Below are 57,100 nucleotides of genomic sequence, written 5' to 3' on the forward strand. Positions count from 1 at the left end.
TGGCCAGATTGCTCCTATCCCATAGATTAAGCAGTCCGCCCCTGCTGGGGAGGATTATGGATTCAATCTCCCCGGTTTCCGCCTGGATCACCAGGTCGGAATCGGCCACCGTGCCGAGACGGCTGCCGTTTTGTATATTGACAATATCTTTGCCGATAAGCTCGCTTAATCTCACGACGTTCATCATTCGACCCCTATCTGCCAAACATTTTATAGTAGGCTACAATTAAAAACGGCTGAACAAGCGCAATAAGAATCGCAATCAAGGCGAGAGGATCCATAGTCATGTTCAAAACTCGTACCCTGTCCGGAACCGACATGTCCAAAAAGGAGGTCAACAGGACCAGCGATAAATAGACCCCTCCAGCAATGGCCACCAACTCGGCAAGGGCCACAGAGGCCGGTGAGGGCGCAGCATTTTCGATCTTTTCCAGGCTGCGTGTTCTTTTTAAATTAATCCTGGTTTTAACCGCCCCAAGCAATACCGCCAGAACCAGTAAAACAATACCTGTCTTCCAGATCATTACAATCCCCCTCCCATACCAATCTATATGCCGGCGGGGAAAAGATATGCCAAAAAAACGGCTTGGAAAGCCTTAACATCATTTATAAACAGCAATCTCCTGTTTCTTTACATATTTTGATAGATCAACAGGTTTTTCCAGCGGTCCAATCGTGCTCAAACTAAAATCTCTATTCCCAAACAATTCCTGGGCCACGCTGTGAACTCTTTCCAGGGTAAGGGCCTGCACTTTACTGACCACCTCTTCCGGGGTTACAACCCTGTTCAGGCAAAGCTCTGTTCGGCCCAGCCTGGTCATCCTGCCGCTTACACTTTCCAGACCCAGGTAAAGACTGCCTTTGATCTGTTCCTTTGTTCTCTCCAGTTCCTTTTGGGTAATCCCCTCTTTGACAACCCGTTTAATCTCTTCCGCTAAAAGCTGAATGACCTCATCATGCTTGGCAGGACTTGTCCCCGCGTAAAAGGTGAACAAACCGGTATCGCAAAAAGCCGTATGGTATGTATAAACGGAATACGCCAGTCCCCTCTCTTCTCTGATCGCCTGGACCAGCCGGGATGAAAGGCCCCCTCCCAGGATGCTGTTGAGGACATAAACGCAGTAAAGCCTTTCGTCGCTGTGAGGAATACCTTCGGTACCCAGGCAAATCTGAACCTGCCCTGTTTCCCGCGTAAGATTTGTCACGTTGGAAACCGCCGGGCCGGGCGGGCTAGTCAAGAAAGGCTTTCTTTTCTCCTTCATCCCTTCGAAAAACGGCCCTATTTTTTCCTGCACTTCCCGGTGGTCTATATTGCCGGCTGCCGCTATCACCAAGTTGCCCGGCAGGTAATTGCTTTCCAAGTATGAGATGATGCTGTCCCTGTCAATAGCCTGCAGCGAATCGACGTTTCCGAGGATCGGCTTGCCCAGCGGATGTTCCGGCCAAACCGTCTGCATAAACAGGTCGTGGATAAGCTCATCAGGCGTATCTTCATACATTTTTATTTCTTCTTCAATGACTCCGCGTTCCTTGTCAATAGCCTGTTCGCTGAATTTTGAATTGAAAAACATGTCTGTCAGCACATCCAGGGCCAGGTCAAAGTGCTCATCCATTGTTTTTGCGTAATAGCAAGTGTATTCTTTCGTCGTAAAGGCGTTAAGCTGCCCGCCGACGGCATCAAGCGATTCGGCGATTTCTGCGGCCGTTCTTCTTTCCGTTCCTTTAAACATCAAATGTTCGATAAAATGTGAAATACCGCTGTTGCTCTCATTTTCATGGCGCGAGCCCGCGCCAATCCATATTCCCAGGGCGACCGATCGCACACCCGGCACCTTCTCGCTTACAATCCTAACGCCGTTGGGCAGCTTAACCTTAGCAATATCATCTTTATTCATAAGACACTCCCTTTTCATTCAAACCGTATTCTAACAGCCTTTGCGCTTCCAGAAAGCGACTGGGTGAATGCAGTAATACGGCAATGACTTCCCGGCCCATCCTGCTGGCCGAGGCAACCAGGCACTGGCCCGCCTTATCCGTGGTCCCGGTTTTTACGCCGGTTGCATAAGGATAAGACCATAACAGCCTGTTGGTGTTTTTTAAGTGCAGCGTGCGAGTCGAACCTTCCCACCTGAGAAGATACTCTTTCTTTTTCACTATACCGGCAAATGTTTGATTGTTCATGGCATAACGCGCGATCAGGGCGAGGTCGTAAGCGGTTGTCAGGTGGTCTTTGCCGGGTAGCCCGTTCGGGTTTTGAAACGTTGTGCTGCAGGCGCCCAGAGTCAGGGCTTTAAGATTCATCAACCCGACGAATTCTTCCTCGCTGGGGGCAACCGCTTCCGCAATAGCAACACACGCATCATTGCCCGACCTGAGCAGCGCCCCGTGCAGCAGGTTGTAAAGGGTAAGCCTGTCTCCCCGTTTAAGGTGGATGGTCGCTTCACCGGTGACCGCGGCATTTTCGCTTATTTCGATTACCTCGTCCAGCTTACCGCATTCGATGGCCAGAATGGCCGTCAGGATCTTGGTGGTGCTTGCTGGCGGCCTTCTTTGTTCATCATTCTTTTTATAGAGGACCTTGCCCGAATCCTTTTCCATTAAAACCGCAGACCGGGCCTGAATGACCGGAACCGCCCCTGTTGAATCAGAGTAGTACAAAATACCTGCAAGAACAATTATAACCAGAAAAGCTTTTCTCCTCAATCTTTTCACCTTTGCTGTCCGTACTGTACAGTAAATAGTATGGCTACTTTTCCCTGTTTTATTGAAGAATACCGGTCACTGTTTTGAAGGAAAAATCTTGTGCCCTCAAGGCGTCAATAACCGCAGGAAGTGCGGCAACCGTGCATTCCTTGGGATGCGTCAAAACAAGCGCTCCGTTGTCAGCCTTGGAAAGCACCTTTTTGATAATCGCCTCCGGCGAAGGGTCCTGCCAGTCCAAGGTATCAATCGTCCACATAATCGTCTTATAACCGAGCGAGTTAGCCGCCTTCAGGACATGCTGCTGGTGTTCGCCGTAAGGCGGAGCAAAAATCTTGCTGACCTTCACATTGAGCCCTGTCAGGACCTGTTCTGTTTTAATGATTTCATTTTTATTCTGTTCAAGTCCCATACTGTTGGGGTGCGGGTGTGAATAACCGTGGTTTCCGATCTCAAAACCCGACCTTGCTATTTCTTGGACCAGCTCTTGGTTCTTTTGGGCAAACCTGCCGGTAATAAAAAAAGTTGCTTCAATCCTTTTGTTCTTGAACATTTTTATCATGGCGGGCAAAACCTTTTCCCCCCAGTCTACATTAACCATAATGGCCACGGCTTTTTCCTGGGTGTTGCCAATGTAAACGGGGTTAACAGCAGGCACGCTTGCTTTGCGGTCTGGGTTTTGGCTTAACATGTTGGTGGCGGCTGCAAGCGCCAGAACGATGACCGCGGCAGCAAAACAAGACAGGGTTCTCCTTGTCAAATAATAGATATGCAACTATACCACCCCCGGGGCAATCATTAAACTCTCCTTTATCTATATGCTTGGGTAAGACCGCCCATGCGGGAGTATCAATACAAAAACAATAAAAGCGATTGACAACCGCTTTTATTTCTCCTGCAGACCGCTTTTCTGCTGGCGCAGAGCCTCTTTGCGCGATAGGTTTATCCTCCCTTGCCTGTCGATTTCCGTTACTTTGACCAGTATTTCATCCCCCACCGAAACGACGTCTTCCACCTTGCCCACTCTTTCCTCGGCCAGGTGAGAGATGTGCACCAGCCCTTCCTTGCCAGGCAGGATCTCCACAAAAGCCCCAAAACCCGTAATCCGGTTTACTTTCCCGATATAAATCTTTCCGACTTCCACGTCCCGGGTCAAATCCTCTATTATGCGCAGCGCTTTTTTGCCTGCCTCCACGTCAACCGCCGCAATAAAAACACGGCCGTCGTCTTCTATGTCGATTTTCACCCCGGTATTCTCAATGATTTTCTTGATTGTCTTCCCGCCTGGTCCTATTACCTCCCTTATTTTTTCCGGATCGATCGTCGTGGTGATAATGCGCGGCGCATACGGGGACAAATCCGGCCTCGGTTCGGCAATAACGGAGAGCATTTTCTCCATGATGAAAAGGCGTCCTTTCCGCGCCTGTTCCAGGGCATCCCGCAGTATATTCCTGTCTATGCCCGGGATTTTGATGTCCATCTGGATCGCGGTAACCCCTTTTTTTGTCCCGGCAACTTTAAAATCCATATCCCCCAGCGCATCTTCCATCCCTTGAATATCTGTAAGTATGGAATAGTGTTCACCTTCCTTAATAAGCCCCATGGCCACGCCGGCAACCGGCGCTTTGATGGGTACTCCCGCATCCATCAGCGAGAGTGTGCTTCCGCAAACGCTGGCCATGGAAGTCGAGCCGTTCGATTCGAGAACTTCGGAAACCAGCCGGATCGTGTACGGGAAATCTTCCTCCGGTGGGATCATCGGTTCAAGAGCGCGTTCCGCCAGCGCTCCGTGCCCGATTTCACGCCGGCCAGGACCGCGCATGGGCCGGGCTTCTCCTACGCTGTACGGTGGAAAGTTATAATGGTGCATATAACGCTTGCTTTCCTCAACACCCAGCCCGTCCAGGATCTGTTCTTCTCCAATCGCTCCCAACGTTACCACAGTAAGCACCTGGGTCTGCCCACGAGTAAAGAGCCCGGAACCGTGTGTCCGCGGCATCACTCCAACTTCGCAGGTGATAGGTCTTATTTCGTCCATGGCTCTTCCATCGGGCCGGATCTTGTCGACGGTGATCAACTTGCGGACATATTCCTTCACAATAGAGTCCAGCACTGTGTTAATGTCTTTTACCTGCTCGGGATATGTTTCCAGGAACTTCTCCACGGTTTCATTCTTAATCCTTTCAATATTCTCTTCCCGTTCCAGTTTGTCCTTGTTCATGATGGCTTGGTGCAGCGGTTCAGTTGCATATTCCCTCACTGCTTTCTCCAGTTCAGGATCACACGCGTGAAGGACCGGTTCCTTTTTTTCCTTAGCCAGGCCCATTTTTAAGGCTTCAAGGCGAAATTCTTCAATAAACCGCACTATTTCTTTTACTTTTTCATGGCCGGCCATAATTGCCTCTAGGCATATTTCTTCCGGCACTTCATTGGCGCCTGCTTCAACCATCATCACGGCATCCTTTGTGCCGGCAACAACCAGGTGCAGCAGCGACCGTTCACTTTGTTCCAGGTCCGGGTTAATGACCAGTTCGCCGTCCAAATAACCTACGGCCACAGCCCCGATCGGGCCTTCAAACGGTATATCTGAAATGTGGAGGGCTGCCGAAACTCCATTTATGGCCGCTACATCCGGCAGGTTGTCCTGGTCAACCGACATGACAGTGGCCACCACATGGACATCATTGCGGTAGCCTTTGGGGAAAAGCGGCCTGATTGGCCGGTCAACCAGCCTGCCGGAAAGAATCGCTTTTTCGCTGGGTCGTCCTTCCCGTTTTATAAAACCTCCCGGGATTTTTCCCACTGAATACAGTCTTTCTTCATAGTCAACCGTAAGCGGAAAGAAATCTATCCCCTCTCTCGGTTCCGCAGAAGAAGTTGCTGTCGTCAAAACACAGGTGTCGCCTTGCCTGACAAGCACTGCTCCCCCTGCCTGTTTGGCCAGCCTGCCGGTCTCAAGAATCAAAGAACGCCCGGCAATAACAATTTCCTTTCTGAGTATCGGATACGGATATTCCATCAAACCTGTAAAACCTCCCTAATATTATGTCTTTGTTTCTTCTTCAAATATTTCTATTTTCTACACTCTACTTATTATTTCCTTCACCAGGGGTAAAAAATACCAGCTTACGCCCATAGAAAAGAGGGCGGTTTTCCGCCCTATCTTCTAATTCCCAAACTTACAATTATATTCCTGTATCTGTCGAGGTCTTTTTCTTTCAGGTAATTAAGCAGACCCCGCCGCTGGCCAACCATTTTCAACAACCCGCGCCTTGAATGGTGGTCCTTTTTGTGTTTCTGCAAATGCTCGGTAAGATAGTTTATTCTTTCCGTAAGAATAGCGATTTGCACCTCTGGAGAACCGGTATCGTTTTCATGCAGCTTGTACTTGTTGATGATTTCGTTCTTTTTTTCCTTATCCAAAGACATCTTGCTTTTCACCTCCTCGATAAAGTCCGGCGAAACCAGGTAAAGCGTTGGTGAATCGCTTAACCTAGTCTTTCGCTAAATCTGACAGCATTCATTATACGTTAGGAACACTGCTATTGCAAGCTTTTTGTATTTTTCGCTGTTTTATTTGCCAATGATGGTGATTACAAGCCGGCCGCTGGGGATATCCTTGGCCACAACGTCAAAAGCCCGTCCCGATCTGCTAAAAAAACCACGAAAGCGGGTAGCTGTAGGAACCTGCCCTGGTATTTGCTTGGCGGCGCGAATTATATCCGCTGGTGTTATTTTTTCCTGGCGGTAATCCTTCAGTCGTTTTCTGGCATGCTCAGTAATGATTACTCTCATGCACCATGTCCCGCCTTACCAGCGATAAAAGCCTCTTTTTAACTTCAACCTTTTGCGTCAAAAAACTATACAGGGCATCCTGGAAGGCTTCTTTTTCGGCATCCCTTATCTCTAACCGCCGGTAAACGCTGCTCAGCTCCTCACGCAAACTGCAGAATTCCTTGCTGAAAACAATATCTCCCACCATCCTGGATGCGGCATAACACTTATGGTGGTTTTCAAAAACAGCCGCCACCTTCTCATTTTCCTCCTGACTCTTTCTTTTGTAATCATTTTATTTTGGTCGGAGAAAATTATGAAAGAACCTTCAGTTTACATTTCTTCGGAAGGGTGCTGTTTCAAAATTTGGAGGCTTATTCTTATGTCCTTGGCTATTTGTTCCCGCAGTTTTTCCATGTTTTCAAATCTCATTTCCGGTCTTACTCGTTCGAGCAGGGTGAGCTTGACCTGCTGATGATACAGATCGCCGGTATAACAGGGGATATGAGCTTCAACGGACGGTTTTCCGGGGGAGAAGGTCGGTCGTCTGCCGATGTTCACCACTGCGGGATACTTTTTGTTTACACCCGACTGCACAGAATTATTCAATATCTCCAGCCACGCCGCATAGACCCCAAAGGCAGGCAATACTAAATAATCAGGGGTCTCAATATTGGCCGTGGGATAGCCAATAATCCTTCCCCTGGATTCCCCCGGTACGACCATGCCCAGCAGAAAGGGCTGGTATCCCAGCATTTTAGCGGCCTGGTCCAATTGGCCGGAAGAATAATATTCCCTGATGATGCTGCTGCTTACAACCTTATTATCGACAAGAACAGGTGGAATAACAGACGTTTCAAAGCCGCATTCCTTCCCCATCATCTCCAAAAAGGCTGGGTTTCCGCTTCCATCTCGGCCAAAGGAAAAATTAAAACCGACAAAAACCTTGACGGTTTCCAGTGTACCCGCCAGGTAATTTTTCACAAAATCCTCGGCGGCTGTACCGGCAAGCTTCCGGTCAAAAGTCAGCAGAATCAGGTAGGATATGCCCAAAGAAGCGATAAGCTCTCTCTTTTGTTCGAATGTATTGAGAAGCTTTACCGCGCCGTTCCCTTTGATGACCTGCAGCGGATGCGGCTCGAAAGTAAGCGCGCATGGAACCCAGCTTTTTCGCCGGCTTTCTTCCACACACTGCCTGATGAGCACCTGGTGACCGCGGTGAACGCCGTCGAAATTACCCAGCGCCAGCGCTCGAGGTTTTTTTATCGCTCTTATTTCTTCCAGGCTGCGTACAATCTCCATATGCTTCATCTACTCCACACCAAAAACTCTTTTCGGTTTAAGATAACACTTGTCGTTTTGCCGGATAACTTCACCAAGACCGTGCAGGTTCCCTTCCTCGCCCCAAACCGCTATTACCCCTTGGCCCTTTCCGGGAACAACAGCCTCGTTTATTCCCTTTAAATACCCGCAGGGAAACAGAATGCTGCGGCCGTTCCTGAAACAATTCAGGTCATCTTTGTTAACCACAAGATGAGGCAGGCCGGCAACGCATTTGCTGGCAGGCAGCAAGGCCTTCTCTTTCCTGCTTTTTATTTCCTCCAGGGTCAGGCTTTCCCCCAGGTGAAAATCTCCAACCCTGGTCCGCAGTAAAAACGACATATGGCCTCCCGTTTTTAGTACACTGCCCAGGTCATGGCAGAGGGTCCTGATATAAGTTCCTTTTGAACATCTAATATAGAAAGCGAGTTCGGGACCCCTGTATTCCAGGAGTTCAATCCTTTTAATCGTGACTCTTCTGTTTACAACCGGCACATTTCCACCCCGGCGCGCTATTTCGTACATGGGAACTCCTGCCACCTTTACCGCCGAATAGGCCGGCACTTCCTGTTCTATCTCGCCCCGGAAGCGGGCCAATGCGCTCTCCACCATTTCCCTGGTGACGAATGACGCATCAGTCCGGGCCACCACATCACCCCAGGCGTCCTGTGTTGTCGTCGTAATGCCAAGGACCATACGGCACATGTATTCCTTGTCTTGATAACTCAAAAAATCAACCAGGCGTGTGGCCTGGCCGATACAAACGGGGAGAACACCGGCGGCCTGTGGGTCCAGGGTTCCCGCATGCCCGACCTTTTTTGTTTCCAACTGGTGCCGGATAAAAGCCACCACGTCATGTGACGTCATCCCTGGCGGTTTTAACACGTTAATTACGCCGTTCATTTTAGTCACCGCCGTCTCTGATCATTTTTTCGGCCGCAGCCAGCACATCCTTAACCACCTGAGCCAGGGTCCCTTTCACCGTACAGCCGGCAGCCCGGGGATGTCCCCCGCCCCCGAATTCCGCCGCCAGCTTGTTCACATCGGCGCTGTCTTTGGAACGGAAACTAACCTTTATTTCACCCCTCGTCAGCTCCTTGAAAAGCGCGGCTATTTCCACTCCCTTCGTTGCCCTGAGCAGCCCGACCAGGCTGTCGGTTTCGGTTTCAAACAGGTGGTGGTGTTTTATTGTCTCGTATGAAAGCACACAAGCGGCGATCCTCCCGTTTTGGGTGAAAAAAAGAGTTTCCAGTGCGGCTTTCATCATCAAAAGCTCTCCCACTGGTCTCGTTTCATAGAGGTTTTCCCTGATCAGGCGCATATCGGATTTCAGGCTCAGCAAATCGCCTGCAATCCTGAACGTTTCCGGTGTCGTATTGCTGTACGTAAAATTCCCTGTATCTGTAGCCAGGGCCACATAAAGGCACGTCGCCATCCCAGGCGTTATTTCCACTCCGCCTTCCAAAAACAGGCGGTAAATAATCTCGCCTGTTGCCGCTGCGTTTGTATCGACAATATTCAGCGAACCAAAGAGCGAATTGCTGATATGGTGGTCGATATTGACAACCGGGTTTTTTGCCGGGATTTCGTATCCCATCCTGGATATTTCGGCACAGTCCACGGCGACAACCGGTATATTATCTGAAATCCTCCCCGGTTTGCGAACTTCAAGCAGTTCCTGGCCTGGCAGAAAACGGTATACTTCTGGCGCCTCCTCCAAAAGTAAAACCGATGGTCTCATGCCCATACTCTTTAAGCCAAGACCAAGGGCAAGCGCTGAGCCCAGGCAGTCGCCGTCCGGCTTTTCGTGGATCAGGAGTATTATTTTTTCAGCACCTCTTATGCACGAACTGAAATCTTGCCATCTAGACATCCGGTTCATTTTCCCCTTTTCCACTTTTCATCTCCGCTATGATCTTGTTGATCTTGGAACCATAAGCGATTGAATTGTCCGGTTTGAAGATGAGTTCCGGCGTGAAGCGAAGCTGCAGCCTTTTGGCCAGCTCACTGCGCAGGTACCCGCTGGCTTTCTCCAGTCCTTTAAAAGATCTCTCGCTTTCATTCTCATTAGCAAACATGCTTACATAAACCTTTGCATAACGCAAGTCGCTTGTTATTTCCACATGGGTTATGCTGATCAGGCCTTTTACCCGCGGGTCTTTAATTTCTTCCCTGATCATTTGCGACAATTCTTTCTTAACCTCTTCCGCAATCCTGGCTAGACGATGGCCCGACATGACCTTTGCCTCCTCTCAGGAAAGTTCCCTCTTGATTTCTTCGAAGGTATAGAATTCAAGCCTGTCTCCCTCGTGGACATCGTTAAACTTCTCTATGCCGATGCCGCATTCATAACCGCTGGCTACTTCCCTGACATCATCTTTAAACCTTTTTAGCGAACCAATGGTCCCCTCGTGCACAACAATACCGTCCCTGATCACCCGGACCTGGGAACCGCGCGTAATTTTACCTTCAGTCACATAGCAACCGGCAATTGTGCCTATTTTAGGCACTTTGAAGGTCGCCCTGACTTCTGCCTGTCCCTGTACCACTTCTCGTATTTCCGGCTTTAGAAGCCCGCTCAAGGCCGCCTTAACATCTTCAATCGCATTGTAAATCACGCGGTACAGCCTGATATCAATCTGCTGGTTCTCCGCCATTTTGCGGGCGTTGGCATCCGGCCTTACATTAAAGCCAATGATAATCGCATTTGAGGCATCAGCGAGCATAACGTCGGACTCGTTTACCCCGCCGACACCCTGGTGAATGATATTTACACGCACCTCTTCGTTTGACAGCTTCTCCAGTGACTGTTTCAACGCTTCAATAGAACCTTGAACATCGGCCTTGAGAATTATATTCAAATCCCTGACTTCGCCCTGCTGGATACGGCTGAACAGGTCCTCCAGCGAAATGCGCCTTTTGGATTGAATCGCCTCTTCTCTTTTCTGAGCGGTACGCTCGCTGGCTATTTGTTTGGCTAATCTCTCATCTTCTACCACCTGAAAAATATCGCCTGCCTGCGGCACGTCGGAAAGCCCGATAACCTCAACAGGAGTGGAGGGCAGCGCCTTTTTAAGACGACGTCCCTTGTCGTCATACATAGCCCTTACCCGTCCCTGGGTAGCCCCTACAATCATAAAATCGCCCACTTCCAGGGTACCGTTTTGAACGAGCAGCGTGGCTACCGGTCCCCTTGCCTTGTCAAGCTGGGCTTCAATAACCGTTCCTTTTGCTTTACGCTTTGGGTTGGCTTTCAGATCGGCAACTTCAGCCATCAACAGGATCATTTCCAGCAGTGTTTCCAGGCCGGCTTTTGTCTTGGCCGAAACGTTAACACAAATGGTTTCACCGCCCCATTCTTCCGCCACCAGGCCGTGTTCGGTCAGTTCCTGTTTAACGCGTTCCGGGTTTGCTTCTGGTTTGTCTATTTTATTAATAGCGACGATAATCTGAACGCCGGCGGCCTGCGCATGGTTGATCGCTTCCACAGTTTGCGGCATAACGCCGTCGTCGGCAGCTACCACTAAAATAGCAATGTCCGTCACCCGTGCTCCCCGGGCTCGCATGGCTGTAAAAGCCTCGTGCCCCGGAGTGTCAAGAAAAGTTATTTTCTTACCCTTCACCTCGACCTGATAAGCGCCGATATGCTGTGTAATACCCCCCGCTTCTGCCGCCACGACGTTTGTCTGCCTGATGACATCCAGCAAAGAAGTCTTGCCGTGGTCAACATGCCCCATGATCGTGACCACCGGCGGGCGCTCCACAAGGTCTTCGATTTTATCTGGTTCCTCGGCTAAAAGAATGTCTTCCTTTTTAACTTTGACCTCAACAGTCGTACCGAATTCTTCTCCCAACAGGATCAGGGTGTCAACATCAAGCTCCTGGTTTATTGTGGCGGGAACACCCAAGAAAAGAAGCTTCTTGATTACATCAGCCGCTTTTTTGTTGATTAAATGCGCAAACTCCTGCACAGTCATAGGTCCTTCCAGCGTGATATGCTTGACAATTACCGGCGCCTGTTCCCTTTGCTGCTGGAATACTTTTCCTCCTTTGAACCTGCCTCCCTTTTTGCCGTCATGTTTTTTGTCATCAAAACGCCCAGGTTTTTTGTATCCTGTTTTCGTTTTACCGCCTCTTTCGTAAGCCTTTTCCCCCAGCGCCCTTTCCGCTTTATGGTAGTACTTGTCAACATCGTCGCTGTCAGCATAAAATAATTGCCCGGGGTAAGTCCTCACTGCGGCCTGGCTCCTGTCCCGCTGAAAGCCGGGCCCCTGGCCGCCTTCTCGTTGTGTCCTGGTCCCCTGCTGACCGCGCTGTTCGTACTGCTGTTTTTGGATTGATGGGCTGCCCGGCGGCACATTCTTGCGCTCTTCCCTATGCTGCTGTGCTGCCTTCTTTTCTCCGGGTGCTTTCGCCTTTGGAGGAACAGTCTCCAGGCCTTTTTCCGCCGGTTTTTTTGCTTCTGCGGCTGCCTTGGCTTTTTCCTGCATTTCTTTATTGGCGGCCTTTATTTTCTCCAAATTAAGGACCATATTTTTTATGCGGTTAACCTCACCGCTGGGTATCGTGCTCATGTGATTTTTCATGTTTAAACCCAGGTCCTGCAGTTTATCCAAAAGTTCTTTGCTCGACATGTTCATGTCCCTGGCAAGTTCATGCACACGTATTGTTGCCATCCAATCACCCCCGTTAATTGTCTTCTGCCTGGCCGGACTGCATCACTTTCTTGTTAATAGCTTCTGATATTTGTTTGCCTTTTACGGCCAGAACGCCTCGCTCCCGCACACCCAGGAGCTTGCCCAATTCTTCTTTTGTACCTGTTTCCATGTACTGGCTGCCGCTTTGCTCGCACCGCTTTTTCCAGTAAAGTTTTCTTTTTTCCGGCAGGTCTTTGGCCACTATAACCAACCGGGCTTCCCTTTTTTTTAGGCCGGCCTGTACGGCTGAACGGCCGGTCAGCAGTTGACCGCTCTTCCTGGCAAAACCCAGTAATGACGCGATGTTAAGAGGTAGGCTCATCATATCCTAACCCTATTTTTAGGCGGTTGATCACTTCTTCTGAAATGGGATGCTGCAGGTTTTTTTCCAGCCGGTTGGATTTTAATGCTTTTTGCAGGCAGTTTTTGTTTGGACAAATATAGACACCTCGCCCCGACTTTTTCCCGCTGGCATCAATCATGATTTCCATAGCTGGCGTCCGCACAATACGAATGAGTTCCTTCTTCGGTTTCATTTCCTGACAGCCTACGCACATCCGCAACGGAATTTTACGCTGTCCCATCCCTTTCACCTCTCTTTTGCTTCACTCTCCGGCATCGGTTTCGGCTGCCAAGGCCTGCGACTCGCTCTTGATGTCGATTTTCCACCCTGTCAGTTTCGCCGCCAGCCTGGCGTTCTGTCCTTCCTTGCCAATGGCCAGAGAAAGCTGGTAATCAGGCACAACCACTTTGGCCATTTTTTCGTCGTTAATAATTTCGACAGAAATAACCTTGGCCGGGCTCAATGAATTGGCGATAAACTTGATCGCATCCGAACTCCATTTGACAATGTCAATCTTTTCACCCTTCAGTTCATTAACTATTGACTGCACCCTCAACCCTTTGGGCCCAACGCATGAGCCGACCGGGTCAACGTTTTCGTTCCTGGAATGAACCGCAATCTTGGAACGGGCGCCTGGCTCACGGGCTACTGACTTTAATTCTACCGTACCGTCATGGATTTCCGGGACTTCTAGTTCAAAAAGCCTTTTCAACAGCCCAGGGTGTGTCCTTGAAACCAGTATCTGCGGTCCCTTGGTCGTCTTTTTCACGTCTATGACATAAACTTTGATTCGATCTCCAGTACGGTAATTCTCTCCCGGCATTTGCTCGTTCAGACTCAATACGGCCTCGGTTTTCCCAAGATCGATATACACATTCTTGCCTTCCTGTCTTTGCACTATTCCTGTAACAATGTCTCCTTCGCGGTTGGCATATTCATCAAAAATCATATCCCGTTCAGCTTCTCTAAGCCTTTGAACTACAACCTGTTTGGCTGTTTGAGCGGCAATCCGGCCAAACTCCCTCGGTGTCACTTCCACTTCCACCACATCACCAAGCTCGTAACGAGGGTCCTTTCTTCTAGCCTCGCTCAAGGCCATCTCTTCCCTGGGGTTCTGTACCTCTTCAACCACAATTTTCCGTGAAAAAACCTTGATGTCGCCGGTGCCGCGGTCAATAGCGACACGCATATTCGACTGCGTGCCAAAATTCTTTTTATAAGCTGAGACAAGTGCCGCTTCAATCGCTTCGATTATGACATCAATATTAATGCCCTTCTCCTTTTCCAGCTCGTTGAGTGCTCCAATCAACTCAAAATTCATTACTTAACCCTTCCCCCCTCTTCTTCCCAGGCCAACCTCACCTGGGCTATTATCTTTCCTGGTATTTTTAATTCTTTCCCTCCGTCCAGCAACAGTTGAAGGCCGTCGCCGTCAACCTCGCCCAGGTTTCCCCGCAGCTTTTTTTTCCCTTCTACCGGCGCAAAAGTGGTAACGTTCACCTTTCTACCCCGGAACCTGCGGAAATCTTTTTCTGTTTGGAGTATACGTTCAATTCCCGGAGACGACACCTCCAAAAAGTAAGAGTGAGGAATCGGGTCCGTCCGATCAAGCAGTTCCGATACTTCACCGCTGACTGCCTGGCAATCTTCCAGGTCAACGCCCCCCTCTTTATCGATATAAAGTCGCAAGTACCAGCTTCCCCCTTCTTTGACATACTCTACGGCGACCAGTTCCATGCCTCTCTTTTCCACCACCGGCCCAGCCATCCTGGCGACTGCATCCTGAATCTTTTTATTATCCACAGCCAAGCCTCCTTCCGGCTTTTTTGACCCCGCAATATGCTATCCTGGCAGTTCAATAAGACGAAAGAGTGGGCGGCATCCCACTCTTACACTTGCGTCAAAATATCCACGAAATACTTCCATAGTAGAGTTTATCACAAGAAAAGGATATTTGGCAAGCTGCAATTAGCAAAAAGTTAACTAAATAATGATATCTGGTCATTCTGCGGCAAACCTGCCAGACACCCATGCTGCTCCAACACATCCATCACCGTCTTGCTCAATTTGGCCCTGTGGCGCAGATCCTCCCGCGAAGTAAATAACTTTGCTTCCCTGGCGTTCACAATTCCCTGGGCCGCCGCCTGCCCCAGCCCTTGCAAGGCGACGAACGGCGGCAGAAGGGCCTTTTTTTCTTCCACGATTAAGAACCTGTGCCAGTCTGATTTCAGGAGGTCCACCTTTTTCAATTGTATGCCTCGCAGGTACATCTCCAGCGCCAGTTCCAGTATGGTATAGAGTTTTTCTTCCTTCTGTGTCGCCTCGTCGCCTTTTTTTGTTATTTCTTCCATTTTTCGTTTTATCGCCGGGATACCGCCTGCTACGAGTTCCGCGTCAAATTCGTCCGCACGTACAGTAAAAAAGCTGGCGTAAAAAGCGGCTGGATAATGCACCTTGAAATAAGCGATTCTCGCGGCCATCATCACGTAGGCGACGGCGTGGGCTTTGGGAAAAAGATATTTAATCTTCCGGCATGATTCAATATACCAGTCTGGTATGCCGTGTTCTCTCATTATCTCAGCATATCCGGGCTGAACGCCCTTTCCTTTGCGCACGTCTTCCATTATCTTGAACGCTTTCTCCGGTCTGACCCCTTTTTGGATTAAATAATTCATGATGTCCTCGCGGGCGGATATGACCTCTGACATTTTGGCCGTTCCCGACTTTATAAGCTCCTGGGCGTTATTCAGCCAGACATCTGTCCCGTGAGAGAAACCGCTGATCCTCACCAAATCCGAAAAAGTTTGCGGTTTCGTGTCTTCCAGCATCTGCCGGACAAACCTTGTGCCGAACTCAGGAATGCCCAGTGTGCCCATAGTTGTTCCCAGTTCTTTGGGATCGACTCCCAGCGCTTCTGTTCCCCGGAAGAGCGAGAGAACCTCGGGGGCATCCAGAGGAATCGAACGGCAATCAACACCCGTCAGGTCCTCCAGCATTTTTAAGACTGTCGGATCGTCATGTCCCAGCAAATCAAGCTTTACCAGCCGGCTGGAAATGGCGTGGTAATCAAAATGCGTGGTAATAGTTTCCGAATTCACATCATCAGCCGGTCTCTGAAGCGGCGTAAACATGTGAACATCCAAACCTTTCGGCAGGACCATCAGGCCGCCGGGGTGCTGGCCGGTAGTCCGCTTTACTCCCGTGCATCCTTTAACCAAACGGTTTATTTCCGGCGTACGGACCACCTGCTTCTTTTCTTCAAAATAATTTTTTACAAAACCGTAGGCTGTTTTGCTGGCAATGGTGGCAATCGTCCCCGCCCGGAAAACGTTGTTCTTACCGAAGAGTTCTTCCGCGTACCTGTGTGCGCGCGGCTGGTATTCGCCTGAAAAATTCAGGTCTATATCCGGCACCTTATCCCCTTCAAATCCCATAAAAACCTCAAAAGGTATATTATGGCCGTCTTTTTGCAGCCTGCTCCCACAGCGCGGGCACATCATTTCCGGGAGGTCCGCGCCCGAACCGACCGAACCGTCTTCCACAAAACTGCTGTACTTGCATTCAAGGCAGCGGTAATGCGGCGGCAGCGGGTTCACCTCGGTTATACCGCACAGCGTGGCCACCAGCGAGGAACCGACAGAACCCCGCGACCCCACTATGTACCCGTCCTCGTTTGATTTCTTTACCAGTTTATGCGCAATAAGGTACAGGACGGCAAACCCGTTATTGATAATCGCCGCCAGTTCCCTGTCCACGCGCTTCTTGACAATACCTGGAAGTGGTTCGCCGTACATTTCCCGGGCTCCCGCCAGGGTCAGCCTCATGATTTCGTCTTCCGCCCCAGGTATCTCCGGCGGATAGAACTCTGCCGGGATGGGTTTCAACTCTTCCACCCGCGCCGCAATATCCCGTGGGTTTTTTATCACCACTTCATAAGCTTCCTCTTTGCCCAGGTAAGCGAATTCTTCCAACATTTCGCTGGTGGTCTTGAAATACAGGGGCGCCTGCCTGTCCGCCTCGTCAAAACCTTTTCCAGCCATCAGGATGCGCCTGTAAACTTCATCTTCCGGGTCCAAAAAATGCACGTCCCCGCTGGCAACCACCGGTTTGCCCAGTTTCTTGCCGAGCCTGTAAATCGCCTTGTTCATTAACAGGATCTCCTCTTCTGACTGGAATGTTCCATTTTCCAGCATGAAGAAATTATTCCGTCGGGGCTGTATTTCAAGGTAGTCATAAAAACCGGCTATTCTTTCCAGCTCCTGCTCGCCAGCGCCGCCAACATATGCCCGGATAAGCTCTCCTGCCTCGCAGGCCGAACCGACCAGGAGTCCTCGGCGAAGCCTAACTAAATCCCTCCTGGCCAAGCGAGGAACCCGGTAAAAATAATTCAAATGAGAAATCGTAACCAGTTCGTAAAGGTTTCTCAATCCTTCTTGATTCATTGCCAGCAAAATGCAGTGGTAGGTTGGCGTCTTCGTTTTCATGCTCTCGCTTTCAACCTCGTCAAAGAGGTAGCCTTCAAGCCCGTAAATGATTTTCAACCCGTTTTTCAAGCCTGCCTCATAGGCTTCCGGAAAGGCCTGGACGACGCCGTGGTCCGTGATGGCAATTGCTTCATGGCCCCACTGGGCTGCTCTTTTAACCACTTCATGAACTTCAGCCAGCCCGTCAAGAGCACTCATTTTTGTGTGCAAGTGAAGTTCCGTTCTCTTTTCAGTGGCCTGATCTTTGCGCGTCTCGACCGCTGTCTCCATAATATCCGCAGGGATCATGGTCAGTTCCTGGGTATACCTGTCCGTCCGCACCGGCCCGCGCAAAAGGTACCACCCGTTTTCCTGCAGGCAGTCAAGGAGCCTGCCGGCGGTTTCAGCGCTGTCAATTATCTTGCAGGCCAGTGAATCGCTCCTATCGGATATGCAGAACTGGATTAAAGTTCGACCGCTTTTTAAATTCCTGCGTTCAATGTTAAATACGCGGGCTTGCACCACTGCGGCGTTTTCTTCTTCGGTTATTTCAGCAAGCGGGGTTATCCTGCCTGTTATCTTTTTTCCCAGAATTACCTTGTCCTTATCTTCTTTTTTTCTTCCCTCTCTTGCGTTTCTCGATTTCTTTACCGTTTGTTTGAATCTGCTGCGGTAGTAGTCCTCAAGATCATCAAAACAATAACTGCCCTCTTCCTCGCTTGAGCCTGCATTCTCGGAGCCTGCAATTATGCAAACAGCGGCTGGCAAATGGTATTCCTCTTTTAGGATGCATTCCAGTTTTTCTTTTATTCCATGAGCGACCAGGTACGATCGCCCAATTTCGTGCGGAATTTCCACAACCACCCTGTTTTCGCCTGCAATCACCCCGGCTTCTGCCAGCCACCCGCGGCAGCTGGGCAGGTTCTGGGCCAGCTTGTCCACTATTTCAGACCAGCCTTGCCGGCAAAGGTCAGCCAGGCTTTTATAACGCGCTTCTTCTTCAAAATGGAAAACCAACCGGTTCTCCTTCCCGAAAAACCCTTCCCACAAACTCCTGATAGATTCTCTGGCAGCCGCATCAGGCTCTTTCGGGCATCGAAAATATATTTCCCAAGCATTTTCTGCCTGGGAAATCATAATCCTTTTTACCTTGCACCTAGCCAGGTAATCACGCACTTCCTGATCAAGCGACGTTGAAGAAATCAATTTCTGCCATTGTGATTCGCTTTTTTCCTGAAGCAAAGACACAGTCAAAACTCCTCCTGAGCAAGCATCTTTTTTATCAGCTTCTCCTGGCAAACCAGCTAATCAGTATATGTCCACTTCATAAACTCCTTCCACTTTGCTCAACCGTTCTTTTACATCCTTTATAACAAGATTGTACGGGATATTGACGACTAAAGTAAGCCTGACCCTGTTGTTGCTAGATGGATCGCCTATCTCCACCTTACGGATGTGAATATCCATTTCGCCTAGGGCGGTCGATACCCTGCCCAACTGTCCCGGCCGATCTTCGATCAGCGCGTCAATGCTTTTTAAATTTCTTTTTTTAGACTTAACATAATTTTCCAGACGACTCATGTACACCAGCACCAGAAAAACGATTGCGGTCGTAACAACCGACGTTGTATATCGGCCCGCGCCTACCGCCAGGCCGATACCCGCTACAACCCACAAAGAGGCTGCCGTTGTCAGGCCCTTGATGCCAAACCCTGAACGCATGATCGTGCCGGCGCCCAGGAAACCGATTCCGCTTACAACCTGCGCGGCCAGCCTGGCCGGGTCCGCACTAACCCCATGCATGGTATACATCTCTATGGATGTAATCATGATCAAGCATGAACCCAGGCAAACCAGCGTATGGGTGCGAAACCCCGCTGCCTTGTTCACACTTTCCCTCTCGAGACCGACCAGTCCTCCCAGTACTGCTGCCAGCAGCAAGCGCACAGCCATCGTCAGTTCATAATCAACCATCAGCTACACCCCTGAGCGTACTTTTCTCGCGATCTCCCAGTACATCTTCAAACGATAGGCAAATCCTTTGAGCAGGCCGAGTTTTTCTTCCTTCATTACATGCGACAGTGCCGGCAGGTAAACGTTTTTGATTCGCAGCCGGTTTTCCTGGGCAAAGAGAGTTAGGGCCGCTTCCACCCCGAATCCTGCATCTTCCCATCCCCTGAACCTATCCAGCCACTTTTTCCTGATACAGCGCTGTCCCGATAAGAAAGGCGCAATAACTTGTGCCATATCGGTAGTCAGCCTGCCCTGCTCAAAAAGGCCAAGGGTCATATCCGCTTGGTCTTCAAGAACTGGTTTGATCATATCGATAACATGCTGCCTGGTTAAACCTATCAAGTCAGCATCCATAAACAGGATAACTTCTTCCTTTGCTTTTTTCAATCCCGCGGCCATCGCTCCGCCTTTACCAACATTTACCTGGAGCTCGATAACCTCAGCCTGTTTTTTTCTGGCCTCACCAGTGGTGTTATCGGTGGAACCGTCACTTACCACGATTATTTGTGTAATTTCCTCAACTTCGCATAAGGGCGCCAGCACTCCACCAATATATCTTTCCTCGTTGTAGGCGGGTATGATTACAGTTACGCACATCAGCGGCTCTCCTTACTATATGGTTTCACCCGTTCCTTTATTATTTTAAAATATCCTTGACATAATCTATTATATCATTTCTTTGGACAAAGCTGACATTCTTTTCCTGGCGTTTCTTAACCTCCAGCACATTTTCTTCCAGCAGCTTTTTCCCTACCGTGATGCGCAACGGGTAACCAATCAAGTCGGCATCTTTGAATTTGACCCCGGCCCGTTCATCCCTGTCATCGAGTACCACTTCAACACCGCTTTTCGCCAGGCTGTCGTATATCTCCACCGCCGCCTGCCACATCCTGTCATCGCTGATTGAAACGGGTATGACCACCGCATGATAAGGGGCGATGGCAACGGGCCAGATGATCCCGTCCTCGTCATGGTTCTGCTCCACGGCAGCCGCCATTGTCCTGCTTATGCCGATCCCGTAGCAGCCCATGACAATTAAATTTTCCTTGCCGTTTTCGTCCACATAATTTGCCTTTAAGGCACTGCTGTATTTTGTTCCCAGTTTGAATATTTGTCCCACTTCAATACCCCTGGCCGAGCTTAAGACCGCTCCACAGGCGGGGCAGCATTCTCCCTCTTCAATCTGCCGCAGGTCGGCGTAAGCCGTCACCTTGAAATCGCGACCCGGAACGACGTTTAAAAGGTGATAGTTTTCCTCATTGGCGCCGCAAACGGCGTTGTTCATTGTCCTGACCTCTTCATCCGCGTAAACTTTTACTCCCCGTTCCTTTAATCCTACAGGTCCAACATATCCCGGCTCGCAGCCGGCCGCCTCCCTGATCCTTTCGGCCGGGGCCATTTCAAAAGTGAGCGATGGGTGCAGCCGCTGGACCTTTATTTCATTGACGGTCCTGTCGCCGCGCGCCAGTACTGCTATAAGCTCGCCATCAACCAGGAAAAGCAGCGTCTTGATCAGTTTTCTGGCTGGAACCTTGAGAAATGCCGCGACCTCATCAATGTTGGATTTTCCCGGGGTTTCAACTTTTTTTACCGGCAGCTGTTCCTCTTGATCATTTTCTGAAGGAAAGCAAGGCGCAATTTCCGCGTTTGCCGCATAACTGCAGGACGGGCAATAAACAATGGCTGCTTCTCCCGAGTCGGCAATAACCATGAATTCATGGCTGACACTGCCCCCTATGGCGCCGGAGTCTGCCTCCACCGGCCGAAATTCCAACCCGCAGCGGTTAAACACCGCGTTGTAAGCATCGAACATTTTACGGTAGCTCTCTTCCAGTCCCTCTTCGTCCCGGTCAAATGAATAGAGGTCTTTCATGATGAACTCGCGGCCGCGCATTAACCCGAAACGCGGCCTCCGCTCATCCCGGTACTTATTTTGTATTTGATAGAGCATCAGCGGGAGCTGCCGGTAGGAAGAAATATCCATCCTTACCAGGTCGGTAATCACTTCTTCATGGGTGGGCCCAAGGCAAAATTCGCGTTCATGCCGGTCTTTTAGCCGGAACAACTCTTTTCCGTAAACATGCCAGCGTCCAGACTCCAGCCATAATTCAGCCGGCTGGATGACAGGCATGATCACTTCCTGCCCGCCGGCCTTATTCATTTCTTCCCTGACAATAGCCGAGATCTTTTGCAGGACGCGCTGAGCCAGCGGCAAATAGGTATATACGCCCGAAGATAATTTGCGGATGAAACCTGCCCTGACCAACAGTTTGTGACTTACAACTTCGGCTTCGGCAGGCGTCTCGCGCAGTGTTGGCGCGTACAGTTTGCTCACATGCATCTCTTATACCCCTTCGTTTTTTATAATTTCTATTTGTTCCCAGAGAGCATCCAGTATTTCCTTCTCCGGGACCTTGCGGACTATCTTTCCTTTAACAAAAATTATCCCTTCTCCCTTTCCCCCGGCTATGCCGACATCAGCTTCCCTGGCTTCGCCTGGCCCGTTTACGGCGCACCCCATTACGGCAACGGTCAGGGGAAGAGTAAGGTCCTTTGTCTTCTCTTCCACTGCTTTAGCCAAAGAATACAGATCGATCTGGCAACGGCCGCAGGTTGGGCAGGAGATTATCTCCACGCCTTGTTTCCTCAGCCCCAGCATGCGCAGGATCATCTTGGCAACCCTGATTTCCGGGACAGGGTCCCCGGTCAGGGAAACCCTGATCGTGTCGCCAATCCCTTCGGCCAGTAGTGTGCCAATCCCCAGGGCCGATTTGACGCTCCCGCTTTCCAAAAGGCCGGCCTCCGTGACTCCCAGGTGTAGGGGATAAGGCGTCATGCCGGCAAATTCCCGGCAGGCCTCAATCATCATGGGAACATAGGACGACTTCAGCGAAACCTTGATCAGATCAAACCCCTGTTCTTCCAGCAGTCTCACATGGTGCAAGGCGCTTTCCACCATAGCCCCCGCACACGGGCCGCCGTGTTTTTCCATGAGTTTTTTTCCCAGAGACCCGCTGTTGACACCGATCCGGATGGGAACTTTGCGCGCCAGCGCCTGGCGAGCGACCTCCTTTACCTTCCAGCCCGCGCCTATGTTGCCGGGATTTAGCCTGAGCCCCGCAGCGCCCTTTTCCAGGGCAAGCAGGGCCAACCTGTAGTCAAAATGAACATCGGCCACTACCGGCAGCGGCGATTCTTTTACAATCGTTTCCAGGGCAAGGGCGGCTTCCCCGTCAGGCACAGCCACCCGTACAATTTCGCAGCCCGCTGCGGCAAGAGCCTTAACCTGGGCGACGGTTGAACGGACATCTCGCGTATCCGTGCTGGTCATAGATTGGATGGAAACAGGGTATTCATGGCCGATACCTACCGCTCCCAGGTGGAAATTTTTTGTTTTTCGACGATTAAAATACTCTTTCTTTATCATACAACAACCTACACAAATATTCTTATGATGTCCCGGTAGGTGATGAACACCATGAGAACCATGAGCAGGATAAAGCCCACCAGGTGAACAAAATTCTCTTTCGCCGGATTGACCGGCCTGCCTCGAACACCTTCAAATATTAAAAATAGCAGGCGGCTTCCGTCCAGAGCAGGGATCGGCAAAAGGTTGATCAGCCCGAGATTTATAGAAATGAGGGCAGTAAGATTAACCAAATAAACCAGTCCAAACCGTGCCGACTCGCCAATCATTTGGATTATTCCCACCGGCCCGGCAATGCCTTCAGTGGATGTCCTTCCCGTAATCATTTCCACCAGCCCGACAATTGTCAACCTTGTTATGTCAACAGTCCGCTGGTAGCCGTTTTTCAGCCCTTCCCAAAACCCGACTTTTTTCCAGCGCGGCTCTTCCGGCGTGATGCCAATCATTCCGACATTGCTCTCCGGATCAAGTTTCGGGGTTGCTTCAACCACAATAGTGCTTTTTCCCCTCGCTATTTCCAGTTCAATCTTTTTTCCAGCGCTGCCGTGAATAATACTTACCAGCTCTCGCCAGCTGTTTACATCAATACCGTTAATCCTTTCAACCCGGTCGCCTGCCCTTAATCCCGCCTGCTCTGCCGGGCTTCCCGCGACAACCGACCCGATTTTTGTTGTATAGTCTTCCGGGATTCCTATTGCTGAAAAAAGCGCGGTAAAAATGAAGACAGCCAGCACAAAATTCATCAGCGGACCCGAAGCAATAACTGCTATCCGGGCCCAAACGGGTTTCTGATCGAAACGGCGTGGATCATGGGAAGCCGATGATTCATAATCGCCTGAGCCCGTCTCGCCCGCCATTCGGCAAAAACCGCCCAGTGGAAGCGCTCTAATTGAGTAAATTGTTTCGCCCCATTTTTTGGCGACTATTTTCGGACCCATTCCCAGGGCAAACTCTTCCACCCTTACCCCGGTTATTTTCGCCAGGAGATAATGGCCAAACTCGTGGAAAAAGATGATCAGGCCGAAAATAATTAACGAGGCAACAAATGTTTGCAAGAAAATCACTCCTCTAAGACCAAGTCAATAGACCGCTTCCACAGCTGCCAAACGTGACCACCTGTCTATCTCCAGGATCTCTTCTAGACCATACTCCTGCAGTGGCCGGTGTTTTTTCATCACGTTTTCAATAACCGCCGGTATGGAACTGAACTTGATTTTTTCGGCCAGGAACAACTCTACCGCTTTTTCATTTGCGCCGTTATATACAGCAGGCATTGTCCCGCCAGCCTTGCCGGCTTCGTAAGCTAAACCAAGGCCGGGGAACCTTTCTTGGTCCGGTTTCATGAACGTGAGTTCCCCGACCTCAGAAAAGTCTACCCTTGGAAAGCTGTTCTTTCGCCGTTCCGGATAGAAAAAGGCGTATTGAATGGGAAGCCTCATATCCGGCAGGCTGCACTGGGCCAGAACTGAACCGTCGGCATACTGCACCATGGAATGGATTATGCTCTGGGGATGTATCAGCACTTCAATCTTCTCATAGGGCATATCATAAAGCCAGTGCGCTTCAATCACTTCCAGTCCCTTGTTAACAAGCCCGGCGCTGTCTATGGTGATTTTTGCTCCCATTCTCCACCGGGGATGCCGGAGTGCCTGGGCCGGTTTGACCTTATCCAGCTCTGTTGCGCTGCATTTGAGGAAGGGTCCTCCCGAAGCAGTTAGCAGTAGTTTCTCCACGGCAGCAGAGTTTCTTTCTTCAAAGCACTGGAATATTGCGGAATGCTCGCTGTCGACCGGCAGGATCCTGGTCTTCCTTTCCCTGGCTTTCTTCACTACCAGGTCTCCGGCTGTGACCAGAGTTTCCTTGTTGGCCAGGGCAACGGCAGTACCCCGCTCCAGCGCGGCAATGGTAGGCCGCAGTCCTTTAATGCCTGATACCGCAACCAGCACCAGGTCTAATCCATCCATGCCGGCTAAACTCTCCAGGCCGCTGTCACCATACATCACCGGCAGTCTGTCGTCTTTAATCAATGCGCCAAGCTTAACTGCCGCTTCCCGGCTTCCTGCCGCCGCATATTTCGGGCGATGCTTGGCAATTTGCTCAGCCAGCAGATCCATGTTGGAACCCGCCGCCAATCCCACAACCTCAAATTCACCCGGGAACTCGTCAACCACCTGCATGGCCTGGCGGCCTATAGACCCGGTGGAACCAAGTATGACAATCCTTTTGGGCACGATTCTTCCACCGCCTGTTTTTATTATACAACCCCTGTTATTGTTCCTTCTTCATGTTCTTCACGCTTTTGACAACCGCCTTGACCAGAACAACGCTGAACGGGCCGATGACAATGCCCCACACCCCGATGAACGCAAGTCCAACGTACAGGGCCATCAGGGTGGCCAGAGGGTGCAGCCCTATCTGCCGGGAAACAATTCTGGGTTCTAAAAGCTGTCTCACTCCCACCAGCACAGCATACAGGACGAAGAGGGACACTCCAAAACTGAAGTTACCGGCAAGCAGCTGAATGACCGCCCAGGGCACGAGTATTGTTCCAGGCCCCAGGACGGGAAGCAGATCGAAAATGCCCACGATGATTCCTAGGGTCAGGGCATAATCAATCTTGATGATATAAAGGCCAATTACTGTCAGAAACCCGGTCAAGCTTATCAGAATTGTCTGGGCCCGGAAAAACCCGACCAGGGCCCCGCTGGCCTCGCCGATAACCATACTGGTCGGCCGGATAAATCTTTTCGGTATTAGGCTGTACAGGAAGCGCATGATCAGGGCCTTGTCCCTGCTGATAAAGAAGGTAGCCAACCCTGAGACGATAATGACCGTGACAAAACCCGGCAGCCCTGCGATGAGACCGAATAGAAAACTGACCGCCGTTCCGATAAAACCTGTCAGACCGTTGACAACGTTTTGCATGTTTGAACTCAGGACGGCTTGAGCTTCCGGCGGCAGCGGGTTGTTGCTGATATAGTTTTTGAGCTGGTTTATTATCTCCAGCCCGCTTTTAAGCAGTTGCTGGGTGTAGCCGGGAAGACTGGCATAGAGCCCGGCAAGTTCGACCACCAGGCGTGAAACTGCCAGCACGACCAGCAAGACAATACCGGCAAACAGCATGATTAAAGCAATGGCTACGGCCAAGCCCCTCTTGATCCTTTTCTTCGTGCTCAACCAGTCTACGAGAGGATCAATCAAAATAGCCAATACTACAGCCAGGATAAACGGCAAAAACCCCCAGACCAGGCTCTCCGACACGTTAAACAGGAGCGGAAACAAGTAATTGAAAGTAAAAAACACGGCAACAATTAATACCAGCGCGGTGCCTATCTTCAGCAAATTCTCAAGATGGCGTTCAATTTTCGTGTTCATGATCAAAACAACCTCTCCATCAATAAAAACAGATAATAGGTTACCGGCGCAGCCCAAAGAACGCTGTCAAACCGGTCCAGTACCCCGCCGTGCCCCGGGATAATGGTTCCCGAATCTTTTACCCCGGCATACCGCTTTAAGGCACTTTCAAACAGGTCTCCCGCCTGCCCTGCTATGGAAACAAAAGGAGCAACGCCAAGAAAAAGACAGCCCTTTTCCGGAGGTGACACCCTTATCAAGATGTAGGCAGCCAGGATGCTTACCAGCAGGCCGCCAAAAAAACCCTCCCATTTTTTGTTCGGGCTGATGTGGGGAGCCAGCAAGTGCCTCCCAAAAACAGTGCCGGTAAAATAAGCTCCCGTGTCGGTGCTCCATACAATTACAAATAAATAAACAACCAGCCAGAAACCGTTTTCCAGGTCCCTTATGAGCAAGAGGTGAGAAAAACCCATTACAATATATATTACCCCGGCAACAGTGAACGACAGTTCAAAAGGAGAAAAACGCGGAAAACCGACCAGGTAAAACAAGGCTGCAAAAACAGCAAGAAACAAGAAGGCAGCAGCAAGCATATCGCTCCAGTATTGATAAACCAGGGGAATGATTAACCCCCCGGCCCACATGGGCGGCCCGAGCACCTGGTGTCCTGACCTGGCAGCCAGGTTTTTAAATTCCACCAGACCGGCAATCACGAGAATTATTATGCCCGTCAGCAGGAGAAGGCCACCCACATAAAACGCATAAACAACAACAGGTATTCCGATTAACGCGACAAGCACTCTTTTAACCAACATTCCGTTTTTCACCTTTCCGCTTACAGCCCGCCGTAACGTCGCTGGCGACCCTGGTAATCGCGAATGGCCTGAAATAAGTCGCGTTCGGAAAAATCCGGCCACAAAACAGGTGTCGTCCAGTACTCGGCATAAGCTGACTGCCACAGGAGAAAGTTGCTTAAGCGCATTTCGCCGGAAGGACGAATAATCAAATCCGGGTCTGGCATTCCGGCAGTGTAGAGGTAATTAGAAAACATTGCCTCGTTGATGTTTTCCGGCTCCACTTTTCCTTCTTTTACATCCTGGCAAAGAATTCGGACTGCATCCACAATTTCTTTTCGGCCGCCGTAATTAAGCGCTATCTGGAGGTTGAGCTTACTGTTGTTGTTCGTCTCGGCTATGGCCTTCTCTATCTGGCGCCTTGCTCCCGCCGGAAGCTGTTCCAGGCTGCCCAGGGTTTTTACTTTAACCCCATTTTTTTTCAGCTGCTGAAGCTCTTTTTCTACGTACTCAACCAGGAGGTTCATCAAAGCATCTATCTCCTCCTGCGGCCTTTTCCAGTTTTCAGTGGAAAAAGCATACACGGTAAGATGGGTAATCCCTATATTGATTGCCGATTCCACAACCCTCTTTAGCGTTTCCATTCCCGCCCTGTGCCCGGCCGCGCGCGGTAAACCTTTCTTTTGGGCCCATCTCCCGTTACCGTCCATGATTATGGCCACATGCCGTGGAAGAGGCTGCTTGTTGAGAGTCTCCGGGCCGGGAACTCTTTTTTCTATACTTCTTTTTTTAAATAGATTCTTAAAATATAGACTCATCGTTATCTCTTGCCTCCCCATGCAGGAAAACCCCCTGTTTAAGGGGGTTAATCACCGCATCCCTTTCCCGAAGCAAAACCACATTTTTGAAAAAGTCCTGCGAGAATCTCGACTTCCTGGTCATTTTTCTTAATACGGATAACTCTTTTTTCCCCATCGCTAAGCGGTCGCACGGCTGACGTATGGAGCATAACGCATTTCAACCCTTGGTTTTTTAGCACACTGCAAACTTCTTCCGGTGTTTTTCCCAGCAAAACGGGAAATTCCGGTTCCCACACCCTATTATTACGCGAGGAAGCGCTCATCCTATACTTCCATTATCTCCTTTTCTTTTGCTTCTAAAACATGGTCCACTTCCTTAATGTACTTATCCGTCATCTTTTGCACATCCTCCTGGCCCTTTTTGCTCTCGTCTTCGGAAATGGTTTTGTTCTTTTCAAGCCCTTTTATCCTCTCGTTGGTTTCCCGGCGTACATTCCGGATGCTGACGCGGCACTCTTCGGCTTTCTTCTTGATCAGTTTAACCAGCTCCACCCTTCTTTCCTGGGTCAGCTGGGGGATAACAATTCTGATTACGCTGCCGTCACTGCTCGGATTCAATCCCAGATCCGATTTGAGAATGGCTTTCTCAACGGCGGGCACAACCGTCTTGTCCCACGGCTGGATCGTCAGCAGCCGCGGTTCCGGGGCAGCTATATTGGCAAGCTGGTTGATGGGGGTAGGCGTCCCATAATATTCGACAAGCACTTTGTCCAAAATTGCGGGATTGGCTCTTCCCGCTCTCAGCGTGGAATAGTCTTTTCGTAGGATTTCAATTGACTTTTTCATCTTTTCCTCTGCTTCTTTAATGACTTCCTTTAACACCATTTTCTTCCCTCCCGATGAATGTTCCTATTTGCTCACCAGAGATCACCTTTTTGATGTTGCCTTCCTCCAGTATGCTGAATATTATGAGCGGTATCTTATTGTCCATGCAAAGAGATGTCGCCGTAGAATCCATGACCCCCAAACCCCTGTTGAGCACATCAATGTAAGAGAGTTCTTTAAATTTTCGCGCGGAGGGGTTTTCCCTGGGATCAGAGTCATACACGCCTTGCACTTTTTTCGCCATCAGGATTACCTCCGCTTCTATCTCCGCTGCCCGCAGGGCGGCAGTGGTGTCCGTGGAAAAGTATGGATTTCCTGTGCCGGCAGCGAAGATTACGACTCTTCCCTTCTCCAGGTGCCTGATTGCTCTTCGCCTGATATATGGTTCGGCAACCGAGCGCATTTCAATGGCCGACAAGACCCTTGTATCGACGCCGTGGTTCTCCAGCGCGTCCTGCAGGGCCAGCGCGTTTATGACCGTAGCCAGCATGCCCATATAATCAGCCGTGGCCCTGTCCATACCCCTGGCGCTGCCGGAAACCCCGCGCCAAATGTTGCCCCCTCCCACAACTATGGCGGTTTCCACTCCCATCTCGCATATCTCTTTAACCTGCCTGGCTATCGAATCAAGGATCTTGTGTTCAAGACCATAGCCCAGTTCGCCGGCCAAAGCTTCTCCACTCAGTTTGATGACAACCCTTTTATATTTTATCAGCATACGGAACAAAAGCCCCCAATCTGTCTTTTCTACACTTTTTCCAAAAACCCTTTTTCCTCTCCAGAAAGAACACGCCCGCAAGAAGGTTCAGCAGATAGATTGTCAAAAAGAGAACACCACAGTGTTCTCTTTTCTTCAGCCTTTAATCTGGGCCATCACATCATCAACAAAAGTGTCTTTTTTCTTCTCCAAACCTTCCCCAAGCTCGTAACGCGCAAACCGGCGAACTCTGATATTTTCGCCGATTTTCGCTATTTTATCGACAATCAGTTGTCTAACCGTAATCTCCGGGTTCCTGATGTACTGCTGTTCCATAAGGCAAACCTCTTTATAAAACTTTTCGACCCGTCCTTCCACCATTTTATCGACAACTTTTTCCGGCTTGCCTTCATTCAATGCCTGCTGGCGAAAGATTTCCCTTTCCTTGTTGATGACTTCCTCCGGCACGTCTGCCTTTTCCACGTATTCCGGCCGGGAGGCGGCAACCTGCATGGCGATTTCTTTTGCCAGCTCTCTGAATTCCGGTGTTTTGGCAACGAAATCCGTTTCACAGTTTACTTCAAGCAGTACCCCGATGCGACCGCCGCCGTGTATATACGATTCAATAATTCCCTCCGCTGCAATCCTGCCGGCCCTTTTAGCCGCTGCCGCCAACCCTTTTTCCCTCAAGTATTCAATGGCTTTGTCCAGATCGCCGCTCTTTTCCACGAGGGCTTTTTTACAGTCCATCATCCCTGCTCCGGTTCTTTCTCTCAGCTCTTTAACCATTTGAGCGGTTATTTCCATTTCCACGCCTCCCCAATAATTTCATTTCTATTATTCCATATTTTTCAGTATTACAAAACCGTGTATTTATAAAGAGGCGACCCGGGGTACCAGCTTCCCCCTCGGCCACCCCTTTTAAGGTTTCTTACTTTACCTTTACGGCAGCTGCATAAACTCTGTTATTGCGCTTTTAAATCTCTATTTCTTCCTCTTCTTCTAACTCTTCTTCGATTTCTTCGCCTACGCGTCCCTGCGTCGCTTCCAGGACAGCATCCGCCATTTTACCCGTCAGCAGTTTAACGGCCCTTATGGCGTCATCATTCCCAGGAATAATATAGTCTATTTCGTCAGGGTCGCAGTTTGTATCGACAATGGCTACAATGGGTACCCCCAGCCGCCTTGCTTCAGCAACGGCGATATGTTCTTTGCGCGGATCTATCACAAAAAGAGCACCTGGAATTCCCGGCATATTCTTGATACCGCCCAGGAATTTTTCGAGCCTTTCCGCCTCCGCCATAAGTTTGGCCACTTCCTTTTTCGGCAGAACATCGAAGGTCCCGTTCTCCTTCATGGTCTCCAGCTCTTTTAAGCGCTGTATCCTTTTTTGAATCGTATGGTAGTTGGTCAGCATACCTCCCAGCCAGCGCACATGCACATAGTACATGCCGCAGCGTTCCGCCTCTTCCTTTACCGTTTCCTGGGCCTGTTTTTTCGTGCCTACAAACAGTATGTGCTTGCCTTCCGACACTGTGCTGCGAATAAACTCGTACGCTTCTTCAACCTTTTTTACGGTTTTTTGGAGGTCAATTATATAGATGCCGTTACGCTCCGTAAAAATGTACGGGGCCATTTTGGGGTTCCAGCGCCTGGTCTGGTGTCCGAAATGAACACCGGCTTCCAAAAGCTGTTTCATCGAGATGACAGACAATGCCACACCTCCTTTCCGACGGTTTTCCCTCCGCCGGCCTCATCCTGGCTTCCGACCTTTGGTAAAGGCACCGGGAAGTCAAATCAACCGGCGTGTGTGATTACACCATAGGAAAGTATAACATAAATATCTTTACCTACACAAATATTTTTCCGCTGGTCAGCTATTATTTTTCAACTGGCCGGCAGCAAGTTTTTCATGCAGGTTAAGCTTAAGCGAAATCTCTCCCTGAGAGATTGACAGCCGCTCGGCAATTTCCTGGACTGAAAAACCCTGCTGGCGCAGGCGAATGATTTTTGCGCTGCTTTCGTTCCTAGAACTCCTTTTTTTGTTCATTGTCGCCGCGTGATCATCTTGCCGCTCTTTTTCTTCTTCTGCAGCAGCCTGTTCATTTTCCATTCCCGGCGACAAAACAGCCCCGGCCTGATTTATCTTTCCTTCCAGTTCCTCCAGAACAAGGTCAGCCAGCTGCAGGTGTTTGTCAATCATCGCCGCAACATTCTCCTCAATCTGCCTGTAATGCAAAAGTGAACTTCGGAGACTATTGATTTTATATGTTATATAGACCAGGAGGATGATATTTATAAAAAAAATGATTACGTCCAGCGAATTCATGCAGCTTCCCCCTATTTTTTGATTATTACCGCCGCCGGAGTATTCGAATAAACTCTGCTCGCTAAATTTTAATATCTAACAACCTGCCGGTCTGTTTTTCATCGCCGGGAACACCCTTCGGCTTGCCGTCTTCTTTTTTTTCGCTTTGTTTTTTCTTCCCACTGCCTTCCCTTTTTTTGTCCTCCCGGTTCTGGTCTTCAACCTTCTTTTGCATCGCCTGTTCAGGTTTATTGACGGTCTGTTCCTTGAGCCTGTTTTCTTGCTGAACCGTCTGGCCCAACACCTGTTGCTCCGTCTGCTGCTGCTGCTGAAGGCCGCGCTGCACGCGGTTCACCTGGCCTGTTTGAGGCAGTATAACCTGCATGTCAACAGGGTTCACCGTCATATGCCGTTCACCTTCCCCTCAATGGAACGTGCTTGATTTCAAATCCCTCTATTTTAAAAACAACGCTCTTCATTTCCTCAAGCACGTTGAAGACGGACTTGCCCATATACAGAGTTACCCCAAAAAACACCTTGTTTTCAACACAAATTCTGGCCTTTTCCAGGTTATAGAAGATGTTCTCCAGTTCGTTTTTCCTTCTCTTCAGGTTTTCTATTTCCTGGGTCATTTGGTACTGCTGCCTGCATACTTTCAGGAATATCTCGTTTTTATTATCAGGTAAGCTCCCGGTTGTTTTCTTGATTTCCTGCAGCGCCTTAACAATTTTCTCGCATTTCAGACAATCTTCCTGTAGTGTGGCCAGCCTGCGGCAAACCTCCTTGTATTCCTGTCTTATTTCTGGGCGGATGCCAACTTCCAGCGTGGTCGCGGTGCCAGATGAGGAGCCGATGTTCTTTGCTCTAATCTCTTCGCCAGCGCAGCAGCTTCCACCAACCAGGAGGCCTTTTTTCCCGCCCACGGTAACTTTTTTCGCCGCCTTCGTGGTGCTGTGCATGATGGCTTCCGTGACCACAATGTTTTCATTGCTCTCCACATACCCGTTTTCGATGTAACGGGCATAAACGCACCCATTGACAACAGCCTTGCCTCTCACTATCCCGTTTTTTACCTGCAGATTTCCTCCGGCTTTTACCAGTCCCTCCAGGTTTCCATGGACCTCCACGTCGCCTACCGCTTCAATTTCAAAATTATTTTTAACGTTGCCATAAACAATAACGTTCCCGGGAAACTTAATGTTTCCGGTATTGAAATCGACATCTCCCCTGACTTCATAGCAGTGAAAAACGCTTACCCTTTTTTTGTCATAAACCACATGCCCGGAGGTGGTAGCAATCAGTTTCGTGTTGTTATCGACGATCTGTGTGTTTTGTCCCATTGGAAAACGCACATCTTTTCCGGGCTTGGCTTTTTTTTCCTCTCCGTACACGTTTAGGCCGTCCTTGCCGGCGGTAGCGTGGATTTTTTCGATCAACACGCTGCCGGAATCGACAGTTTGAATCAAATTGAGGTTGTAAAAGTCAACACTGCCATCTGCCAGTTCCTGCGGTTTAATATCAATTCCCTCGGGGTTAAAATGAAAGATTAAACGGGCATCCTCCCCCTCGATGCATGGAACCCCTTCCGCAACCAGCCACTCCCCGTAATCATCTTGTTTTTCCACAATTTCCGGAAAGAGCGTTTTCTTGACGCCTGCTTTTATACCCTGTTCCAGCAAGGTGTTCTCAATATCCCGCTCGCTCACTTTCGAGCCGTTGCGCAAAGGAAAGACCTGGAGATATGCTTTTAGCTTGTCTTCGGTAACCCGAATTCTGAGTATCGTCCCGTTGTGGTAACCTTCTTGGTCGGAGGAGATTTTTACCGGTCTGCCGCTCGCTTCGGCAAAGCACTGTTCCACCGTCTCGCTCTCAAAGAATATCTTTCTTTGAGCCAGTTCCGCGCAAAGCTGGTCCAACGTCGCCGGGAAAAGCAGGTTTTCCTCTTCGCTTACGGTCAGGTAAACACCCTCAGGTTCTTTGGAGAGCGAATACTTCCTACCCCTGACTGTTTTTGCGCTTACCCCACTGTCCTCCATTCAGAAACTCCCCCTTTCATAATGCCTTTTTCATCCTGGCCAGCTTGCCGCGAAGCCTGAAAACCGCTTTTGTGTGCAGCTGGGAAACCCGGGAATCAGAAATTTCCATGACCTGCGCGATTTCCTTATTGGATAAATCATGGTAATAAAAAAGGCTGATTACAAGTCTTTCTTTTTCGGGAAGTTCTTCTACCGCTTTTGCCAGTATTCTTTTGACCTCTTTCTCCTCGCTTAATTGGACCGGGTTGGGACTTAATTCATTGGGAACACTGTCTATTAAAAAGCCGGCTTCATTTTCCTGCAGCGGCTCGTCCAGGGAAACAACGGAAATGTATCTTATGTTCTTCAACCAATTGTGAAATTCCTCCAGCGATATGTTTAATTCACGCGCGACTTCTTCATCGGTGGCGCTGCGCTGCAATGTGTATTCCAGTTTATGGTAGGCCTGCTCAACCAACCTTGCTTTTTTCCTTACTCCTGATGGGATCCAGTCTTCTTTCCGTATCCCGTCAATAATTGATCCTTTTATCCTCTTCACCGCAAAAGACTCGAAAGGATAACCCAAATCGGGGTTAAATCTTTCCACTGCTTCAATCAGACCAAATATGCCGTATGTGCAGAGATCTTCCCGTGAATAATTGCCAGGCAAATTATGGATTGTTTTGTTGGCTATTTTCTGGACCAGCGAGACATAATGCAGGATAAGTTTTTCTTTCAATTCAGGGCTTTTTTGGGTAGCGTACTTCTTCCACAGTTCATTGGTCTCTACCGACATCGCTGCAGTCCCCCGCAGTCAGATTATTTTTTCGCCCTTGCTGATGGTCCTTATATGCAGCTGAGCATTGCTGGTAAAGAATTTGATCGTTCTCCCGAACGAACCGCCGGTATCTTCGGCCAGTATTTTTATCTTCAGCAGTGCCAGGCATCTTTTAACAGCCTCGACGTTGCGCTCTCCGATCCTCATGATATTGCTGGAATTGGGAAAGGTGAACATTTGAGCCCCTCCGGCTATTTTGGCCACGAGCCTTGTTTGGCTGGCGCCAAGCCTGCCCATTTCTTCCACCAGCAAAACTATCCCCGTATCCGCATATTTCGCCTTGTTTTGCAAGACCTTGCTCTGAGTGCTGTCAGGCAGCATGATATGTATCATACCGCCTAATTTTATCAACGGGTCCCATAAACAAACGCCTACACAAGATCCTAAGCCGGTGGTAATAAGACTTGATGAGTTCACAGCTGTCTTAAAATCAGCCATTCCTACTCTGATGGGTTCGTTTTGCATTATAACACTCCCAGCGAACTTAATAAGATCTCCAGAGTCTGCGGCTCCGGCAAAATAAAGAAATGGCCTTTGAACTCGTTTTCTTTTTCGGAAAACACCGTCTCCACAACAAGCGCGTAATCGCTCACCTCGCCGATTTGCTGCAGCACCTCGCCGAGTATGGCTCCAACCATATCCACGGCCATTGCGGGTACTGACGGCGTAAACGTTTGCTTGGAGATAGTAGAAAGGGCGTTTAAGAACGAACCTGCCAAAATGTTGATTATTTCCAAAAAAGCCGACTGCAGCATTTCGTCCCATTCTGATGATGACCCTTTGGGCCGGCCAAACAGGATGTCCAAAAAACTGAATACCATATCGCTTTGCACTAGGAAGAGAATACCCATTGGCATCTCGCTGTCTACCCGCAAGTATCCGCCGGCCACTTCCATATCGGCCCCTCCCACGTATTCCACAATCTCGGGAAGCGGCGCGATCTTCGCGTTGGGCACTGACATATCTATCCTGCGGTTAAGCATCTGGGACAGGGCGGTTGCGGCATTACCGGCCCCGATATTGCTGATCTCTTTCAAAGCGTCTACCTGTAGCGCGTTTAGTTCCGAATAGTCTTTCATCGTTTCTCTCCCGTTCCAATATTGATTATTGAAGGCTTAAATCAAGAACTTTTGACAGATCCAACACAATTAATAACCTGTCTCCTATTTTTCCGATGCCTTGAATGAACTGGTTGTCAATACTTTTTGAGGTGTGTGGTTTCTCTATATCCTCAACCGGCAGACTCAAAACCTCGGTTACTAAATCAACAGTCATCCCGATGACCACATCATCATAATGAAAAACAATGATCCTGGACATTTCAGTTATAACCTGTTCTCCCAGCCTGAAACGAACATGAGAATCGATAACGGGAATAATTTTGCCCCTGAGGTTGATAACCCCTTTAATAAAAGGCGGCGCCTTGGGAACCCTGGTGATATGGGACCAGCGTATTATTTCCTGCACATTCAGGATCTCTACCGCATATTCCTCGTCTTCCAGCTTGAAGGCCACGAACTGCTTCTTTTCTGCCACCTGCCATCCCCCCTTTATCTTTCAAAAAAGTGTGCCTATGTCAATAATCAGCGAAACCCTGCCGTCGCCTAATATTGATGCCCCGGCTATTCCCGGCAGGTTAGCCAGCAGCCTGCCCAGCGTATTGATTACGATTTCCTGCTGGCCTATCAGCTGGTCAACAACCAGCCCTACCTGCTGCTCGCCTTTCCTGACCACCACCACATAGATGTCTTCCGACCGCTGCTCGCCGGGAACAGCGAAAATGTCTTTCAAAAAGAAGAGCGGCAAAACTTTACCTCGCAGGAGCATAACCTGCTGTTCCTGCACATTTTTCATTTGCTGTGGCTCCAGGCTCGTTGTTTCATCGATGTGCGCAAGCGGTATAGCGTACGTTTCGTCCTGGACCTGTACCAGCAGAGCCTGGATAATAGCCAGGGTTAAAGGAAGCTTGATAATAAATTTTGTTCCCTGGCCCTCTTTTGTTTCGATATAAACCTGGCCGTTCAGTGACTGAATCTTGCTTTTTACCACATCAAGACCAACCCCACGACCAGAAAGATCGGTTATCGTTTGTGCCGTGGAAAATCCCGGTTCAAAAATGTAGCTGAGAATCGCCTGATCATCAACCGTATCCAGGTGTGACTGGCTTATAAACCCGTTTTCAAGCGCTTTTCGCTTTACTTTCTCTATGCTGATGCCTTTCCCGTCATCCTCCACGGAAATGATTACCTGGTTGCCTTCCTGCCTGGCCGACAGGCGAAGCAGCCCTTCCGGTTTTTTCCGCAGGGCCACTCGTTCCCCTGGCGGCTCGAGCCCGTGATCAAGGGAATTGCGTATCAGGTGAACAAGCGGGTCGCCGATCTCATCGATAACCGTCCTGTCAAGTTCGGTCTCTTTCCCTTCCAGGATCAGATTCACTTCTTTTCCCAGTTCCTGAGCCAGGTCTCTGACCATCCGCGGAAAGCGGTTAAATACCTGTTCAATGGCCACCATCCTAACATTCTGGACAACCGACTGCAAATCTGTTGTTATCCTGCTGATTTGTTCAATCGTCTCGTTTAAACCGGGTATCTTGTTAGTGGTATTGATTTGCTCCAGCCGCGTCTTGTTGATGACAAGTTCGCCCACCAGGCTCATCAGGCTATCGAGGCGGTTAATGTCAACACGAACCGTTTGATGAACCTTTTGCTTTTTTTCGCGTTGAACTCCGGGTTCAGCTTCTGCCGCCCGGTCCTGGGCAGCCTTTTGCCCGTCCGTAGATTTCTCTTGGCCGTTATCAGTCGCGATTTTGACTTCTTCAATGCTGCCCAGTTGCACTTCGGCCAGGATTTCCACCTTTTTTCGAATAACAGCTTCGTCCTCTTCTGAGACAAGAAAGACAACAAATTCGTTTTTAAATTTCTCATCTTCAATGTCCTGGGTGTGGGGGATTGACTTGATTATCTCTCCGGCCTCTTCCAGGTTGCGAAAAACAGTAAAGGCCCTCACTCCCTTCATTACACAGCCGGGGTCGACCATTATCCGGAGGCGCCAGGTGCGTATGCCCTTCTCGGAGGCTTTTTTTATCAGGTTTATTTCGTATTCATTAAAGCCGTTCCCGTTATCATCCAGATAAACCGTCCGCTCCCCGGCAGGCTGTCTCTCTTTGCTGTCATCGCCTGGCAGCAGTTCAGCCGTAAGCTTTTGCACGTCCACCTGCAGGCTTTCTCCCTGCCGTAAACTTCCCAACATGTTTTCCAGCAAGTCTGCCGCTTTAAATAATGAGTTGAACACAGCAGTAGTAAGCTCCTGTTTTTTTTCACGCAGCTTATCAAGGAGATTCTCCATCTCGTGAGTGAGTTGGGTGATCGGATCATACCCCATGGTAGCGGACATTCCTTTTAAAGTGTGGGCCGCTCTGAATATTGCGTCTAAAAGGTCAAGTCTTGAAGGGTTGTTTTCCAGCGCCAGCAAATTTTGATTGAGTGCCTGGAGATGCTCCTGCGCTTCCTCAATAAAGAGGTCCTGGTATTGACTCATATCCATGTTTGCCGCCTCCCTATTTTTTGATAAAATGCCAGTTCGATTAAATCTGCTATCCTGTAAAGCGGGGCTTCGTGATCGATTGCGCCAAGCTGGCAGGCAGCTTTTGGCATTCCGTATACAACGCATGTTTCAGCGCTTTCCCCGATAGTCACCGCACCGGCATCCTTCAGTTCCCTTATTCCTCGCGCGCCGTCGTTTCCCATGCCCGTCATGATTACCCCCACCTTTGGTTGCGACAGCCTGGCCACGGATTTCATCAGGACATCCACGGAAGGCCTGTGCCCGTTGACAGGCGGCTCCTGGTGCAGGTGAATGGTAATTTTTTCGTTGACGTCTCTAACTTCCATGTGGTATCCGCCGGGAGCGACAAAAGCCATCCCGCTTTTTACCTCATCACCGTTTTCCGCCTCTTTCACCAGAAACTGGGAAGACATGTCCAGACGTTGGGCCAGCGATTTCGTAAATCCCGGAGGCATATGCTGAACAATCAGTATCGCGGCATTAAGCCCTTTTTTCAACCGGCTCATGACTTCAAAAAGAGCTTTTGGCCCCCCTGTAGACGTTCCAATGGCCACAATCGAAAAAGGATGGGCGACAGTGCTTTCATGGGCCGGTCCCCTTTCTGGAGGTGCCCCGGTTAATTTGAATTTGCCGACTGCGGCACCAGCGGCTGTTTTTATTTTATTGATTAATTCCTCACCCAGCTGGGTTACCTGCAGAAAAACCGGCCCGCCAGGTTTGGTAAGGAAATCCACCGCTCCTTTTTCCAGTGCCCTGATGGTGGCGGCAGATCCTCTTTGCGTATGGGCAGAGAGCATGACCACGGGAATCGGGTTTTCCTCCATTATTTTCTCCAGGGCTTCCAGCCCGTCCATAACCGGCATTTCTATATCCAAGGTTGCCACGTCGGGTTTAAATAACTTGATTTTCTGCAGCGCTTCTACCCCGTTTCTCGCAGCAGCCACTACTTCAATTTCTTTATCTTTTCCGATCAGGTCTTTAAGAAGCCTGCGCATAAAAGCGGAATCGTCCGCCACGAGGACCCGTATTTTTTTTTGCGGGTTGCTCAAGCTATAGTAACCCCTTTCTTCTCAGCTCTATCTGTTTTTGGTAAACGTGCTTGATAAGGTACTGCCTTTCTTTTTCGGACAGGAAGGTAAACTTTATACCGATGATGTTCCTTTCAATTCCGTCGCTGTCTATTTCCCAGTCGTTCCAGATTACGGACCCCATGGTTTTGAATGGCCTGCCGTCCAATTCAAAGTCTATATACACATCGGTGTTTTTCTCCAATTTTATCGGCTTTATCAAAACAAGCATCATCCCGCCACCGCTTAAATCCCTGCTTTTACAATGGACCTCCATGGCCTGTCCCAGGTAGTCTTCCCATTTGAGCTGCACCTCCAGGGAATAGGGGACGCGCACGTACTCCCTGTTTTGTACCCTTTCAATTTTTTCCGGATACTCGACCAGCACCACCGGCACATTTTCCACTGCGCTGCGCAAAACGACGGAACGAAAGGTGTAAATGGCAATGTTATCCCAATACCACACATTGACGGGCGTGCCCCTGCTTAAAAAGATGGGCACCCTGTTTTTAATAGGACTGGCCAGGACCAACTCTTCTTTTTCCAGGTTTTCTACCCGGCTGCGGTAGCGTGCGCTTCTCTCCTGCTCATCAGCAATATCAATGGCTACCAACTGGCCGACTTTCAAAATTTTCCGCAGATCTTCCATCACAACACACCTACCTGAAGTATTCGGCTACCCTGCTGAAAAAACCTTTCAACCCGTTATGCGGGTTAGGATGATATTCCTGTTTGGACATACTTGCCGCAATCGTCAGAATATCTTGCGAGGCAGGCGCATGAGGATACGTGAGGACCAGCGGAGATTGTTCATTAATGGCCTGTCCCACCTTGGGGTCTTCCCTGATGGGTCCAAGATAATCCAGCGAATACTTTAAAAAACGGTTGACCGCAATTTCCAGTTTTTTGTAAACCGCAACCCCCTCGGCGGCATCGATTATCCGGTTCACCACCAGTTTAACCCTGCCGTTATACCTCTGCTGCCTGATCGTTTTAATCATCCCATAGGCATCGGTCAGGGCCGTCGGTTCGCCTGTTGTCACAATAATTATCTCATCAGCCGCAAGGGCAAAACTCAGCACAGACTTGGAGAGTCCCGCACTGGCATCGATGATGAAAAAATCCGCTGTCCCGTCAAGATGGCTGAGTTTGGTGAGAAAATTTACCAGTTGCCACTCCTGCAGGTTGGCCAGCTCGTACATACCGGTACCGCCAGGAATAATCTTGATCCCTTTCGGGCCGTTGTAAATAACTTCCGAAACCGACTTTTCCCCCCTTATAACCTGGGAAAGGTTATAAGGAGGCGATATTCCAAGGATGACATCGATATTAGCCAGCCCAAGGTCAGCATCGAGCAGGATCACCTTTTGTCTGAACTCGGACAGGGCTAGCGATAGATTAACGGCAAAGCTGCTTTTTCCGACTCCGCCTTTTCCGCTGGCAATGGTAATCACCTTCGTGTGTTTTTCCTGCCCATCTATTTGCGCTTCCAAATCCTCTTTCATACTCTGGACAAGCAAACGCAAGCTATCGGCCTGGTTCTTCATACACGCTACTCCTTAATAAGCATCTGTACAAGTTTTATGGGATCGGCGATCTCTATGTCATCAGGGATGTTTTGCCCAATAGTGAAATAGGAAAGGGGGTATTTTGTCTTGCAGGCAATGTTGTATAGAGGACCAAAGAATGAAGTCTCGTCAAGTTTGGTGAAAATCAGCCGCGTTATCCCTAGATCCTGGTAAACATCAAGGATTTGCAGCAAATCCTGGTATTTGCTGGTAGCGGAAAGAGCTAAAAACACTTCATCCGGGTTGGCTATCTCCAGGTAATTATGTAGTTCTTCAATATGCAGGGCGTTTTTATGGCTTCTTCCCGCCGTATCTATAAAAATTATGTCACTGTCTGAGATTTCCATCAAGCACTCTTTCAACTGGTTAAGTGAATAAACCACGCTAACCGGAACATTCATTATTTCGCCAATGGTCTTCAACTGCTCGGGGGCTGCGATGCGGTAAGTATCAACAGTGACAAACGAAATCTTCTTCATCTCCACAATCGCGTACATGGCGGCCAGTTTGGCTATGGTAGTGGTTTTCCCGACACCCGTGGGACCGACCATGGCATAAACCTTGGGGATCCTGTACCTGCTTCTGTCGAAAACAACCGGTTTGCTCTTGTTCTTTATCGGCTTGAGAAGGTTGTTGAAAAAAATGCTGTTGACCTGTTCGTCAGGGATATTCGCATGCAGCGCCAGTTCCTGCATGGTGGCCTTTACCGTTTTTACGGCGATTTTTTCATCGACACCCTGTTTCTTCAGGCGGGCAAAAAGATTCTGCCCAAGTTTTGGAAAACGGGATATATGACCCGTGTTCTCTATCAGCCTGCTCATCTCTGACATTACTTTTTTCATTTCATCAAGTTCATATCCTGCCTGAATAGCTTCAGGTTCGGCTTCCCGGGCCAAGTTTTCCGCAGGTCTTCTGGCAGGCGGCAAGATGGACCTGCCCCCCTGTGTCCCCGGCGCAGCGTTCGTCTTGCCGGGCCTTGTATCAGAACCGCTATCGGCGGCAGCGGTAACTTCAACATAGTTCTTCTTAAACAGGCCCAGTATTCCTCCTTCTTTGAAATACCTGGTGTGGAGTATTACGGCATCTGTTCCCATTTCACTTTTGATTTTGGCCATGGCCTCCTGGATGTCACTGGCTACAAATCTCTTGACCCGCATCTATACCTTCACCATCCCCACCGACTCAATATCCAGGTTCGCAGGAATTTCGCTGTATGAAAGCACAGGAACCGCCGGCAAAACCTTTTCCAGCAGACGGCGCAGGGGAGAACGAACCGCCGGTGAAACCAGCACGACCACCTGTTTCCCCAGCATGCCGCTCTTTTCCAAAAAACCGGCTATTCGCCTGATAATTTCCTGGGCAGTCCCCGGTTCTATGGCTAAATAACTACCGTATTCCCCCGCCTGGATGCCGTTCTTTATTATTTCTTCAACCTTTGGATCCAGGGTAATGCAATAAATCTTACCCTCTTCGTCGGCATACAACTGCCCGATCTGCCGGGCCAGTTTCTGGCGCACATGTTCCGTCAGCACGTCAGGGTCCCTGGATATTGCGCCCCAGTCCCCAAGCGCTTCCATAATCGTGACCAGGTCCCTGATCGGTATCCGCTCTTTCAGCAGGTTGGACAGCACCTTATGCACCTCCGCCAGGGAAAGAATGCCAGGCACGACTTCTTCCACCACGGCGGGGTACTCCTTCTTCAAATTGTCCAGCAGGGTTTTGACATCCTGCCGGCTGATGATCTCGGCAGCATTGTTCTTTAAGAATTCCGTAATATGCGTGGCCAGCACCGCCGGAGGATCAACAACCGTGTACCCCGCCATTTCAGCTTCTTCTCGCAGCGTCTCACTGATCCAGAGGGCTGGCAGCCCAAAAGCGGGGTCTTTCGCTGCTATACCGGGTATATCCTTTTCCCCACCCATCGCCAGGTAATGGCCCATCATCACCTCTCCCCTGGCCTGGGGTACGCCTTTCAACTTTAATACGTAAGCATTCGGCGAAAGCTGGATATTGTCGCGTATCCTAACGGGAGGGATCACAATCCCCAGTTCCAGCGCGCACTGCCTGCGAATCATGACCACCCTGTCCAGCAGGTCTCCCCCTTGTTTTTCGTCGACCAGGGGAATCAACCCGTACCCCAGTTCCAGCTCGACGGGATCGACGTGCAGCAGGGCATAGACAGTATCAAGTTTTTTGTCTTCTTCCTGTTCTTTCTGGACCGCTTGCCGCGATTCAGCCTGTCTTGTCACCTGCCTGCTCCTATTTTGTGTGTAAGCCAGGAAAGCCAGACTTACTCCCAGGAACAGGAACGGCAGTTTGGGCAGGCCAGGCACAAGACCAAGAAAGACCAGCACTCCGGCTGTTATAGCCAGCAGTTTGGGTTCCGAAAAAACCTGTCTGGTCAAATCTTTACCCAGGCTGTAGTCGGAGGCGGCCCTGGTTACGATTATACCGGTGGCCGTGGAAAGAAGCAGCGCCGGAATCTGGGTGACAAGACCGTCCCCAACGGTAAGCAGCGTGTACGTTTGAGCGACTTCCCCGATCCCGCCCATTTTTCTTTGCAGCATGCCAACAGCCATGCCTCCCAGTATATTAATAACAGTGATAATTACACCGGCAATGGCGTCTCCTTTTACAAACTTGCTGGCGCCGTCCATGGCCCCGTAAAAATCAGCTTCCCGCTGGATCTTGTTTCTCCTCTGGCGGGCCTCTTCTTCAGTTATCAGGCCTGCATTAAGGTCAGCATCAATACTCATCTGCTTGCCAGGCATGGCGTCCAGGGTGAAACGGGCCGCCACTTCGGCCACTCTTTCGGCGCCCCTGGTAATGACAATAAACTGGATAACCACCAGGATTAAAAAAATGACAAATCCAACAAAGGGGTTGCCTCCCACCACAAACTGCCCGAACTGGCGGATCACCTGCCCGGCGTTGGCCTGCAGCAGTATCAAGCGGGTTGAGGATATATTCAAAGCCAGGCGGTACAGGGTCATAACCAGAAGCAGCGAGGGAAAGATTGAGAAATCCAGCGCTTCCTTGTTATACATGGAAACAAGCAGGATCACCACAGCACATGTGATGTTAAAAACAATCAAAACATCAAGCAGTGTGGGATGCAGGGGTATGATCATCAATAAAACGATGGATAGAATACCCAAGGTGATAATGACATCTATGTAACTGACAATCCTGCGAATAAGTGGAGAGGTTGACACGGACTATCCTCCTAATAACGTTTCTTCAGCCTGTAAACATGGGCGATCACTTCGGCTACAGCCTGATAGAGGTCTGCCGGGATGGCCATGTTGATTTCAACTCTTTTATACAATATCCAGGCCAGTGTTTTGTTCTCAACGACTGTCACCCCATGAGCCGAAGCGATTTCTTTTATCCTGGCGGCAAGGTGGTCCTGGCCTTTCGCCACCACCACGGGAGCATTCATCTCCTCCTCATATTTCAACGCAACCGCCACATGTGCAGGGTTGGTAATAACCACCGTTGCCCTGGGCACCTCCTGCATCATTCGCCTGGCAGCCAGCTGTCTCTGCCTTTCTCTTATTCTGGCCCTGAGCTGGGGGTCCCCTTCAATTGTTTTATACTCCTCTTTCACTTCCTGTTTGCTCATTTTTAAGGACTGCTCGTACTCATAGACCTGGTACGCATAGTCACCTAGGGCCAGTATAAAAAGCACCAGCAGGATCCGCCAGCTAACCGCGAAAGTGATATCTCCCAGGTAGGCCAGAGACGACTCAACGGGGAATCCCATCAACACCGACAGACCAGGCAGCTGTTTTCTCAGAAAACTTAAAGCCACGTATCCCACCAGCAGCGTCTTCAAAACCGACTTGACGAGTTCAATTACCGCCCGCTTGGAAAAAATGCGTTGGAATCCTCTGGCCGGGTTAAGCCTGTTTAAATCAAACTTAAGCGGTTCCGCTGTCAAGAGAAAGCCGACCTGTACCACATTCGACACCAACCCGGCTGCAAGCGCCACCAAAAGGACCGGCCCGGCCATTTTGGCCATAACGAGAACCGTCTCAAGAACCATAGCCTCCGCGCGTTCCACTGTCAAATCCGCGCTGCTGTATGAAAATATATGATAAAAGAACTTCTGAAAATCACGGGCCATCGCGGGAAACCATACCTGGAGCAAAAGCAGCGTGAGCGCAAGCACAGTAACGGTAACAATCTCGTTGCTCCTGGCTACCTGGCCTTTCTTGCGGGCTTCTTCTCTCCTGCGCGGAGTGGCCCTCTCCGTTTTTTCTCCGGCAAAAAGCTGCAGATTTAATCTCAAGGAACTCATTGTTTCATACCATCACATCAAGTATATGGTATAACTGCTTCACCATTTCGGCGATCAACGTATTCATCAGGTATATATAAAACGGTATTGCCGCAAGTAAAACGCCAAAACCCAGAAGTATCTTGGCGGGCATCCCCACCAAAAAGATATTCATCTGCGGTATGGTCCGCGACATTATCCCCATGATTAAGTCCGTAAAAAACAGTGCTGCCGCAACCGGTAAGGCGAGCTTGAAGCCGGTTGCAAAAACGCCGCCGAAATATGTGGTCAAAAGTGCGGCGAAATCCTTTTGAATTGACAGGCGGCCCACAGGTACGAGACTGTAGCTGTCAAACAGCGCCTGGATAAAAAGATGATGGCCGTTTACCTGTAAGAAGACGAGCAAGGCCAGGATGAATTTGAGGTTTCCCAGGATCGGAGCCTGTGTCCCGCTCAGCGGATCGATCACGTTCATAATCCCGAATCCCATCTGGACGTCAATAACCTCTCCCGCCAGCTGAACTGCGGCAAAGAAAAGCTGGGCTACCAGCGATAAAGCCAGGCCGGTGACAACTTCACTGGCAACGACAAGCAGGTAGGCCGCCGTACTGCCGGGGACATCGAAGTTTTCGCCGGCGCCAAGCTGCCATGCAGTAAGCGCCATAAATAGGATAAAGGCTGCCTTCCAGGTAACGGGAAGATTCTTAGTGCTGTATACAGGAGCGAAAGCGATCCCTCCAAGGCGCGCCAGCAATATGAAGAACTTGTCGCTTTCCTGTAACAAGGCGAAAAAGGTCTCCATTTTATCTCATCAAACCCGGAATGGTCTGAAAAAGTCCTTTGGTGAAACCGATAAGAAGATTAAGCATCCACGGTCCGAAAATAACGAGCATGACCAGGACCAGCACAATCTTGGGCACAAAAGTGAGGGTCTGTTCCTGGATCTGGGTGGTGGCTTGAAAGATACTGACCAGAAGGCCCACCAGCAGGCTCGTCCCCAAAAGCGGCGCGGAAAGAAGCAAAATCGTGTACACGGCTTCTCTGGCCAGGTAAATAATATAATCCTGTGACATGATAAGCAACACCCTTCTTGGTGAAATTCAAGTTCAGCGAAAACTGCTCACCAGCGTCTGCACAACCAGGTGCCATCCATCCACCAGGATGAAAAGAAGAAGTTTAAACGGCAAAGAGATCATCATCGGAGGGAGCATTAACATTCCCATGGACATGAGGGTACTTGCCACGACCATGTCAATGACAATAAACGGAATATAGATAATGAAACCTATCTGGAAAGCTGTTTTCAGCTCGCTGACGGCAAAAGCCGGGATCAAAGTTGAAGTCGGAATGTCTTCCTTGCTGTTTGGTTTGGGCAGTTTGGACAAGTTGACGAAAAGCGCCAGGTCGTTTTCCCGGGTCTGATTGAACATAAAAGTCCGCAAGGGCTCCATTGCCCTGTCAAAAGCCTCTTCCTGGGACATTTCCCCTTTCAGGTACGGTTGAATTGCTTCCTGGTTCATTTCCGACCAGACGGGGGCCATCGTAAAAAAGGTCAGGAACAGGGCCAGTCCTATAAGCACCTGGTTGGGGGGCATCTGCTGGGTCGCCAGCGCGTTTCTTAAAAAGGAAAGCACCACAATGATCCGCGTAAACGAGGTCATCAGGATCAGAATCGCCGGGGCAAGGCTTAAAACCGTGAGCAGGGCCAGCAATTGGAGGCTTAGAGCTATATCGCCCGGCTGGTCGGAAGCGCTCACTTCCAATCCTATCTTGGGAAGAGCTAACGGCGCCGCATAAACAACACCCCCCCAAAAAAGCGCCGCGAGAAGGAAGAGGACTATTAATATCCTTTTATTCACTGCCGTTTTCCCCTTCCTTAGCCCGGTGGAATAAACGATGGGTTTTCTCCAGCCGTTTATTAACCTCATCGCTGAGCTTTTGGCTGAGTTCCTTTTCAAACGTTTCCCGAGGCCTTTTTTCAGACCTGCCGAATATTCTATCTTTGAAAACCGCGGTTATGCCTGGTGGTATAAGCTGTTCGGATGCTTCCAGGGCGGCTTTTACGGCCTGCCATTCTTCATCATCCTGGTCAATCTCGAGAAGGACGCTCAGACCGCTTTCTCCAGCCGCCAAAACATAAACGCGCGAGAACACTTCCACCAGGTATAATCCCTTATTCGGTGCCAGTGCTTGGAAGTCGTATATGCGAATCCAGCCCGTTTTCTCCCGCTGCAGTTTCAACTGCAGCTTTTGATGTTTCCTGATGATTCGAAAAACCGCCAGAGTTAAAAGCAGTATCATGAGCAGGCTAATAACCAGGCGAAAGAAAAGGCCGGCCATGCTGGGTTGTAGCTGGGGTTGAAGTTCAGCGGCTTCTGTTTGAGCCGCTGCCGCAAGAGCATAAATAAAGCCTGCCATCTTCCTCACCCTAAAAGAGAGCTTTTTGTACTGCTTCCAACACCCTTTCCGGCTGGAACGGTTTAACTATAAAATCCCGTGCCCCGGCCTGGATGGCGTCAATAACCATGGCCTGCTGTCCCATCGCGCTGCACATAACTATCCTGGCGTTCTGGTCAATTCCCTTTATTCTCCTAACCGCTGAAATCCCATCCAGCTCGGGCATGGTAATATCCATGGTTACCAGGTCGGGTTTCAATTCCTTATACTTATCTACGGCCACCTGTCCGTTTTCCGCTTCACCCACAACTTCGTAGCCATTTTTCGTCAAGATATCTTTCAACATCATTCTCATAAACGCAGCGTCGTCCACTATCAGCACTCTCGGCATTCTCATATCCTCCTTTTTTCATCAACAAAGCTTTATCTTAAATTCTTTACCCTCTCCGCCGGTGAAATGATTTCCGTCACTCTCACTCCAAAGTTTTCGTCGATCACTACCACTTCTCCCTTGGCTAAAAGTTTCCCGTTTACCAAGATATCGGCCGGTTCGCCAGCCAGCTTGTCCAGTTCGATGATGGACCCTGTGGTCAGTTCCAGAATATCTTTTATCTTCCTTTGTGTTCTGCCCAACTCTACTGAAAGCTGAAGCCCGACATCAAGGATCAGGTTGAGGTTGGGCTGCCCACTTACCTGTGCCGGCTCCGGCGAGAACTGCTGGAATGCCGGGGGGCTCACTGTGACAGGGCTTTGCAACTTCTCTGTTTGGAATTCTCTCACTTCCATGAACTGAGACTGTTGATAGGGCATCGGTTCCGCCCGTCTTTCCGCAGGTTTTGCGGTTTTACCCGTAAATTCATTTTCGATCCCTTTATTAACTGCCTTGTCAGAAAAATCGTTTTTGGCCATTAGTTCTTTGTAAAGTTCTTTGGCAAATGACACAGGCATCAGCTGCATCATCTCGCTGTCGATCAGTCCTTGTATCACCACCTTGAAGGATATTTTCACAATAGTTTCCGTATCATCGAAAGCGAAGTGATAATTTTTCATTTCATACAAATCCAGCGTTGGCGGTGATATATCAATGCGCTTGTTCAGTATCTGGGACAGCGAAGTGCAGGAGGTCCCCATCATCTGGTTCATCGCCTCGCTTACGGCGCTGAGGTGGAGCTCGTTCAGCTCAAGGGGAGGCTGGCTACCATCGCCGCCCATCATCAGGTCCACCATCACGCCGGCATCATAGGAGTGAATAACGAGAATGTTGGAACCCTGCAATCCCCGGTTATAGTTAACATCCACCATCACATAGGCTTTATCATATTCTTTCTTAATGATCCCTGTCGTGGTAAGAGACACGGAAGGCGTGGTAATCTCAATCTTTTTCCCCAGCAGCGAGGACAGGGTTGTCGCGGCTGCCCCCATGGAAATATTGGCAATCTCCCCCAGGGTGTCTACTTCCATAGGGTCCAGAATATTGCTTTCTTCGGGTGTTTCTCCGGTGCCGGCGTTTTTGGCGAAAGTGTCGTTTAAAAGCGCGTTGATTTCGTCCTGCGAGAGGATACTACCACTACTCAATTTCCTCGCTCCCTTCCTGATAAAGCTGGGTTATTTTCACGGCAAGCCTGTTCCCGATGAGTCCCGGTTGTCCCAAAAATTTTAGGCTAGATTTGATATAGACCTCGACATCCCTGTTTACAGGTTGTTCAAGGTTGATCACGTCTCCCACCTGAAGTTCCAGAAGCTCGCTGAGGGAAATGGTGTTCGTCCCAAGTATAACGGAAACAGGCACATCGGTTTTTTCTATGATCCTTTTGATATGCCTGGAATTGTCCTGATTTACGGAACGCACGCTCCCGCTGAACCAGAACTTGGTGTTCAGTTTATCGGAGAGCGGTTCAAGCATCAGGCAGGGCAGGCAGATGTTTACCAGCCCTTCAGTTTCCCCAATTTGCATGTTTATGGTAATAATCACGACCATCTCCAGGGGCGACAAAACCTGGGTAAACTGAGGGTTAATCTCGATGCTTTCCAGGTAAGCATTAACTTGCAGCAGGCTGCTCCAGGCGTCTGTGAACAGGTTGAGGATTCTTTCAGCCACTCTTTCCATCACGCTTTTTTCTATTTCCGTAAGCGGTCTGCCCTTGATAGAGCTCAAGCCCGGGCCCCCGAAAAGCCTGTCGATGATGCTGAAGCCGATCACGGGGTTGATCTCCAGAATACCTTTACCTTCCAGCGGCAGCATGCTGAAAATGTTAAGAATCGTAGGGTTGGGGATAGACCTGATGAACTCCTCGTACGTAATCTGATCAACAGAGGCCACTTTCGCCATGACGCGCGTGCGCAGGCTTCCCGACAGCATGGTTGTCAACAGCCGTCCGAAATTATCATACAACACTTCCAGGGTATACAACTGGTCTTTGGAAAACTTGCTGGGACGGCGAAAATCGTAAACGCGAATCTTTTTGCTGGTCTCTTCGTCCCTGATGGCTTCAACATCAACCTCGCCTGACTGCAAGGCGGACAACAACGCGTCAATTTCCGATTGGGAAAGTATCTCGCTCATCTGCCGCTTACCTCCCGGCCCCCTGGCTCAGCTGAATACAATATTCTTGAAATATATCTTGTTAACCTTCCCTTTATACAGGAATCCATTGATCGACTCGAGCAAAAGCTTCTTTAGTTCCTCTTTTCCCTCGACCGTGCCCAGTTTATCCAGCGTTTGTCCCGACAAAATCATGATAACCGTATCCTGCAAAAGCGGGAGTTTTTCTTCCAGTTCTTCTTTCGCCTTTTTATCGCTCAGCTCTATAGCGAATTTTGCCTTGATGTAGTGATTAATGGATTCCGACAGGTTCACAGTAAATTCTTCCGTTTCATAGATTGGTCCTACCTCTATCCTGGGCGTATCGGCCGATTTCGCCTTCACACTGTAAAGCAAGACGCCGGATACGCCCAGCAAGGCGATAAGTACGACCAGGACAGTTAAACCAAGTACTTTAATAATCCGATTCATTACTGTCTCTCCTTTTACTTTGGCTCATTGAGGCGCAGGCTTTCCCGGATGATCACGATATCCACCCGCCGGTTTTTTTCCCTGTTTGTTTCACTCGTATTGGGAACAAGCGGGTGAAACTCGCCGTATCCCACCGCGGAAAGCCTCTGCCCCGGCAGTCCCTCTTGAATAAGAAACCTCAGCACGTTTGTGGCTCGCGCGGTGGACAGTTCCCAGTTGGACGGAAACCTGGGCGTGTTGATGGGCAGGTCATCCGTATGGCCTTCGATCCGGATGGGGTTGTCGATTTCTTTCAAGATACTGGTTACTTCCTGCAAGACTTCTTTAGAACCTTCCAGCAGGTCGGCCCTGCTTTTTTTAAAAAGCACGGATTCCTGAAAGCGAAGCACCAGTCCTCTTTCCTCCGTGGCCACCGTTACGCTGGCGGACAGCCCTTTTTCTCCCAGGTATTGATTCAGCTTATCCTTTACCTGTTCCAACATAATCATTTCCTGCTGGTATCTTAAAAGATCCTGGACGCGGCCCGGGTCCAACTGGGCTTCCAGGTTTCGCGCGGCACTGCCGTCATTTCCGGGTATTTGATCCGCAGCCTGCTCCAGAATGCTCTTCCCGCCATCCAGCGGTCCCAGGGCACCCTGCAGTGAACTTACTACAGATTTCCATTTTATGGCATCCAGTGTGGAAAAGGAATACAGCAGGATAAAGAAGGTGAGGCACAGCGTTACCATATCGCTGTATGTCAGGAGCCAGGGCATCAGGTTTTTTTGCTCAACGCTTCTTCTATGCCTCAACACTGCCGTATACCTTCTTCCTTTCCGCATCCAGCATAGCAGCGACAGCCTCCTTTTCGCCAGGATTTAAGTAGGCCTTCATCTTTTCAGCCACCACGCGCGGGTTCTCGCCGGCCTGGATAGAAAGTATCCCTTCGATGATGATTTCCTTGGCAATTATTTCTTCACTGCTGCGAAGCTTGAGCTTCCCGGCGATGGGCAAAAAGATCAGGTTGGCCAGCAGCGAACCGTAAAAGGTCGTAATAAGGGCCAGGGCCATTCCAGGCCCAAGCGCGGCGGGGTTGTTAATTTTCTTGAGCATGAGAATCAATCCCATCAGGGTACCGAGCATTCCGAAAGCAGGCGCGCTCGCGCCCATGGCTTCAAAAATGCCGGCCCCCACCTTGTGCCGTTCCTCCAGCATCAAGATTTCCGTCCGCAGGATGTTCTTGATCAGTTCAGGGTCTGCGCCGTCCACAACAAGCCGCATCCCCCTTTTCAAAAACTCGTCGTCGCTTTCTTCAACCTCTTCTTCCAGGGACAGAAGGCCTTCTCTCCGAGCAATTTCAGCATACCTGACCAGTATCTTGATCACTTCGTCCGTCCGGTGCGAGTTGCCTTTGAAGACAACTTTAACCACCTTCATGACGCTGATGATATGGCTCAAAGGATAATTGATCAGCGTCGCGGCAATAATACCCCCCAGTACAATAAGCAGGGAAGTGAAACTCCAGAAAGTCAGGAGGCTCCCTTGCGTCAGTATTGCCGCCAGTATAAGTGAAATGCCGAGAAAAACGCCCAGTATTGTCGCCAGATCCATACCAGCATATCATCCTTTTTAGTTAATTCTTGCTGCGCCCTATAATTTCCTTTCTCGCCTGCCGGGTATTATTTCACTTCCTTGAACCCCGCAGGACGCTTCTTTTATATTGCACAACCTTGTCTATCACCTCGTCCACAGGGTTGGAGACCACCATCTTCTTGCCGTTGGACAAGGTGATAATCGTATCGGGAGTCGGCTCAATCGTTTCGATCAACTCGGCGTTCACCACTATGACGGAACCATTCAGTTTGTTTAGAATAATCAATACATATCCCTCTTTTCTTTTGCCCCCCGTCCCGCTTTCCAGGGACGGGGGGCAACTTCGCTGTTACCTGCGGAGGTTCACCAGTTCTTCAAGTATCTGGTCGGAGGCCGAGATCACGCGGGAGTTGGCCTGGAACCCGCGCTGCGTGATGATCATGTCCACGAATTCCTGGGAAAGGTCGACATTGGACATTTCCAGCGTTTCCGGCTTGATTATCCCGCGGCCGGAGACGCCCGGCAGCCCCTGGTCCGGTTCGCCCGAGTTGTTGGACGGTAAGAACAGGTTGTTCCCGACCTTCATCAGGCCGGCTGGATTGGCAAACGTGGCTATCGCGATCTGGGCCAGTTTCCTGTTCTGGCCGTTGGAAAAGCTGCCCGTAATCGTCCCCGTTGTATCCACGGCCACCGACTTCAGGTCTCCAGACGAGTAACCGTCCTGGCTGAAGCCGATGATCGTGAAGTCCCCGGCATATTCGGTAACATTGGCAAAATTGAGCAATATGTCGAACGGGTCGGCGCCCGCGACCGTGAGGGTGGCGTTGCTGACGCTGGAGGCGCCCGTGTTGAGCTTGCCGGTGCTGGGGCTGAAGACCAGCGTCCCTTTCCCGTCTTCCAGGAAATTAACCACCGTGTTGCCGGAAGCGTCGACAGTGGTCAGCGAAGTATCCACCTCCCAGGTGTTGTTGTTCACCTTGGTGAAATAGGCGACGAGCTGGTGGGCATCCCCTTTGGAATCATACACGGTGATGGGCGCCTGGTAGTTCGGCATCCAGTAGGTAATGTCGTAGTCCCCAGTAGCCACCGATGAATCAATCGTTACTTTCCCGTTTAGATAATCGACCGTAAAATCTGTCCCCTCGGTGAGGCCGGCGATCGTCACCTTGGTCACCGGCAGCTTTTCGGCGTTCAACACCACCTCCGTATCGCTTCCGTTCGTGTGGGCGACGTCTTCCAGTTCCCCCGTAAGGACGGTGGCCGTGGAGTCCAGGTTCTTGGAATACTGGACCGTGGAAGTGGCCTTGGGAGGAGAAGTCATGTGCGAGGAAAGGTTCAGGTCCGAAAGGCTGGCGTTGGGATCGATCACCCCGTTGCTGTCGGCCAGTATCCCTTTCACCACCATGCCGTTGCTGGTGTTGATCAGGGTCTTGTTGAAGTCGAAGTCGAAGTTTCCGGCCCTGCTGTAATAGATGTTGCTCCCGTCACCCATGATGAAAAATCCCTCGCCCTCAATGGAAAGGTCGGTGTTCTTCCCGGTGGACTGCGGGCTGCCTGCGGTATGGATCACGTCGATGGACGCCAGGGTCATGCCCAGGCCGACCTGCATGGGGTTGGTGCCGCCCCGCCCGGCCTGGGGCGAGGAAGCGCCGCGCAGGGTCTGGTTGAGCATGTCCTGGAAGGTTACCCTGCTCTTTTTGAAACCGACCGTGTTGACGTTGGCGATGTTGTTGCTGATCACATCCATGCGCGTCTGGTGGTTTTTGAGACCGGACACGCCGGCAAAAAGCGAACGCATCATAATAAATGACCTCCTTTTTTATTAGGGTTTCCTGCGGCCAGGTTCTGTCATTCCCCGGCCAGGGCTTCCTCAAAAGAGGTCCAGCCCTTTTACTTTTCTTTCAGTTGATCACCGCGCTGTCGATATTGGTGAACACGTTCTCCTTCCTGCTGTCGCCGTCGACGGCGGTGATCACCGTGCTGTTCTTGACGCTGACCAGAAATGCCAGGTCGTCAACCAGGATGAGCGAGTCCCTGCAGCCCTTGGCTTTTGCCTTTTTCACCGCTTCGTTCAAGCGGTAGAGGTGTTCATCCTTGAGCTCAATGTCCCGGGCATTCAGCCTTTCCAGGGCATGTCGGGAAAACCTTAATTCCCCGGCCTGCTGCATCTGCCGCTGCAGGACCTGGCTGAACGAATCCTGTTTTGCGGCAGCTGGCTGTTTTTGGACGGCTGTCTTGCCTGTCGGCTGGATGGGCTGCGGGATGATAAACGGCTTTTCCACCATTGGAGCCACCTACTTTATCATACTGATTTCAGATAATGGGACCTCGTTGTCGTCAATAACCGCCACGTAGCTGCCGTTACCTTTTTTTAGCGCCGCGACCGTCCCCGTCATTTCCTCGCCGTCTTTCTGGTACGTTACCTCTTTGCCCAGCAGTCCGACGCCAAGATTCATCAGGTTGACCCCAATGTTCATGGTGATTAATGACGCTTGTTCCTCCAGCAGGCCGTTCAGGTTATACATCTGCTCAAGGCTGGAAAACTGGGCCATCTGGGCGATGAATTCCCTGTCCTGCATGGGGTTCATGGCGTCCTGGTACCGCAGTTCAGTCAGCAGCAGCTTGAGAAAGTCATCCTTGTCCAGGGCCTTTTTAAGGGCGCTCTGCTGCGTATAAGCGGTGACGCCGCTTTCATTTGTTCCCGAAACCTGCATGAAAACCAACCTCCTCTTTTTAGACTAGATAGTCGATGCCTGCGCGCGGCACGGTGCCCGGAGCTTGGAAAACCACTGTTTCCATGTCCTGATAAGCCTGCTGTCCCTGCCAGCTGCCCTGGTAATCAGTCTTTTCCCTGAACCAGCCTTGTTGCTGCTGGTGCTGCTGCGGATTCATGAACTGGCCTCCCAGCTCCACATCCAATCGCCCGTACCTGATGCCCTGCTCGGAAAAACTCTGCCTTAAACTCTGCATGCCGTTTTCCAGCAGGGTTTTTGTCTCCGCGTGTTCCACGGCGATTTTTACCGAGACAACCCCGTCGTGCGAGGTCAGCCTTACCAGCAGGCGGCCAAGTTCCTTGGGCTCCAGCTGAATGATGAATTCCCGGCTTCCTTCCCGGCCGGCGCCATGCTCCAGCCTGGCGCGGACAATGCGCGGGAACTCTTCCGGCAGCTCGCTGGCCGGCATCCTTACCGGCGGCGCTTCTTTTACGGCAGGCCTGTTTCCCGCCGTTTGCTGGGCCTGGGGTTGGAAGAATTCCGCTTTGCCAGTCTGCTGGCCGGTGACCTTTTCCTTGCTCTCTTCAGGCTGGACTGTTTCCCGGAAACCCGTCTCCAAGGCGGTGTTCCCTTGCACGTTCGATCGCCCTGCGGTCTTTTCGCCCGGCGGCGGCGTATTAATAATTGTTTCCGGTTCAAGCATATCTTGAGCCTGGTTCAGGTTATTCGGCTCAAGACGGGAAGCAGCCGGAACCTCTTGCTCCGCACCCGGCAAACGCGCTCCAGGCAAGTCAATCTGGCTAGCTTCCCGGTCGATCTTTGGCGCGTCAGTCATTGCGCTGATTTCCGCGCCTTCCGGGCAAGCCTCCGCTTTAAGAGGAACCGCAACGACCTCCTCACCCACACTGGCCTGCGGCGATACGACTTTTTCCTGGGGCAAGGGGGACGCTTTCCCGGACAGTCCTTTGTTCCCGCCGGCTACCTGGCTGGTCCGGGGATCACCGGCCATCACAGGTGTTTGAGTTAGCAGCACCGCCTCCTCGCAGTCCCTTGTCCCGTTTTCCCTGGCAGGGCCGTCAATTGATTTGTTGAACACAGGCCGGTCATTCAGCGGGCGTGCTGCGTTTTGGGCCTCAAGCACCAGACCCTGCACCGGCAAAAGATTCTCTTCCTCCTTCTGTCCTCCGGGCAAAATACCCGTCCTTTCCACCGGCGCGGCTTCTTCCTGTACCGCGAGAGTACTGGTTCCCTGGAGGACCGGCGCACTTGCCGCTTTCTTCTCCGCTCCAGGTAATACCTCCTGGAGGTTGGACTGCAAAACCATCATCAAGGCAGCAAGAACACCGGAAAATTCTCCCTGGCCCAGGATGCCCGGCTGTTCCCGGCGCATTGTGTCGGTCCTTGCCTGGTCAATGCTGGACAGTTCCTGTAATTCCACGGCCATCATTATCACCTCCTTTCCCCGGTTTGGTTTATTTAAACAACCTCAAAGCATGATCACATGCCTGGAGGATTGTTTTCCAAGAGAAGCTGCGTGATAAACGCCGCCCGCTGCGGTTCCATCAGCGACAGGATTTTGGCCGCCTGTTCCTTTTCCAGAAGCGGCAGGATGGCAACAACCGTGCTGTCATCCAGGTTGTTCATCACCTTGACTGCGGCCTCCGGCTTCATCTCTTTGTAATACATGGCCATTTCTTCCGCTTTCAGGCGCGCTCTTTCTTTTTGTTCCTTGTACTCGCGCAGGGCAGCCAGTTCCTGCTGTATTTCTTCGACCTGACTTAAAAGCGTCGCTTTTTCTTTTTCCAGGTCAAGTATCTTTTTTTCCAGTTCCACCTTAGCAACCCGCAGTTGAATGTTTTCCTCCTCAATTGGAGACACGGCCGGCACTTTCGGCTGGGCCTGCTCAGGCTTAACGAAATACCCTCCCACCACGGGAAGCTGGCCAAGCATGCCTGTCAAGTCAATAATACCCATGGCGCTGGCCGCCCAGAGCCCACCCAGGAAGGAGGCAACCAAGCAAAGGATTATCAAGGTGAACGGAATCCTTGTTTTGCTCATTTCTCTCTTCCTTTAGCGGCAGCCCGCAAGCTCATCCAGCAAGGACTGCTCTTTTTTATCTTCTTCATACAAGTAGTCCCTGCGCTTTTTTTCCCGCAGCTTTTCCAGGACTTTTTTTTCTTTCATTGCTTCCAACAGCGCGCCGCGGGCTTCATCCAGTTCCTTCTGTTTCTCGGCCACGACCGCCTGCTGCCTGGTAAGTTCTTTTTTTAGCCGCTTCCGGTAATTCCAGGCAATGGCAATTTCCTGGAGATTGACCACTCCCTCCTGCAGGCATTTCAGTTCCTCATCCGCTTTGTTGAGCATCTGTATTATCTCGTTTTCGCGGTTCTGGGCCAAATACAGGTTATAAAGGCATTTTCCCACTTCATCGCGGCAGAGGTGTTCTTTATATTCTTTAAGCCGCAAAATGCTGGCCAGCCTGAACCTGAACATAT

63 protein-coding genes (1 of these 63 running past the window's edge) are annotated in these 57,100 nt (G+C 50.2%); all 63 read right to left on the reverse strand.

Annotated features, from left to right (window positions below):
- Nucleotides 1–175 carry the 5' portion of a YlmC/YmxH family sporulation protein gene (locus tag NUV48_02005; GenBank protein ID MCR4440912.1) on the reverse strand. The gene continues 92 nt to the left of window position 1, outside the view, so the window shows 175 of its 267 coding nt (coding positions 1–175); it begins with the start codon at nt 173–175; its stop codon lies beyond the left edge, outside the window.
- A gap of 19 nt (nt 176–194) precedes the next feature.
- Nucleotides 195–524, reverse strand: coding sequence for a hypothetical protein (locus NUV48_02010; GenBank protein ID MCR4440913.1), 330 nt, complete (start codon nt 522–524; stop codon nt 195–197).
- A 78-nt stretch (nt 525–602) separates the two neighbouring features.
- Nucleotides 603–1,895 (reverse strand): insulinase family protein, encoded by a 1,293-nt coding sequence (locus NUV48_02015; protein ID MCR4440914.1) that lies wholly within the window; start codon nt 1,893–1,895, stop codon nt 603–605.
- Nucleotides 1,888–2,703 (reverse strand): D-alanyl-D-alanine carboxypeptidase, encoded by an 816-nt coding sequence (locus NUV48_02020; protein MCR4440915.1) that lies wholly within the window; start codon nt 2,701–2,703, stop codon nt 1,888–1,890. The genes NUV48_02015 and NUV48_02020 overlap by 8 nt, the downstream gene beginning before the upstream one ends.
- A gap of 58 nt (nt 2,704–2,761) precedes the next feature.
- Entirely contained in the window at nt 2,762–3,475 is a 714-nt protein-coding gene (locus tag NUV48_02025) for a polysaccharide deacetylase family protein (protein ID MCR4440916.1), read from the reverse strand.
- A gap of 111 nt (nt 3,476–3,586) precedes the next feature.
- Nucleotides 3,587–5,719: a polyribonucleotide nucleotidyltransferase gene (locus tag NUV48_02030; protein ID MCR4440917.1), complete on the reverse strand. Its 2,133-nt coding sequence runs from the start codon at nt 5,717–5,719 to the stop codon at nt 3,587–3,589.
- Between the two features lie 140 nt (nt 5,720–5,859).
- On the reverse strand, nt 5,860–6,129 hold the full coding sequence (rpsO, locus tag NUV48_02035) for a 30S ribosomal protein S15 (GenBank protein MCR4440918.1): 270 nt from the start codon (nt 6,127–6,129) through the stop codon (nt 5,860–5,862).
- Nucleotides 6,130–6,273: 144 nt separating this feature from the next.
- Nucleotides 6,274–6,495: a hypothetical protein gene (locus NUV48_02040; GenBank protein ID MCR4440919.1), complete on the reverse strand. Its 222-nt coding sequence runs from the start codon at nt 6,493–6,495 to the stop codon at nt 6,274–6,276.
- On the reverse strand, nt 6,476–6,730 hold the full coding sequence (locus NUV48_02045; protein MCR4440920.1) for a hypothetical protein: 255 nt from the start codon (nt 6,728–6,730) through the stop codon (nt 6,476–6,478). The genes NUV48_02040 and NUV48_02045 overlap by 20 nt, the downstream gene beginning before the upstream one ends.
- Before the next feature lie 77 nt (nt 6,731–6,807).
- Nucleotides 6,808–7,776: a bifunctional riboflavin kinase/FAD synthetase gene (locus NUV48_02050; GenBank protein ID MCR4440921.1), complete on the reverse strand. Its 969-nt coding sequence runs from the start codon at nt 7,774–7,776 to the stop codon at nt 6,808–6,810.
- A gap of 9 nt (nt 7,777–7,785) precedes the next feature.
- Nucleotides 7,786–8,697, reverse strand: a complete 912-nt coding sequence (gene truB, locus NUV48_02055; GenBank protein MCR4440922.1) for a tRNA pseudouridine(55) synthase TruB — start codon at nt 8,695–8,697, stop codon at nt 7,786–7,788.
- A 1-nt stretch (nt 8,698) separates the two neighbouring features.
- Nucleotides 8,699–9,667 carry a bifunctional oligoribonuclease/PAP phosphatase NrnA gene (locus tag NUV48_02060; protein MCR4440923.1) on the reverse strand — a complete coding sequence of 323 codons (969 nt, stop codon included), beginning with the start codon at nt 9,665–9,667 and terminating at the stop codon, nt 8,699–8,701.
- On the reverse strand, nt 9,660–10,031 hold the full coding sequence (gene rbfA / locus NUV48_02065) for a 30S ribosome-binding factor RbfA (GenBank protein MCR4440924.1): 372 nt from the start codon (nt 10,029–10,031) through the stop codon (nt 9,660–9,662). Before rbfA ends, NUV48_02060 begins: the two co-directional genes overlap by 8 nt.
- 15 nt (nt 10,032–10,046) lie before the next feature.
- Nucleotides 10,047–12,470, reverse strand: a complete 2,424-nt coding sequence (gene infB / locus NUV48_02070) for a translation initiation factor IF-2 (GenBank protein MCR4440925.1) — start codon at nt 12,468–12,470, stop codon at nt 10,047–10,049.
- A 13-nt stretch (nt 12,471–12,483) separates the two neighbouring features.
- Complete coding sequence (locus NUV48_02075) at nt 12,484–12,816, reverse strand: ribosomal L7Ae/L30e/S12e/Gadd45 family protein (GenBank protein ID MCR4440926.1); 333 nt, start codon at nt 12,814–12,816, stop codon at nt 12,484–12,486.
- Nucleotides 12,797–13,075, reverse strand: a complete 279-nt coding sequence (locus NUV48_02080; protein MCR4440927.1) for a YlxR family protein — start codon at nt 13,073–13,075, stop codon at nt 12,797–12,799. The genes NUV48_02075 and NUV48_02080 overlap by 20 nt, the downstream gene beginning before the upstream one ends.
- Before the next feature lie 21 nt (nt 13,076–13,096).
- On the reverse strand, nt 13,097–14,155 hold the full coding sequence (nusA, locus tag NUV48_02085; protein ID MCR4440928.1) for a transcription termination factor NusA: 1,059 nt from the start codon (nt 14,153–14,155) through the stop codon (nt 13,097–13,099).
- Nucleotides 14,155–14,601 carry a ribosome maturation factor RimP gene (locus tag NUV48_02090; GenBank protein ID MCR4440929.1) on the reverse strand — a complete coding sequence of 149 codons (447 nt, stop codon included), beginning with the start codon at nt 14,599–14,601 and terminating at the stop codon, nt 14,155–14,157. Before NUV48_02090 ends, nusA begins: the two co-directional genes overlap by 1 nt.
- A gap of 212 nt (nt 14,602–14,813) precedes the next feature.
- The gene (locus NUV48_02095; GenBank protein ID MCR4440930.1) at nt 14,814–18,545 is read right to left on the reverse strand and encodes a PolC-type DNA polymerase III; all 3,732 of its coding nucleotides are present in this window, start codon (nt 18,543–18,545) and stop codon (nt 14,814–14,816) included.
- Between the two features lie 60 nt (nt 18,546–18,605).
- A complete protein-coding gene (locus tag NUV48_02100; protein ID MCR4440931.1) occupies nt 18,606–19,271 on the reverse strand; it encodes an MgtC/SapB family protein in 666 nt (221 codons plus the stop codon).
- Between the two features lie 3 nt (nt 19,272–19,274).
- Nucleotides 19,275–19,907, reverse strand: coding sequence for a glycosyltransferase family 2 protein (locus NUV48_02105; protein ID MCR4440932.1), 633 nt, complete (start codon nt 19,905–19,907; stop codon nt 19,275–19,277).
- Between the two features lie 40 nt (nt 19,908–19,947).
- Nucleotides 19,948–21,651 carry a proline--tRNA ligase gene (locus tag NUV48_02110; GenBank protein ID MCR4440933.1) on the reverse strand — a complete coding sequence of 568 codons (1,704 nt, stop codon included), beginning with the start codon at nt 21,649–21,651 and terminating at the stop codon, nt 19,948–19,950.
- A gap of 3 nt (nt 21,652–21,654) precedes the next feature.
- Complete coding sequence (gene ispG / locus NUV48_02115; GenBank protein MCR4440934.1) at nt 21,655–22,737, reverse strand: flavodoxin-dependent (E)-4-hydroxy-3-methylbut-2-enyl-diphosphate synthase; 1,083 nt, start codon at nt 22,735–22,737, stop codon at nt 21,655–21,657.
- 8 nt (nt 22,738–22,745) lie between these two features.
- Nucleotides 22,746–23,801: an RIP metalloprotease RseP gene (rseP, locus tag NUV48_02120; protein MCR4440935.1), complete on the reverse strand. Its 1,056-nt coding sequence runs from the start codon at nt 23,799–23,801 to the stop codon at nt 22,746–22,748.
- A 15-nt stretch (nt 23,802–23,816) separates the two neighbouring features.
- On the reverse strand, nt 23,817–24,968 hold the full coding sequence (locus NUV48_02125) for a 1-deoxy-D-xylulose-5-phosphate reductoisomerase (GenBank protein MCR4440936.1): 1,152 nt from the start codon (nt 24,966–24,968) through the stop codon (nt 23,817–23,819).
- A gap of 37 nt (nt 24,969–25,005) precedes the next feature.
- Nucleotides 25,006–26,112, reverse strand: coding sequence for a sporulation integral membrane protein YtvI (gene ytvI, locus NUV48_02130; protein ID MCR4440937.1), 1,107 nt, complete (start codon nt 26,110–26,112; stop codon nt 25,006–25,008).
- A gap of 2 nt (nt 26,113–26,114) precedes the next feature.
- On the reverse strand, nt 26,115–26,906 hold the full coding sequence (locus NUV48_02135) for a phosphatidate cytidylyltransferase (protein MCR4440938.1): 792 nt from the start codon (nt 26,904–26,906) through the stop codon (nt 26,115–26,117).
- A gap of 20 nt (nt 26,907–26,926) precedes the next feature.
- Nucleotides 26,927–27,724 (reverse strand): isoprenyl transferase, encoded by a 798-nt coding sequence (locus tag NUV48_02140; protein MCR4440939.1) that lies wholly within the window; start codon nt 27,722–27,724, stop codon nt 26,927–26,929.
- Between the two features lie 285 nt (nt 27,725–28,009).
- Nucleotides 28,010–28,567, reverse strand: coding sequence for a ribosome recycling factor (gene frr / locus NUV48_02145; GenBank protein ID MCR4440940.1), 558 nt, complete (start codon nt 28,565–28,567; stop codon nt 28,010–28,012).
- Nucleotides 28,548–29,288: a UMP kinase gene (gene pyrH / locus NUV48_02150; protein ID MCR4440941.1), complete on the reverse strand. Its 741-nt coding sequence runs from the start codon at nt 29,286–29,288 to the stop codon at nt 28,548–28,550. Before pyrH ends, frr begins: the two co-directional genes overlap by 20 nt.
- Nucleotides 29,289–29,423: 135 nt before the next feature.
- Entirely contained in the window at nt 29,424–30,074 is a 651-nt protein-coding gene (gene tsf, locus NUV48_02155; protein MCR4440942.1) for a translation elongation factor Ts, read from the reverse strand.
- 169 nt (nt 30,075–30,243) lie between these two features.
- Entirely contained in the window at nt 30,244–30,981 is a 738-nt protein-coding gene (rpsB, locus tag NUV48_02160) for a 30S ribosomal protein S2 (GenBank protein ID MCR4440943.1), read from the reverse strand.
- Between the two features lie 159 nt (nt 30,982–31,140).
- Complete coding sequence (locus NUV48_02165) at nt 31,141–31,596, reverse strand: hypothetical protein (GenBank protein ID MCR4440944.1); 456 nt, start codon at nt 31,594–31,596, stop codon at nt 31,141–31,143.
- A 61-nt stretch (nt 31,597–31,657) separates the two neighbouring features.
- Nucleotides 31,658–31,981, reverse strand: a complete 324-nt coding sequence (locus NUV48_02170) for a hypothetical protein (GenBank protein ID MCR4440945.1) — start codon at nt 31,979–31,981, stop codon at nt 31,658–31,660.
- Nucleotides 31,982–31,988: 7 nt separating this feature from the next.
- Nucleotides 31,989–33,611, reverse strand: coding sequence for a FapA family protein (locus tag NUV48_02175; GenBank protein ID MCR4440946.1), 1,623 nt, complete (start codon nt 33,609–33,611; stop codon nt 31,989–31,991).
- Nucleotides 33,612–33,627: 16 nt separating this feature from the next.
- Nucleotides 33,628–34,386 (reverse strand): FliA/WhiG family RNA polymerase sigma factor, encoded by a 759-nt coding sequence (locus NUV48_02180; protein ID MCR4440947.1) that lies wholly within the window; start codon nt 34,384–34,386, stop codon nt 33,628–33,630.
- A gap of 18 nt (nt 34,387–34,404) precedes the next feature.
- A complete protein-coding gene (locus NUV48_02185) occupies nt 34,405–34,893 on the reverse strand; it encodes a chemotaxis protein CheD (protein ID MCR4440948.1) in 489 nt (162 codons plus the stop codon).
- Nucleotides 34,893–35,507: a chemotaxis protein CheC gene (locus NUV48_02190; GenBank protein MCR4440949.1), complete on the reverse strand. Its 615-nt coding sequence runs from the start codon at nt 35,505–35,507 to the stop codon at nt 34,893–34,895. Before NUV48_02190 ends, NUV48_02185 begins: the two co-directional genes overlap by 1 nt.
- Nucleotides 35,508–35,532: 25 nt before the next feature.
- Entirely contained in the window at nt 35,533–35,964 is a 432-nt protein-coding gene (locus NUV48_02195; GenBank protein MCR4440950.1) for a chemotaxis protein CheW, read from the reverse strand.
- A 21-nt stretch (nt 35,965–35,985) separates the two neighbouring features.
- Nucleotides 35,986–37,971 carry a chemotaxis protein CheA gene (locus NUV48_02200; protein ID MCR4440951.1) on the reverse strand — a complete coding sequence of 662 codons (1,986 nt, stop codon included), beginning with the start codon at nt 37,969–37,971 and terminating at the stop codon, nt 35,986–35,988.
- Nucleotides 37,962–39,041 (reverse strand): chemotaxis response regulator protein-glutamate methylesterase, encoded by a 1,080-nt coding sequence (locus NUV48_02205; protein ID MCR4440952.1) that lies wholly within the window; start codon nt 39,039–39,041, stop codon nt 37,962–37,964. The genes NUV48_02200 and NUV48_02205 overlap by 10 nt, the downstream gene beginning before the upstream one ends.
- Before the next feature lies 1 nt (nt 39,042).
- Entirely contained in the window at nt 39,043–39,708 is a 666-nt protein-coding gene (locus NUV48_02210) for a flagellar brake domain-containing protein (protein ID MCR4440953.1), read from the reverse strand.
- 10 nt (nt 39,709–39,718) lie between these two features.
- The gene (locus NUV48_02215; GenBank protein MCR4440954.1) at nt 39,719–40,606 is read right to left on the reverse strand and encodes a MinD/ParA family protein; all 888 of its coding nucleotides are present in this window, start codon (nt 40,604–40,606) and stop codon (nt 39,719–39,721) included.
- A 5-nt stretch (nt 40,607–40,611) separates the two neighbouring features.
- Complete coding sequence (gene flhF, locus NUV48_02220; protein MCR4440955.1) at nt 40,612–41,784, reverse strand: flagellar biosynthesis protein FlhF; 1,173 nt, start codon at nt 41,782–41,784, stop codon at nt 40,612–40,614.
- On the reverse strand, nt 41,785–43,842 hold the full coding sequence (gene flhA, locus NUV48_02225; protein MCR4440956.1) for a flagellar biosynthesis protein FlhA: 2,058 nt from the start codon (nt 43,840–43,842) through the stop codon (nt 41,785–41,787). It lies immediately after the preceding gene.
- 11 nt (nt 43,843–43,853) lie between these two features.
- Entirely contained in the window at nt 43,854–44,930 is a 1,077-nt protein-coding gene (flhB, locus tag NUV48_02230) for a flagellar biosynthesis protein FlhB (GenBank protein MCR4440957.1), read from the reverse strand.
- A 4-nt stretch (nt 44,931–44,934) separates the two neighbouring features.
- On the reverse strand, nt 44,935–45,693 hold the full coding sequence (gene fliR / locus NUV48_02235; protein MCR4440958.1) for a flagellar biosynthetic protein FliR: 759 nt from the start codon (nt 45,691–45,693) through the stop codon (nt 44,935–44,937).
- A 19-nt stretch (nt 45,694–45,712) separates the two neighbouring features.
- Nucleotides 45,713–45,982: a flagellar biosynthesis protein FliQ gene (gene fliQ / locus NUV48_02240; protein ID MCR4440959.1), complete on the reverse strand. Its 270-nt coding sequence runs from the start codon at nt 45,980–45,982 to the stop codon at nt 45,713–45,715.
- A 33-nt stretch (nt 45,983–46,015) separates the two neighbouring features.
- Nucleotides 46,016–46,768 carry a flagellar type III secretion system pore protein FliP gene (gene fliP, locus NUV48_02245; GenBank protein ID MCR4440960.1) on the reverse strand — a complete coding sequence of 251 codons (753 nt, stop codon included), beginning with the start codon at nt 46,766–46,768 and terminating at the stop codon, nt 46,016–46,018.
- Nucleotides 46,761–47,327, reverse strand: coding sequence for a flagellar biosynthetic protein FliO (locus NUV48_02250; GenBank protein ID MCR4440961.1), 567 nt, complete (start codon nt 47,325–47,327; stop codon nt 46,761–46,763). The genes fliP and NUV48_02250 overlap by 8 nt, the downstream gene beginning before the upstream one ends.
- 10 nt (nt 47,328–47,337) lie before the next feature.
- Nucleotides 47,338–47,697 (reverse strand): response regulator, encoded by a 360-nt coding sequence (locus NUV48_02255; GenBank protein ID MCR4440962.1) that lies wholly within the window; start codon nt 47,695–47,697, stop codon nt 47,338–47,340.
- A 32-nt stretch (nt 47,698–47,729) separates the two neighbouring features.
- Nucleotides 47,730–48,881, reverse strand: a complete 1,152-nt coding sequence (fliY, locus tag NUV48_02260; GenBank protein ID MCR4440963.1) for a flagellar motor switch phosphatase FliY — start codon at nt 48,879–48,881, stop codon at nt 47,730–47,732.
- The gene (gene fliM, locus NUV48_02265) at nt 48,874–49,869 is read right to left on the reverse strand and encodes a flagellar motor switch protein FliM (GenBank protein ID MCR4440964.1); all 996 of its coding nucleotides are present in this window, start codon (nt 49,867–49,869) and stop codon (nt 48,874–48,876) included. Before fliM ends, fliY begins: the two co-directional genes overlap by 8 nt.
- Nucleotides 49,870–49,896: 27 nt before the next feature.
- The gene (locus NUV48_02270) at nt 49,897–50,319 is read right to left on the reverse strand and encodes a flagellar basal body-associated FliL family protein (GenBank protein ID MCR4440965.1); all 423 of its coding nucleotides are present in this window, start codon (nt 50,317–50,319) and stop codon (nt 49,897–49,899) included.
- Between the two features lie 14 nt (nt 50,320–50,333).
- The gene (locus tag NUV48_02275) at nt 50,334–51,113 is read right to left on the reverse strand and encodes an OmpA family protein (protein ID MCR4440966.1); all 780 of its coding nucleotides are present in this window, start codon (nt 51,111–51,113) and stop codon (nt 50,334–50,336) included.
- Nucleotides 51,100–51,909, reverse strand: a complete 810-nt coding sequence (locus tag NUV48_02280; protein ID MCR4440967.1) for a MotA/TolQ/ExbB proton channel family protein — start codon at nt 51,907–51,909, stop codon at nt 51,100–51,102. Before NUV48_02280 ends, NUV48_02275 begins: the two co-directional genes overlap by 14 nt.
- Before the next feature lie 73 nt (nt 51,910–51,982).
- Nucleotides 51,983–52,177, reverse strand: a complete 195-nt coding sequence (locus tag NUV48_02285) for a flagellar FlbD family protein (protein ID MCR4440968.1) — start codon at nt 52,175–52,177, stop codon at nt 51,983–51,985.
- A 63-nt stretch (nt 52,178–52,240) separates the two neighbouring features.
- On the reverse strand, nt 52,241–53,692 hold the full coding sequence (locus NUV48_02290) for a flagellar hook protein FlgE (GenBank protein MCR4440969.1): 1,452 nt from the start codon (nt 53,690–53,692) through the stop codon (nt 52,241–52,243).
- A gap of 100 nt (nt 53,693–53,792) precedes the next feature.
- Entirely contained in the window at nt 53,793–54,176 is a 384-nt protein-coding gene (locus NUV48_02295) for a flagellar protein (protein ID MCR4440970.1), read from the reverse strand.
- 9 nt (nt 54,177–54,185) lie between these two features.
- A complete protein-coding gene (locus NUV48_02300) occupies nt 54,186–54,605 on the reverse strand; it encodes a flagellar biosynthesis protein FlgD (GenBank protein MCR4440971.1) in 420 nt (139 codons plus the stop codon).
- 19 nt (nt 54,606–54,624) lie between these two features.
- Nucleotides 54,625–56,052: a flagellar hook-length control protein FliK gene (locus NUV48_02305; GenBank protein MCR4440972.1), complete on the reverse strand. Its 1,428-nt coding sequence runs from the start codon at nt 56,050–56,052 to the stop codon at nt 54,625–54,627.
- Between the two features lie 50 nt (nt 56,053–56,102).
- Nucleotides 56,103–56,663, reverse strand: coding sequence for a hypothetical protein (locus NUV48_02310; protein MCR4440973.1), 561 nt, complete (start codon nt 56,661–56,663; stop codon nt 56,103–56,105).
- A 12-nt stretch (nt 56,664–56,675) separates the two neighbouring features.
- Nucleotides 56,676–57,098 carry a flagellar export protein FliJ gene (gene fliJ / locus NUV48_02315; GenBank protein MCR4440974.1) on the reverse strand — a complete coding sequence of 141 codons (423 nt, stop codon included), beginning with the start codon at nt 57,096–57,098 and terminating at the stop codon, nt 56,676–56,678.
- Nucleotides 57,099–57,100 lie beyond the last annotated feature (2 nt).

This window comes from Peptococcaceae bacterium (assembly GCA_024655825.1).
In the GTDB taxonomy this organism is placed as follows: domain Bacteria; phylum Bacillota; class Peptococcia; order DRI-13; family PHAD01; genus JANLFJ01.

What these genes read in the sequence shown, in the direction of transcription:
- NUV48_02190 (MCR4440949.1), bottom strand. Translation starts at nt 35,507, where the DNA reads ATGAAAGACTATTCGGAACTAAACGCGCTACAGGTAGACGCTTTGAAA.
- NUV48_02015 (MCR4440914.1), bottom strand. Translation starts at nt 1,895, where the DNA reads ATGAATAAAGATGATATTGCTAAGGTTAAGCTGCCCAACGGCGTTAGG.
- NUV48_02185 (MCR4440948.1), bottom strand. Translation starts at nt 34,893, where the DNA reads ATGCAAAACGAACCCATCAGAGTAGGAATGGCTGATTTTAAGACAGCT.
- NUV48_02270 (MCR4440965.1), bottom strand. Translation starts at nt 50,319, where the DNA reads ATGAATCGGATTATTAAAGTACTTGGTTTAACTGTCCTGGTCGTACTT.
- fliQ (MCR4440959.1), bottom strand. Translation starts at nt 45,982, where the DNA reads ATGTCACAGGATTATATTATTTACCTGGCCAGAGAAGCCGTGTACACG.
- NUV48_02290 (MCR4440969.1), bottom strand. Translation starts at nt 53,692, where the DNA reads ATGATGCGTTCGCTTTTTGCCGGCGTGTCCGGTCTCAAAAACCACCAG.
- NUV48_02080 (MCR4440927.1), bottom strand. Translation starts at nt 13,075, where the DNA reads ATGGGACAGCGTAAAATTCCGTTGCGGATGTGCGTAGGCTGTCAGGAA.
- NUV48_02175 (MCR4440946.1), bottom strand. Translation starts at nt 33,611, where the DNA reads ATGGAGGACAGTGGGGTAAGCGCAAAAACAGTCAGGGGTAGGAAGTAT.
- NUV48_02060 (MCR4440923.1), bottom strand. Translation starts at nt 9,667, where the DNA reads ATGTCTAGATGGCAAGATTTCAGTTCGTGCATAAGAGGTGCTGAAAAA.
- NUV48_02135 (MCR4440938.1), bottom strand. Translation starts at nt 26,906, where the DNA reads ATGTTGGTTAAAAGAGTGCTTGTCGCGTTAATCGGAATACCTGTTGTT.
- NUV48_02300 (MCR4440971.1), bottom strand. Translation starts at nt 54,605, where the DNA reads ATGCAGGTTTCGGGAACAAATGAAAGCGGCGTCACCGCTTATACGCAG.
- NUV48_02170 (MCR4440945.1), bottom strand. Translation starts at nt 31,981, where the DNA reads ATGACGGTGAACCCTGTTGACATGCAGGTTATACTGCCTCAAACAGGC.
- truB (MCR4440922.1), bottom strand. Translation starts at nt 8,697, where the DNA reads ATGAACGGCGTAATTAACGTGTTAAAACCGCCAGGGATGACGTCACAT.
- NUV48_02200 (MCR4440951.1), bottom strand. Translation starts at nt 37,971, where the DNA reads ATGGATATGAGTCAATACCAGGACCTCTTTATTGAGGAAGCGCAGGAG.
- NUV48_02100 (MCR4440931.1), bottom strand. Translation starts at nt 19,271, where the DNA reads ATGGTTGATTATGAACTGACGATGGCTGTGCGCTTGCTGCTGGCAGCA.
- NUV48_02280 (MCR4440967.1), bottom strand. Translation starts at nt 51,909, where the DNA reads ATGGATCTGGCGACAATACTGGGCGTTTTTCTCGGCATTTCACTTATA.
- tsf (MCR4440942.1), bottom strand. Translation starts at nt 30,074, where the DNA reads ATGGAAATAACCGCTCAAATGGTTAAAGAGCTGAGAGAAAGAACCGGA.
- NUV48_02075 (MCR4440926.1), bottom strand. Translation starts at nt 12,816, where the DNA reads ATGATGAGCCTACCTCTTAACATCGCGTCATTACTGGGTTTTGCCAGG.
- ispG (MCR4440934.1), bottom strand. Translation starts at nt 22,737, where the DNA reads ATGATAAAGAAAGAGTATTTTAATCGTCGAAAAACAAAAAATTTCCAC.
- NUV48_02180 (MCR4440947.1), bottom strand. Translation starts at nt 34,386, where the DNA reads ATGTCGGTAGAGACCAATGAACTGTGGAAGAAGTACGCTACCCAAAAA.
- NUV48_02110 (MCR4440933.1), bottom strand. Translation starts at nt 21,651, where the DNA reads ATGCATGTGAGCAAACTGTACGCGCCAACACTGCGCGAGACGCCTGCC.
- rpsO (MCR4440918.1), bottom strand. Translation starts at nt 6,129, where the DNA reads ATGTCTTTGGATAAGGAAAAAAAGAACGAAATCATCAACAAGTACAAG.
- NUV48_02305 (MCR4440972.1), bottom strand. Translation starts at nt 56,052, where the DNA reads ATGATGGCCGTGGAATTACAGGAACTGTCCAGCATTGACCAGGCAAGG.
- fliM (MCR4440964.1), bottom strand. Translation starts at nt 49,869, where the DNA reads ATGAGCGAGATACTTTCCCAATCGGAAATTGACGCGTTGTTGTCCGCC.
- fliJ (MCR4440974.1), bottom strand. Translation starts at nt 57,098, where the DNA reads ATGTTCAGGTTCAGGCTGGCCAGCATTTTGCGGCTTAAAGAATATAAA.
- NUV48_02090 (MCR4440929.1), bottom strand. Translation starts at nt 14,601, where the DNA reads ATGGCTGGGCCGGTGGTGGAAAAGAGAGGCATGGAACTGGTCGCCGTA.
- NUV48_02010 (MCR4440913.1), bottom strand. Translation starts at nt 524, where the DNA reads ATGATCTGGAAGACAGGTATTGTTTTACTGGTTCTGGCGGTATTGCTT.
- NUV48_02030 (MCR4440917.1), bottom strand. Translation starts at nt 5,719, where the DNA reads ATGGAATATCCGTATCCGATACTCAGAAAGGAAATTGTTATTGCCGGG.
- NUV48_02040 (MCR4440919.1), bottom strand. Translation starts at nt 6,495, where the DNA reads ATGAGAGTAATCATTACTGAGCATGCCAGAAAACGACTGAAGGATTAC.
- NUV48_02105 (MCR4440932.1), bottom strand. Translation starts at nt 19,907, where the DNA reads ATGTGCGTAACTGTAATCATACCCGCCTACAACGAGGAAAGATATATT.
- pyrH (MCR4440941.1), bottom strand. Translation starts at nt 29,288, where the DNA reads ATGCTGATAAAATATAAAAGGGTTGTCATCAAACTGAGTGGAGAAGCT.
- nusA (MCR4440928.1), bottom strand. Translation starts at nt 14,155, where the DNA reads ATGAATTTTGAGTTGATTGGAGCACTCAACGAGCTGGAAAAGGAGAAG.
- ytvI (MCR4440937.1), bottom strand. Translation starts at nt 26,112, where the DNA reads ATGAACACGAAAATTGAACGCCATCTTGAGAATTTGCTGAAGATAGGC.
- NUV48_02210 (MCR4440953.1), bottom strand. Translation starts at nt 39,708, where the DNA reads ATGGAAGATCTGCGGAAAATTTTGAAAGTCGGCCAGTTGGTAGCCATT.
- NUV48_02250 (MCR4440961.1), bottom strand. Translation starts at nt 47,327, where the DNA reads ATGGCAGGCTTTATTTATGCTCTTGCGGCAGCGGCTCAAACAGAAGCC.
- NUV48_02050 (MCR4440921.1), bottom strand. Translation starts at nt 7,776, where the DNA reads ATGGAGATTGTACGCAGCCTGGAAGAAATAAGAGCGATAAAAAAACCT.
- flhF (MCR4440955.1), bottom strand. Translation starts at nt 41,784, where the DNA reads ATGCGGGTCAAGAGATTTGTAGCCAGTGACATCCAGGAGGCCATGGCC.
- NUV48_02140 (MCR4440939.1), bottom strand. Translation starts at nt 27,724, where the DNA reads ATGGGGAGGCAAGAGATAACGATGAGTCTATATTTTAAGAATCTATTT.
- flhB (MCR4440957.1), bottom strand. Translation starts at nt 44,930, where the DNA reads ATGAGTTCCTTGAGATTAAATCTGCAGCTTTTTGCCGGAGAAAAAACG.
- NUV48_02165 (MCR4440944.1), bottom strand. Translation starts at nt 31,596, where the DNA reads ATGAATTCGCTGGACGTAATCATTTTTTTTATAAATATCATCCTCCTG.
- NUV48_02255 (MCR4440962.1), bottom strand. Translation starts at nt 47,697, where the DNA reads ATGCCGAGAGTGCTGATAGTGGACGACGCTGCGTTTATGAGAATGATG.
- NUV48_02310 (MCR4440973.1), bottom strand. Translation starts at nt 56,663, where the DNA reads ATGAGCAAAACAAGGATTCCGTTCACCTTGATAATCCTTTGCTTGGTT.
- NUV48_02295 (MCR4440970.1), bottom strand. Translation starts at nt 54,176, where the DNA reads ATGGTGGAAAAGCCGTTTATCATCCCGCAGCCCATCCAGCCGACAGGC.
- rbfA (MCR4440924.1), bottom strand. Translation starts at nt 10,031, where the DNA reads ATGTCGGGCCATCGTCTAGCCAGGATTGCGGAAGAGGTTAAGAAAGAA.
- NUV48_02215 (MCR4440954.1), bottom strand. Translation starts at nt 40,606, where the DNA reads ATGAAGAACCAGGCCGATAGCTTGCGTTTGCTTGTCCAGAGTATGAAA.
- infB (MCR4440925.1), bottom strand. Translation starts at nt 12,470, where the DNA reads ATGGCAACAATACGTGTGCATGAACTTGCCAGGGACATGAACATGTCG.